The following is a 53269-nucleotide window of genomic DNA, read 5'->3' as shown; positions in this document are numbered from 1 at the left end:
TGGAAGACTTACCTATCTCAAACCTGTTAAAAAACAAAAAACTATCGAAAGCATTTTCATTTCAAAAATTAAACTTCTTCTTTCAATGTTTATCATACAAGTGCGAGAAGTATGGCATTGAGTATGTAAAAGCTGATAAATGGTTCGCCTCAAGCAAGATTTGCTCATGTTGCGGAGTAAAATACGACCATTCAGTTCAACCAGAAGGACAGTGGAGTTTAAAAATACGTGAGTGGCGTTGTGTTGGGTGCAATAGCCATCACGATAGGGATGTAAACGCGTCGATAAATTTATCAAGATGGGTAAAATAAATGCTTGATAATAGGAGGTAACGATACTGCCTCGTGTGGAGTGTTATCCCCCTCGTCCCTTCGGGGTTGCGAGAACACGATGAAGCACTAACTTGTGTAAATTTGATTGAATTGTATAGATTTAGTTAAGTTTATCGTATCGGGATGCTTGAGGGAATATGTTGAGAAGTTTACGTTTAAAAATTGCAATAGTATTTTCGGTACTTATTTCTATGATGTTTGTAATATTAGGTACAGCTGTGTATCAATTGCAAAAAGAGAAAGAAACGCACTCCTTAGACCAGTATTCTGAAAATACGATGGATCTTGTGTCAGAGCAGTTAACTGCATTTATACAGCGAATTGAAGAAGATATGGGTCATTATGGATCTCATGATGATATTCAAAACATGCTACAAGATGGGGTTACTCCAGAAGAGGAGAGTTTTATTTTAAAGGAATTTTCAAGGTTTAAAAAGAATCATCCTGATATTTTAGATGTCTACATTGGGACGAAAGATAAAAAAACGTTGAGTGCAAATCTTGCAGATGGTGGGACAGTTCCAGAAGGATATGATCCGACGAGTCGCCCTTGGTATAAAGCGTCAGAAGCAGCTACAGAATCGACTATTTGGGGAGAGCCACAATATGAAATCGCGACGGGTAAGTTAAGTATTGGAGTTTCAAAAGCCATTGTCGGACAAGATGGTTCTGTGTTAGGTGTTGTAGCAATGGATGTATCACTAGGAACGATTCAAAAGCTACTCCATAATATTCAATATAATAATGGCGGAGAAATGTTTGTTATAAATGATAAAAATATTGCCATTGTGTACCCGGAGAAAGTAGGAAAAGATGTTTCGAAAGAACCACTTGTTAAAAGTTTAAATAAAGATGAAACGAAATTTGCGGCGGCGACATTAGGTGGAAAAGATGTAGTAGCCTATAGTCAATTGTTTGATAAGATGAAATGGAAAATTGGGATTGTATATCCGAAAGAGTCAATTGATAACTTACTCGTAGAAACAAGAAATACAGTTATTATAATGGCATGTATAAGTTTATTAATTGGAATATTAGCTTCATATTTATTCTCAAGAAGATTAGCAAGACCATTACAACTATTAACAAATCACGTTCAAAAAGTAGCGGAAGGTGATTTAACGCTACAAATGAAGGTGACCAGTAAAGATGAGGTTGGTATGCTTACGACTCACTTTAATCATATGGTTGAGCAAATGAATGAAATGGTAAGTAAAATTAAAAATAGTGTATCGACAGTGCAACAATCGACTCACAATCTGCATTATTTAACGAATGAAACTGTAGCAGCTAGTAGAGAAGTTTCAGGTGCAATGGATGATGTGAGCGGAGGCGCGTCTACTCTTGCTAATAGTGTAGATGAAGTTTCAGCACAACTTGAAAATATGGCACAGTCGATGGAACAGATGAATAGTTCTGTTGGTGAAATAAAGGGAGTGACCGGCAAAGCAGAGGAAGCATCTAAACAAGGGTTAAATACGATGCGGAATTTAGTTCGTACGAGAGGACAATCATCTTCTATCATTGTTCATACAGAGGAAGCGTCTGGTAAGTTAGAGCAAAGAGTTGGATCGATTCAAAATGTAGTAGAGCTTATAAAAGGTATTTCGGATCAAACAAATTTACTTGCTTTAAATGCTTCGATTGAAGCAGCACGTGCAGGTGAACAAGGTAAGGGATTTGCGGTTGTTGCTGAAGAGGTTCGAAATTTAGCTGAACAATCAAAAGAGGCAACCGGAGAGATTGCAACGATGATTGGTGATGTACAATTAGAAGTAAAGCGAGTTGTAGAAGTTGTAAGTAAGTTGAAAGATATTGCGGATATACAAAATAAAGTTACGACAGAGGCGGAGACAGAATTCCGCACAATCATGTCAGTCGTAAGTACAATTAGTGCTTCAGTAGAGAAGATTGTAGCAGAAGTGCAGAATATAGGTCACGAGCAAGAAGAAATTACAGATGTTATGCAAACAATCGCTGGTACGAGTCAAGAAAGTGCAGCTGTTTCTGAAGAGGTAAATGCAGCGACTGAGTCACAGGTTAATCATCTAGAGAAAGTTGCTCACACGATGGAAAGTTTGACAGAGAATATGAGAGACTTAGAAAGATTGATTGAGCAGTTTAAAGTAGAAGAGTAATGTATTAGTAAAATGATGAGGATTTCGGTAAAATAGACAATGGATATATAAGAAGCAGTAATAGGAGGAAGATTATTATGGCAATTGTTGATGTATCGATTATTCCAGTAGGAACAGGTAATCCAAGTGTTAGTGAATATGTAGCAGAAGTACAAAAGGTACTAGAGAAAAATGCTGATCGCGTGAAGTATCAATTAACACCGATGAATACAGTAATTGAAGGAGATCTTCCTGTCATTTTAGAAGTCATTCAACAAATGCATGAAGTTCCATACACGAAAGGTGCACAGCGCGTTGCGACAACAATTCGTATCGATGATCGCCGTGATAAAGTAAGTACGATGGAGAAGAAATTAAACTCTGTTCAATCAAAATTATAAGAAAAAGCAGCGATCTTCGCTGCTTTTTTCATATAGGAGGAAAATAAGATGAGTGAAAAGTTTAATGAGCAGTTTGATGGCTTGCTAGAGAAATACACGGAACTATTACTTGGAGAGAGCAACGAAGAGCGAAAAGAGCAGGTACAGAAATGGGCACTTTATTCTTATATGGCTAAGACGATGCCAGCTTTAGTGAAACATTGGAATGAGACGTATCCAGATGCAAAAGAAGAGATGGTACAGTTAATTACGAATATTAAAAAGCTGAATGATGAGAAGCGAAATGAGAAGTAAGAAGGCTTGAGATAATGTTACCTCAAGTTTTTGTTATTAATATCCTTATATAATTTACATGAAATATAAATGGTTTTGTGAGCATGTCGAATATTTTCGGCATGCTCATTTTTTCCCTAGTAAACCCGTTTTTTCTGAATGTCGAAAAATATTTTCTTCATATTTACAAACGAGGATATAGGGTTTTAAATGTTTTGATAGTATTTTATAAATTATCTAAATAATTATTTGTATCAAATAATTTTAAACAATGATATAATTTCGAAGAGGGGTAAAAAACAGATAAATTATAGTCATAGGGGTGAATTACATGGAACAATTAATGCGAAATTCGTTTCTTTTCTTATCTAAAAATAAAGCGCTAACAAAACTGGCTAAAAAGTACGGTTTACGCTTTGGTGCAGGTCGCTTCGTCGCAGGGGAAACGATTGAATTAGCGACAGCTGCAATTAAAGCATTAAATAAGCAAGGTCTTTGTGTAACAATCGATTATTTAGGTGAATTCGTTGATAACGAAGCGGAAGCAAATGAAATGGCTAGCGAATCGATTGAAGCGATTCGTGCAATTGGAAGAGAAGGTCTTAATTCGCAGCTTTCTTTAAAGATGACTTCTATGGGATTAGATATCTCTGACGAAATCGTAATGAACAATATGCGCCGTATTTTAGAAGCTGGAAAAGAAAATGGTGTGTTTATTACAATTGATATGGAAGACTATACGCGCTGCGGAAAAACAATTGATATCTTTAAACAATTAAAATCTGAATACGATAATATTGGTACAGTTATTCAAGCTTACTTATATCGTACAGAAAAAGATATGGAAGATTTAAACGCTTATAATCCTAATTTACGTCTTGTAAAAGGGGCCTATAAAGAACCTGAAGAAGTAGCGTTCCCGGAAAAGAAAGATGTAGATGACAATTATAAAAAAATTATTAAAATGCACTTATTAAATGGAAATTACACTGCAATTGCTTCACATGACGAAGCGATTATTGAATATACGAAAAAACTTGCGGAAGAACACAACATTCCAAGGGATCAATTTGAATTCCAAATGTTATTTGGTATTCGTACAGAGCGTCAACTTGAGCTAGTAAAAGAAGGTTACAAAATGCGCGTTTACGTGCCTTATGGAAACGACTGGTATGGCTATTTCATGCGCCGTCTAGCAGAACGTCCAGCAAACGTTGCGTTCGTATTAAAAGGTATGATCAAAAAATAACCAAGGAGAAAATACTCCTTGGTTATTTTAATTGCTGAAATGCGTAGTGCGCCATTTTCTTCGTATCAGGATATAGCTGCGTACGAGTAGAAGATAACACGACGTTAATGACGCGTTTACCGTCTTTTTCATCAACTGTTACGACTGTGTATTTTCCGAGTGCTGATAAACCGCTTTTACTTCCAATCGCATATGGATCATCATATAGTTCTTCTCGTCCATAGTTTGCGATTTTTGGAGAGCGTTCGGAAGTATGTAGAGTTGTACGTGTTGAATTCATATATTCTAAAACAACCGGGTACTTTAATGCTTCTTTCGTAATAATAGCAATATCATAAGGTGATACTTTATTTCCAAGTGCATCAGCACCACTTGCGTTTTTGAAAGTCGCATGCTTTGTACCGAGTTCCTTCGCTCTAGCATTCATCATTTTCACAAACTTTTCTTTTGATCCCGCAATATGTTCAGCGATTGACTCAGCGATTGGGTCTGCACTAATAATAAGCATAAGTTTTAATGCCTCATCACGTTTTAACTTTTCACCCGCGCGAAGCTTAATCTTTGCACTTTGACTTTCTGTTTTAATCGCATTCTCTGTAACCGTAATTTCTTCATCTTCTTTTACATTCTCTAGTAAGAGTAAGGTAGTCATCATTTTCCCTATACTAGCGGGATAAGAGCGTTCATCTTCCCGTTTTCCATACAAGATTTCACCTGTGTCTGCATCGATTGTAATCCCGTATTGCCCAGTAATGTTAGGCTGATCTACTTTTACAGCTTGTTGTCTGTGAGCGTAAGAAAAGAAAATCATCCCTGTAAATAGTGTGGCGATCATTACAATCATAATTATTGTTCGTTTCATCGTCGTTCCCTCTTTTGTTTTCCATATGTACAAATAAATTGGGCAGAAAAAGCAGCCATTAATCATTATGCCACGTTCTCTGCCCAAAAATATAGCGTTATTTTTCGCCCATATTATGCTTCTTATATTGTTGGTTATTACTTTGACGCCCTTTTTCAACACCGTGATTATGCGGACCTGCATTTCCAGTTACACTTGCTGCGCTAATTCCAGCTTTTGAAGGGTTCTTCTTAAGTTTTGCCATATATATTCCTCCAGTTTCGTCAGATTATAAAAAGGAAAAGTGCATTTTAATGAAGAAAATACACATGTATAGCATAGCCAAATGAAAGAAATATATTTATTTCAGAAAATTTTATCAATAAATATATTGCGAAAATTCAAACTGTATCATATATTTATTAGTAGAGGCTCACTCATTGATTGCGACTTATGTCGAAAAATTGAATGAGCATTCATTCAAGAATAGGGGGAGAAATGGATGTTCCAAATTAAAAAGGCTGCTGTTCTAGGTTCAGGCGTAATGGGTTCAGGGATTGCGGCACACTTAGCTAATATTGGTATTCCGACATTATTGCTTGATATTGTACCACCTGCGCTTACGAAAGAAGAAGAGGCGAAGGGACTTACATTAGAACATAAAAGTGTGAGAAATCGTTTTAGTAATACGGCTGTGCAAAAACTATTAAAGCAAAAACCAGCTCCTCTGACAGTGAAAGGAAATTTAGCACTGATTGAAGCAGGTAACTTAGAAGATGATCTTGAGCGTCTAGCTGATGTAGATTGGATTATTGAAGTAGTAGTTGAAAACTTAGATATAAAGAAGAAACTATTTGAAAAAGTAGATGCTGTTCGTAAACCAGGCTCAATTGTGAGCTCAAATACATCAGGCATTTCCGTTGAAAAAATGGCAGAGGGTCGTTCAGACGACTTCCAGAAACACTTCTTAGGAACACACTTTTTTAACCCACCACGATATTTAAAACTTCTAGAGGTAATACCGACGAAAGAAACTGATCCACAAGTATTAAGCTTCATGAAACTATTTGGCGAAGACGTTCTTGGAAAAGGCGTTGTTATCGCAAAAGACACACCAAACTTTATTGGAAACCGCATCGGTACGTATGGATTGCTTGTAACGCTTCAAGAAATGATTAAGCGTGGCTATAGCATTGGAGAAGTTGACTCTGTAACAGGTCCATTAATTGGTCGTCCGAAGAGCGCAACGTTCCGTACATTAGATGTTGTTGGTTTAGATACATTTGTACACGTTGCAAATAACGTATATGAAAATGTACAAGAAGAAGAGCGCGACGTATTTAAAGTACCTGCTTTTATGCATGACATGCTTGATAAAAAATGGCTTGGAAGCAAAACAGGTCAAGGCTTCTTCTTAAAACAAGGAAAAGAAATTTTAGAATTAAACCCTGAAACGATGGAATACGAAGCACGCAAAAAATTAAAAGCTGCATCCGTAGAGTTAAGTAAACAAGAAAAAGGATTAGCGAATAAATTGAAAGCGCTTGTATACGCGAAAGATCGCGCAGGAGAGTTGTTATGGAATATTATCACACCAACTCTTTTATACTCTGCAAAACTTCATAAAGAAATTGCTGACGATATCGTTGCAATTGACCAAGCGATGAAATGGGGCTTTGGATGGGAGCAAGGACCATTCGAAATTTGGGATGCAATCGGCGTTGAAAAGTCTGTTCAAAAGATGGAAGAAAACGGCGCAGTTGTTCCTACTTGGGTGAAAGAAATGGTAGAGAAAGGTTTCACTACTTTCTATAAACATGATAACGGCGATAGCTACTATTACGACAATGGTGAATATAAGCTAATCGAACGTAACAAAAAAGCAATTTCTCTTAAGCAGTTAAAAGAGAAAAACGGTGTGTTAAAGAAAAATAGCGGAGCGAGCTTAATTGATTTAGGCGATGGTATCCTTTGCTTAGAATTCCATTCGAAGAGCAATGCAATCGGTATGGATATTACGCAAATGATTAACTACGCTGTTGATGAAGTAGAGAAAAATTATAAAGGTCTTGTTATCGGAAACCAATCGAAGAACTTCTGCGTTGGTGCGAACCTTGCAATGATCTTAATGGAAGCACAAGACGACAACTACTTTGAAATTGAGTGGGTTGTGAAAAACTTCCAAGATGCAATGACGAAAATTAAGTACTCTTCTAAGCCAGTTGTAGCGGCGCCATATGGTATGACGCTTGGCGGTGGTACAGAAGTTTGTTTACCAGCAGCGAGCATTCAAGCTTCTAGTGAGACTTATATGGGCTTAGTAGAAGTAGGTGTTGGCTTAATCCCTGGCGGAGGCGGTAATAAAGAGCTATACATTAAACACTTAAACAAAATGGCAAACGGTGTAGAATTCGACTTACAAAAAGTTGCGAATAAAGTATTCGAATCTGTAGCGATGGCGAAAGTTTCTACATCAGCACAAGAAGCTGTATCGAACAACTTCTTAGGCGATAAAGACGGTATTAGTGTGAATGGTGATCACTTACTATATGATGCGAAACAAAAAGCACTTTCTTTATATGAAGCAGGTTATAAAGCACCTATCCGCAAAAAGATACCAGTTGTTGGTGAGACAGGATATGCAGCGCTTGTACTTGGTGCAGAGGCAATGCATTTATCAGGTTACATTTCTGAACATGATCTGCACATTGCGAAGAAACTGGCATATGTCATTGCGGGCGGAAAAGTGCAGTACGGAACAGAAGTTGATGAGCAGTATTTATTAGATGTAGAACGTGAAGCATTTATTAGCTTAGTAAGTGAGATGAAATCACAAGCAAGAATGCAGCACATGCTTGTAAAAGGAAAACCATTACGTAACTAATAACGAGGGGAGATATCGTTCATGAGAGAAGCTGTCATTGTTGCGGGAGCAAGAACACCAATTGGAAAAGCAAAGAGGGGTTCATTAAAAACAGTTCGTCCTGACGATCTAGGGGCGTTAGTAGTAAAAGAAACGTTAAAGCGTGCGAATTATGAAGGACCAATTGATGATTTAATTTTCGGTTGTGCGATGCCAGAAGCAGAGCAAGGTTTAAATATGGCTCGTAATATCGGCGGATTAGCAGGACTTTCTTACGATGTTCCAGCTATTACAATTAACCGTTACTGTTCTTCAGGCTTACAAAGTATCGCTTACGGAGCAGAGCGCATTATGCTTGGTCACTCTGAAGCTGTATTATCAGGCGGAGCGGAATCAATGAGTTTAGTTCCAATGATGGGACACGTTGTTCGTCCGAATAGTCGCCTTGTAGAAGCAGCACCAGAATATTATATGGGTATGGGGCATACAGCAGAGCAAGTTGCTGTGAAATATGGAATTTCTCGTGAAGAGCAAGATGCATTCGCGGTAAGAAGTCATCAACGTGCTGCGAAAGCATTAGCTGCAGGGAACTTTGCTGATGAAACAGTATCTGTAGATGTAACATTACGTACTGTTGGATCAAACAACAAACTGCAAGAAGAAACAATCATTTTCGCACAAGACGAAGGTGTAAGAGCAGAGACGACGCTAGACATTTTAGGTAAATTACGTCCAGCATTTAACGTTCGCGGTTCTGTAACGGCTGGTAACTCTTCACAAATGAGTGACGGTGCAGCATCTGTACTATTAATGGATCGTGAAAAAGCAGTGAGCGATGGCATGAAGCCACTTGCAAAATTCCGTTCATTCGCAGTAGCTGGAGTACCACCAGAAGTAATGGGAATCGGCCCAATTGCTGCAATTCCGAAAGCGTTAAAATTAGCTGGTTTAGAGCTATCTGATATCGGTCTATTTGAACTAAATGAAGCATTCGCTTCTCAATCTATCCAAGTTATTCGTGAACTTGGTCTAGATGAAGAAAAAGTAAACGTAAACGGCGGTGCAATCGCACTTGGACATCCACTTGGCTGTACAGGAGCAAAACTAACACTATCTCTTATTCACGAAATGAAACGCCGCAACCAACAATTCGGTATCGTAACAATGTGTATCGGCGGCGGAATGGGAGCAGCGGGAGTATTTGAATTACTATAAAAAAAGTGCAAGCGGCTCGCTCAGAATGTGAGGGGGATGGAGCTTCAGACGTAGAGGCGCTTTTTGCCTCGCAGGAAGAAGCGGAGCCACCGGAACTGGATTAGATAAAAAGAATGGAAGCAACAAAGGTTTATAAAAAATAAATGGGAGAGCCAGCTTCTTTCAAAATGAGAGAAGCTGCTCATGAAAATATAAAGGAGGAAATTTTCATGGAAAAAACAGTAGGAAATGCGGTTAAAGGCGGTAGCTTTTTAGTAGATGAGATTACGATTGATCAAGTGTTTACGCCAGAAGATTTTTCATCTGAGCATAAAATGATTGCAAAAACGACAGAGGACTTTATCGTAAATGAAGTTCTTCCGGAGCTTGAATATTTAGAGCAACACGAGTTTGATCGTTCTGTTCGTCTTTTAAAAGAAGCTGGTGAACTTGGTTTACTAGGCGCTGACGTACCAGAAGAGTACGGCGGAATTGGCCTTGATAAAGTAAGTTCAGCGTTAATCGCAGAGAAATTCTCTCGCGCAGGTGGTTTTGCAATTACTCACGGTGCTCACGTAGGTATCGGATCGTTACCAATCGTATTATTCGGTAACGAAGAGCAAAAGAAAAAATATTTACCACTACTTGCAACTGGTGAAAAATTAGCTGCATACGCATTAACAGAGCCAGGTTCAGGATCTGACGCATTAGGTGCAAAAACAACTGCACGTTTAAATGCTGAAGGTACACATTACGTATTAAATGGTGAAAAACAATGGATTACAAACTCTGCATTCGCTGATGTATTTGTTGTATATGCAAAAATAGATGGTGAGCACTTCTCAGCATTTATCGTAGAGAAAGAGTATCCAGGCGTATCTACAAGCCCAGAAGAAAAGAAAATGGGTATTAAATGTTCTTCAACTCGTACGTTAATTTTAGAAGATGCATTAGTACCGAAAGAAAATCTACTTGGTGAAATCGGTAAAGGTCATATTATCGCGTTCAACATTTTAAATATCGGTCGTTATAAATTAGGTGTTGGTACAGTCGGATCTGCGAAACGTGCAGTAGAAATTTCAGCACAATATGCAAACCAACGTCAACAGTTCAAACAACCAATCGCTCGCTTCCCATTAATTCAAGAGAAACTTGCGAATATGGCAGCAAAAACATATGCAGCTGAAAGCTCTGTATATCGTACAGTAGGTTTATTCGAAAGCCGCATGAGCACATTATCTGAAGAAGAAGTAAAAGACGGTAAAGCAGTAGCAGCTTCTATCGCTGAATATGCAATCGAGTGTTCTTTAAATAAAGTCTTCGGTTCTGAAGTATTAGATTATACAGTAGATGAAGGTGTTCAAATTCACGGTGGTTACGGATTTATGGCAGAATACGAGATTGAAAGAATGTACCGTGATTCTCGTATTAACCGTATTTTCGAAGGAACGAACGAAATTAACCGCCTAATCGTACCAGGTACGTTCTTACGTAAAGCGATGAAAGGTGAATTACCACTTCTTCAAAAAGCACAAAAATTACAAGAAGAGTTAATGATGATGATGCCAGAAGAAGTAGGCGATGAGCCATTAGCACTTCAAAAATATTTAGTAACTAACGCGAAGAAAATCGGTTTAATGGTAGCTGGATTAGCTGCTCAAAAATACGGTAAAGCATTAGATAAAGAGCAAGAAATTCTTGTGAATATCGCTGACATCGTAAGCAACCTTTACGCAATGGAATCAGCTGTTCTTCGTACAGAAAAAGCAATTAAAACAACTGGTCTTGAAAAGAATAAACAAAAAGTGTTATACACTGAAGTATTCTGCCAAGAAGCATTCAATGAAATCGAAGCAGATGCGAAAGAAACACTTATCGCAGTTGAAAATGGCGACATGCTGCGCATGATGTTATCATCATTACGCAAATTAACACGCCACACGCCACTTAACGTAATTCCGAAGAAACGTGAAATTGCTACGAAAATTTTAGAAGATGAGCGTTATACAGTTTAATATCTTTAAAGAACGGTAGTCGTATAAACGACTACCGTTCTTTTTTTTTGAAAAAATGAAATTTTTAGTGACATAAAACTAATGCCATTAGTATAATGAAACTAATAGCGTTAGTTTTTTGGAAAAGGAGCTGGAAATATGAGAATGATACATGAAAAAACGGTATATCAATTGTCATTTTTACCAAGAGTGTTTCCTGTGAATTGTTACTTTGTGGAGGAAGAAGATGGTTTAACTTTAATTGATGCGGCTTTGCCATATAGCGCAAAAGGTATTTTACAGGCGGCTGAGAAAATAGGGAAACCAATTACTAAGATTGTATTAACGCACGCGCATGATGATCACATCGGTGCATTAGACGCATTAAAGGAAGTACTTCCTGATGTCCCAGTCTATATTTCTAAGCGGGACGCAAAGTTGTTAGAAGGAGATACGTCGTTACAAAAGGATGAACCGAATATACCAATAAAAGGCGGTGTACCGAAAAAGGTAAAAACGGTACCGGATGTTTTATTGGAAGAGGGCGACCGAGTTGGATCGCTTCTTGCGATTATGACACCGGGACATACGCCAGGATCCATGTCGTTTCTTGATGTACGAAATAAAGCTCTTATTGTCGGGGATGCCTTCCAAACAAGAGGAGGTATGGCTGTTTCGGGACAAATGAAATTTTGGTTTCCGTTTCCTGCGATGGCAACGTGGAGCAAAGAAATATCATTACAAAGTGCAGAGAAGCTAAGAGAATATGAGCCTTCCTTGCTTGCGGCAGGACATGGAAAAATGATAAAGGATCCAGGCACTGCCATAAAACTTGCTATTAAGGAAGCTAAGCAGAATATAGAAAGTATGAAAGAGGGTTAATTTATGTCACCGAGAATCGGACTTACATTACAGAAAATTGTAGAAACAGCTGCAGAAATTGCAGATACAAATGGAATACAAGAAGTAACATTAGCTTCATTAGCGAAAAGGTTAGGGGTACGTTCGCCCTCGCTATATAATCATGTGAAAAGTTTACAAGATGTACGGAAAAATCTTGGTATTTACGGAATAAAGCAGCTGCATAACAGACTGGAAGAAGCGGCCTCGGATAAACGTATGGATGAAGCAATTCATGTATTAGGAGAAGCGTACGTAGCGTTTGTCCGAAAACATCCTGGGTTGTATGAAGCAACCTTTTTACGAGATGAAGAAGTAAGAAAAGCAGGTGACGGAATTGTAAAGCTTTGTCTTCAGATTTTACAACAATACGGCTTAGAAGGAGAGAATGCACTTCATGCGACACGTGGATTCAGAAGTATTTGTCATGGATTTGCGTCGATTGAACAGCAGGGTGGATTTGGTTTGCCGCTAGATTTAGATACAAGTTTACATGTGTTATTGGAAACGTTTATTAAAGGATTACATGTAATGAGAGATTGAATAAGAAGAGAGACAACGTGAATTTGTTGCTGATTATGCTTTTTGTATAGTAGGCTGCGGTTTGCTGGAGGCAAAATTACAAAAGGATGTGAAGTGAAATGTTTGCAGGACATTTTGGCTTAGCGGCAGTAGTGAAAACAAAGTCACCTAAACTACCACTTTGGGCTCTCATGTTAAGTACACAATTATTGGATATCATTTTTTTACCGCTTTATGTTTTAGGAGTAGAGACAATTGAACCTATTAATAGTAATGGTTATGGTGAAGCGATCATTCACGCGGATTATTCACACTCTTTAATAGGAGCACTGTTTATTGCTTTTGTTGCAGGAATGTTGGGTATGAGGTTTTGGGGCAAGCGGAGTGGCTTTGTTGTTGGCGCTGTAGTTTTTAGTCATTGGATTCTTGATTTACTTGTGCACCGTGCTGATTTGCCGTTACTTCCAGGGAATTTCGGAGATTTACCTATGCTTGGTTTTGGGTTGTGGCGATTTCCGGCTATTAGTATCATATTGGAATGTATTCTTATTGCGGTGGGTGGCATATTATACTTCCGATTTACCGTTTCCAGTGCGGGCGAACAAAAGAAATGTATAGCACGAGTAACCGGCGGATTGGTAGTTGGATTATTAATTCTTTCGTTACTTATAAGTATGGCGTCTTGAATATGAATAGCCGGAAACCTTAGAAGCAATTCTAAGGTTTTTTAGTGCATATGATTCCAAAAGAACAGTAGGCTTTTTCCCATTAAATGATATTATCTTGCAGGTTTGAAAAATGTGTATATGGCTAAGGAAAAGCAAACGAAAATAAATGCGATAGGATCTTGATATGGATTAGGTTCAGAGCCCTTCTGGATTTCTGTAAGGAAGTCATGTGTTTTCATGTTCATTTCTCCTTTAATTAATAAGTTTTATATGATGCGAGGGTTATGGTGGATAGATAAGAAATTTTTGAAATTCCATCTAATGATTATTTTATAGTAATCTAATTCCAAAAACTATATAATACAAAGCTTTCATGATATGTAAAATTGCATATTATTCTTTTTGAAATTTTTGTTATATTATCTATATATTTTCATTAAAGGATTTTTGTTAAGGTAATGAAAACAAATGGAGGAATAGTATGAGAAAAACAGTATTAGACGCGTATGATGCAGAAAGAGAAGTAGATAACATAACATATAAAAATCTAGTTGTAACGATTGCAAGCATTTTAGGGTTCTCACTATTAGGGGGATTATTCCTTGCTTTAGCCCTTGGGATTTTTGGAGAAGAGGTATTACGTGCTAATTTAGAGGGGTATTATTTACTTCTATTTGATGCAGCTGTTGTTACTATTGTTTTATGTGCTTATAAACCAGTGCTTCATTTTATTAAGAACATTTGGAATGTATCTGTTTTAAAAAATGGGAAAACCTACTTGTATTTATTAATAGGTTTTATCGTCATTGCATTAACTCAGTATGTAATGTTAGAGTTGTTTAGCTTTGAAAGTGCAGAGCAGCAACGAGATCAATTAGGGAGCTTAGGACTTCAAAATAGTCTACAAAGTATTATATATGTGTTAAGTGTTGCTATAATTACACCAATTAAAGAAGAAATTTTATATAGAGGTATTTTGTATCGATTTTTTGAAAAGAAATATAGTTTTCTAGTTGGTATCATTATTTCTTCCTTCATCTTTGGGATTCTTCATGGTGGTTTTCCGATTACGGCAATGATTATGGGGATTGTATTTGCTATGTTATATAAGAAAACACAATCTATTGTACCTAGTATCATTTTACATATTGTATGGAACCTACTTGTGAGTATAAGTATGATTGTTTCTTTATAAAATTGAATGAATATTTAGCGGAAAAGATGAATGGCCTAGCCATTCATCTTTTATTTTGTTTATATGTGGGAAAAGTTAATGAATACAATCCAAAAAGAACCAAATACTAATGATGAATGAACAAAGAAAGGCGGGTATGTTATATGCAAAACTTAACAGAGCTTGAAGTTGAAAACTTACGTCATTTAATTGGTGGACATGCGACGATTATTAACAAATTGGAACAGTATGCACAGGCTTGTACGGACCCACAGCTAAAGCAAATGCTTGAGAAGGATGCGCAAGATGCACGAAATACGAAACAGCAATTAATGAATTTTCTAGGATAGGAGGAAGAGAGAAATGAATGAAAAAGATATGGTAAATGATTATTTAGCAGGGTTAAACTCAAGTTTAACAAGTTATGCAAATTATATTTCTCAGTCTGATAATGAACAGTTACATCAAACGTTAATTCAAATTCGTAATCAAGATGAATCCCGTCAACGTAATATGTATGAATACGCAAAGCAAAAAAGTTATTATAAGCCGGCAGCGCCTGCTAATCCAATGATTGTACAGCAATTAAAAAGTCAATTAAGTGCGGAATAGTATGATGAATGAAACGAGCGAATGGATTCGCTCGTTTTTTTGTTTGGTATATGTCAATAAATACATAAAAAATATTTTTTCAGTTGTAACAAATATGACGAAAATTGAATATAACAATTCACAAAAAGGACAAAAGTTTGTTCAATGTTTCACAAAGTATCCATGGTTTCTATCGTGGGAATCTTTATAATTAGGAGTGTAAAGAACAAAAGAAATAGATTACATGATCGATTAGGAGAGATTGCTATGAATAGAAACACAAGAAAAATTGCAATTATTGGTACTGGATTAGTTGGATCGAGCTGTGCGTATTCAATTGTGAATCAAGGCATATGTGAAGAATTATTATTAATTGATATAAATCATGAACGAGCAGTTGGAGAAGCGATGGATTTATCGCACTGCATTAACTTTACAAATACAAGAACAAAAGTATATGCAGGAAGTTATGAAGACTGCAAAGATATGGACATTGTAATTATTACAGCAGGACCAGCGCCAAAACCTGGACAAAGCCGTTTAGACACTTTAGGAGCAAGTGCAAAGATTATGGAAAGCATTGTTGGCGGCGTAATGGAAAGTGGATTTGATGGTATTTTCTTACTCGCATCGAACCCAGTTGATATTATTACATATCAAGTGTGGAAATTATCTGGATTACCTAGAAATCGTGTGATAGGTACTGGTACATCACTAGATTCTTCTCGCTTAAGAACAATTTTATCTGAAATGTTACATGTAGATCCTCGTAGTATTCATGGGTATTCATTAGGAGAACATGGTGATTCTCAAATGGTTGCTTGGTCTCACGTAACTGTTGGTGGAAAGTCGATTTTACAAATTTTAGAAGAGAAAAAATACCAATTTGGTGAAATAGATTTAGATGAAATCGTTGAGAAGACTGCAAAAGCTGGATGGGAAATTTATAAGCGCAAAGGAACTACTTATTACGGAATCGGAAATTCTTTAGCTTATATCGCTCGCTCAATTTTCAATGATGATCACCGTGTTATCGCTGTTTCAGCCATTTTAGATGGTGAATATGGCGAATACGATATTTGTACAGGAGTACCAGCAATTATTACTAGAGATGGTATAAGAGAAGTGGTAGAACTAAACTTATCAGAAGATGAAGAAAGTCGCTTTGCAAAATCAAACGATGTTTTACGCGATTATATGAAAACAATTGGTTACTAAATTATAGGAGAAGGTGAAACAAATGAAGGAATATATAATGTCTCGTGTGTTTAAAGCTTCAGCCGGAATCGCACAGGGTATTTTCGTATCCCTTGGAATTGGTTTACTGATCGAAAATATAGGAAGAATTGTTGATATCCCATTACTTATTACAATCGGAGTTGTTGCAAAATCACTTATGGCACCAGCAATTGGAGCCGGGATTGCCTTTATGCTCGGTGCAAACGGACTCGTAATTTTCTCAGCAATGGTAGCTGGAGCAATTGGAGCAGGTTCCATTTCAATTACTGAAGCTGGTCTCATCATTAAAACAGGTGAACCAATCGGTGCATTATTAACAGCGACTTTAGCAGTTTATATTGGTAAACGATTAAGTGGAAAAACTGCTTTAGATATGATGCTCGTTCCATTTGCAGCAATATTAGGTTCTGGTTTAGTCGGTATTTGGTTAGCTCAGAATATTAGCCCAGTTTTAAATACAGTTGGAGCATTCATTAAAGATAGTTCAGCTGGTAGCCCGTTTATCGCTTCTATCGTGATTGCTGTAGTTTGGGGATTGTTACTTATCTCTCCAGCTTCATCAGCTGCGTTAGCGATAGCGCTTAGCTTAGACGGTGTTGCAGGCGGTGCAGCACTTGCAGGATGTGTTGCTCAATTTATCGGATTCTCTGTTATTTCAGCGAAAGAAAATAACTTAGGCGGCATATTAGCTCAGGCACTTTGTACTCCAAAAGTGCAGTTACCGAACATTACTAAAAATCCAATGATTCTCGTCCCAACTGTCGTCGCCAGTGCAATAGTTGGCCCAGTATCGGCACTAATTTTCCAACTGGAAGCAGGAAAAGAAATTGCAGGTCTTGGATTAAGCTCTCTTATCGCACCAATTAATTTAATTTCCAGCCAAGGGTGGGAAGTTGTCCCAGCGATGATAATCACTTATATCATCATCCCAGTAGCGGTTTCTTATATACTTTACATTGCTCTTAAAAAAGCAGGTCGTATTCATTCTGGTGACATGACTGTACCACAATCTTAATTTGAAAATCTCCTTAATATAGAGAAAAGCAGACTGAAGCAACAGTCTGCTTTTTACATTTTTTGATTTTGTTTTACTGGAACACGTACGGTTTCTTTTGCTAATAACAACTGAACGCCGAAGTAAAGTACGCTTGCAAGCGTCATTCCAGAAATGGCGTCTACAAATGCATGCTGCTTCGTAAATAATGTTGATAAAATAATAAGCGTACCGAAGAAAGTAAGGATGTAATATTCCAAAGTATGCTGTTCCTTGCGCTTAAAGGCAGCTAACATAATTACAAATGTCGTAAGGACATGAATGCTTGGGAAGCAGTTTACTGGATGATCAATACTATAAATATAGCGGACTAGTTCGGAAAATACATCTGTTCCAACGACGGTTGGGCGTGGTACAGTTGTCTGCCAAAAAAAGTAAATCGAAAAACAAGCAAGTTTTCCAAGAATTACACTACTTAAAGTGACATAATATTGCTTTCGATCAGCAAAACAGTAATAAATAAGTGCACCGTATAAGTATGGAAACCAAAGTAAGTAAGGAATAATAAATGCTTTCACAAATGGAATCCAATCATCTACTACAGTTGTGACATCTACTGCGTGAACAGTAGATTTATTTAATACATCGTAAAGGGGACTTACGAGTACGAGTAGAAGTATATAACTTAACGGAAGAAGAGATGAAAGTTTAAATTTCTTCATGATAATCTCCTATGTTTTAGTAATGTAAATAAATTCAATTGATTATAATATAGAAAATCCAATTGGGCTATCGATTTTACTTACATTTTCTTGAATTCACCTTACATTTTTGTCACTTGACTTAAAAGAGGGGGAGGGTGCTATATGAAGCGTTCATTTTATTTCTTAGTTTTTATATTGTTATGCCTAGTGAGTACTGGGTGTGCAAAAGATAAAGAAGGAGAGAAATTAGAATATAACGGGAGAGCACTCGTCATTGGAGTTGTTGGTGAAAAGCCGAAAGATACATTTAGAAATATAAAGTTTGAAAACGTTAAGTTAGAAGAACTGAAAAAGGAATCTGGAGCAGTAGATGGTTTTCTAATAATGAAAGAGCACTTTCAAGAAGCTTCGAAAGAGCAGTATAAAGATGTATTTTCATCGCTAAAGAAACCAGTGTTTTTTATTGGTTTACAAGATAAATCATATTCAACTTTTATTACAAAAGGGATAGAGTATAACAGTGCACGAAAAGATGTAAATGCTATGTACGTGCAAGGTTTTGCAAATATTGGAAGTGGCGAAGGGCAACAATGGGGAGTAGGTTTATCGAATGGTGGAAATACAGAAGAAAGTATTCATAATATGTATATAGTAGTATTTCAAACCATTTCGGACTATTTAAGTCGATGATGAAGGGGCCTGTAAAAGGGCTCTTTTTATTTTTAAATAAACGTTTGTTTAAGAGGTATGTTCGGTATGGAAGAATTCATGTATTCCGAAGGTTGGGGTAGAAAAACATGAAATTAATCAAACGTTTGTTTAAGGTATATGTTCGGTATAAAAGAATCTACGTATTCCAAAGGTCGAGGTAGAAAAATATGAAATTAATCAAACGTTTGTTTAAGATATATGTTCGGCGTGGGATGAGAAAAAATTTTTAAAAAATTATATATTTATTTTTTCTTAATAAATGGCGGAAAAATAAGAAAAATTAGCAGGATTATTAAAAATTATCACGAAATAAGTAAAAGTTTAGCGAATAATCGTTTGAAATAATAAAATGTTTTCTATATGATAAAGGTAAAGGTTAGTAAAAAAGTAGGTGAATTTATGACAGTAACATTTTATTCATATCCAAAATGTGGCACATGTCAAAAAGCAAAGAAATGGTTTGAGGCAAACGATGTAGCATATGAGATGATTCATATTGTTGAAAATCCACCGTCAAAAGAAGATTTACGTAATTTACATGAGAAAAGTGAATTACCATTAAAAAAATTCTTTAATACAAGTGGAATGCGTTACCGCGAACTTGGTTTAAAAGATAAGTTAAAGGATGCAAGCGAAGACGAAATGTATGAGCTTTTAGCATCTGATGGCATGTTAATTAAACGTCCAATTGTAACAGATGGAACGAGTGTAACACTTGGTTTTAACGAAGAGCAGTTTGAAAGTGTGTGGAAAAAGTACCAATAAGGTATTTTTACATAATTAATACATTCACTGGAGGTACAGTCATGAGCATTCCAAATAATTTACGTTACTCTGAAGAACACGAATGGGTAAAAACAGAAGGTAATGCGGTTGTTATCGGTATTACTCATTTTGCGCAAGGTGAGTTAGGCGATATCGTATTCGTTGAACTTCCTGAAGTAGGTGCAACAATCCAAGCTGACGAGCCATTCGGAAGCGTAGAATCTGTTAAAACAGTTTCTGAATTATACGCACCTGTAAGTGGTAAAGTTGTAGCAGTAAACGAAGAATTAAGTGACCAACCAGAACTAGTTAACGAATCTCCATACGAGGGTGCATGGATGGTTAAAGTTGAACTTTCTGATGCAAGCCAAGTTGAGAAGTTATTAACTGCAGAAAAATATGCAGAAATGACAAACCAAGACTAATTATAGTCGACTAAGGACAGCCTTTGTGCTGTCCTTTTTTATTTTGTGTACATAACGAATTTAAAAACATATATATTAATTATTATATAGGAGAACGTTTTTGAAAAAACTTTTTTCATGGAGGCTTCATGCTGAGCAAGCCGCTTGCGCTTTTCGTTGTGATCCAGCTCCAGCGGCTAGATTGTTCGGTGGCTTCGCTTCTTCCTACAAGGCAAAAAGCGCCTTTACGTCAGAAGCTCCATCCCCCTCACAATCTGAGCAAGCCGCTTGCGCTTTTCGTTGTGATCCAGCTCCAGCGGCTAGATTGTTCGGTGGCTTCGCTTCTTCCTACAAGGCAAAAAGCGCCTTTACGTCAGAAGCTCCATCCCCCTCACAATCTGAGGGAGCCGCTTGCGCTTTTCGTTGTGATCTAGCTCCAGCGGCTAGAACAGTCGGTCATTTCACTCCTTCACTTGAGGCAAAAAGCGCCTCTAGTTCAGGAGTTCCAATGCCCTCCTGTTCTGAACGAGCCGCTTGCGCTTTTCTTTTGCAAAAATAAACAGGAAACAACATGAAAATAACGAATATACTATATACTAAGTTAAAGGTTGTATAGTATATGGTGATCGGGTGATGACATATGATTTATGTGGAAAAAGTCATTATTGTAGAAGGTAAATCGGATAGAAGAAAGATTGAATCTATTATTCGTGAACCAGTGGAAATTGTTTGTACAAATGGTACAATTGGTTTGTCGAAAATGGATGAGCTCATTGATCAATTTTTTGATAAGGACGTATATGTGCTAGTGGATGCTGATGATGCAGGAGAAAAGTTAAGGAAACAATTCCGAAAAGAATTTCCGCAAGCAGAGCATATTTATATTGATCGCTCGTATCGCGAGGTGGCGACTGCACCTTCTTCACATTTAGCAAATGTATTATGGGGAGCAGACATTGACGTTTATACAGAATATTTACGGTAAGGAATGATAGAAGTGATTGATTGGACAGGTGCCGAAGCTACAGCCCTAATAGGAAATGAAGAAAAAACAGTGTTATATGTGTATACACCAATGTGTGGAACATGCCAATTGGCAAAGAAGATGTTAACGGTCGTTGAGATGACGATTGAAGATTTGAAAATTGGAATGTTAGATTTAAATTATGCCCCGCATTTAGCGAAAGAGTATGGGATAGAAAGTGTACCGTGTTTACTTATTTTTGAAAATGGGACACTGATGAAGAAAATATATGCATTTCATTCGGTTGAATATTTATATACGGAATTAAAGTAGGCGGCAAAGTTTTTGCCGCCTCGACATATTTCTTGGGAAATATGTCGACATGCGTGATAGATACAGTATTTGTCGAGCGAAAATAACAGGATTGCCCTTTAATAAGAGGGAATGGTATGTAATAGAAAGTGATATGAGGGATGTGGTTTAGGATGAAATTATATTCTTTGCTTCAATCATTTGTAAATTACGCTAATGGCCAATATCATTTAGAACCGCTTTTAAGGCAAGGAGAAAGAACTGTTAATTTTCGTTTTGGAGATGAATGCTGTTCGTTACAAATTTCAAGAGATTATATAGAAGTTTTGAAAGAGGCGAGAGGAACGGAACAAATCGTTTGTTTAGAGGAAGAGGATGTACGAAAATTAGTGACTGGAAATATGAGGTTGCAAAAGTTAATGAGTGATGGACGGGTACAATATTCTGGAACGTATCGAACGATGTTATTAGTTGAATCGATGTTTCATATATGTAAACCGATGTCAGTCGGAGCTTAAAATTCTGAAGTTTCTTTTTTTACGAAAATTTCTGTTGACAGAGCGTGTGGATATTGATACAATTCAATTCATAAAATATAGACAATTTCATAAATTTTAAATCAGACGAAAATTTAATCTGATTTCTCTTATTAAGAGAGGTGGAGGGACTGTGCCCTGTGAAGCCCGGCAACCGTCAACTTATGTTGAAATGGTGCCAATTCCTGCAAAGCAAATGCTTTGAGAGATGAGAGAGAGGGATAATGTTGTTATATACGCATATAAACCTTTCTGCTTCTCTAGAAGCGGAAAGGTTTTTTGTCGTTTGAATGCGGAGGACATTCAAATAATAAGAGGAGCTATAACGATGGACTACACGCATCAAAAACAAAAAATGCGGAGTCTATCCAAAGTTTTATGAAATCCAGCTCCAGCGGCTAGAACGTTCGATGGCTTCGCTTCTTCCTATGAGGCAAAAAGCGCCTCTACGTCAGAAGCTCCATCCACTTCACATTCTAAACGAGCCGCTTGCGCTTTTTAAACAAAAAAGGGGTGAGCATCATGATCTTATTAGAAAATGTAAAGAAAATATATAAGGCAAAAAGCGGTGATGTCACTGCTGTAGATAACGCCAACTTACAAATAGAGAAAGGCGAAATATTTGGTGTTATCGGATATAGTGGCGCTGGGAAAAGTTCTTTAATTAGATTGTTTAATCAGTTAGAGAAACCGACGTCTGGTCAAATTACAATCGCAAATCGTGTAATTTCAGCAATTACAGGAAGTGAACTTCGTAAGGCAAGACAAGAAATCGGAATGATTTTTCAGCACTTCAACTTACTTTGGTCACGAACTGTACGCGAAAATATCGAATTCCCACTTGAAATTTCGGGTGTGGATAAGGCGAAGAGAAGAAAACGTGTTGATGAGTTAATTCATCTCGTTGGATTAGAAGGAAAAGGAGACGCATATCCATCTCAGTTAAGTGGTGGACAAAAGCAGCGCGTTGGGATTGCAAGAGCGTTAGCAAATAATCCACAAGTACTTTTATGTGATGAAGCAACGTCAGCTCTTGATCCGGAAACGACAGATCAAATTTTAGATTTATTGTTAGATATTAATAAGCGTCTCGGCTTAACAATTGTATTGATTACGCATGAGATGCACGTTATTCGCAAAATTTGTAATCGAGTTGCTGTAATGGAGAAAGGGAAGATCGTAGAAACGGGTCCAGTACTTGACGTATTCCGTAATCCACAGCAAGACATTACAAAACGATTTGTACAGCAGTTAACTGATTCTGAAGATACGAATGAAACGATTGAAAGTTTAATAGAAAAGTATCCAGATGGAAAAGTAATTCGTTTGCAGTTTATCGGTGAAGCCGTAGAAAGACCGGTACTTCAAAGGTTAATGCAGCGCGGTGATATAGAAGTTAGCATTTTGCAAGGAAATATCGCGCAAACGAATAACGGCTCTTACGGAAGTTTAGTCGTTCATTTAAATGGTGAAGAAACAGCGATTCAGCAAGCAATAGAAGGGATTCATCAAGATCAAGTAGAGCTGGAGGTGATTGCACATGGATAAGTTAATCGCAAATGTTGATTGGAATCAAATGTTAGAAGCAACTGGTGAAACGTTATATATGACGGCAATCGCAGCGCTTGCCACATTTGTTTTAGGACTTATTTTAGGACTATTACTCTTTATGACAGCGAAAGATAATTTATGGGAAAATAAAGCGATTAATACGGTGATTGGAGCGTTCGTAAACATTTTCCGTTCTATACCGTTCATCATTTTAATTATTTTATTAATCCCATTCACAAAGATTCTTCTTGGAACAATTCTCGGAGCGAGTGCAGCGCTGCCAGCTTTAATTATTGGAGCGGCACCATTTTACGCGAGAATGGTTGAAATCGCACTTCGTGAAATTGATAAAGGTGTAATTGAAGCTTCAAAAGCGATGGGAGCAAAAACAAGCACAATTATTTTGAAGGTGTTAATTCCAGAATCGTTACCAGCGTTAGTATCTGGTATTACGGTTACGACTATTGCTTTAGTAGGCTATACAGCAATGGCAGGTGTTGTTGGTGCTGGTGGTCTTGGAACACTTGCTTACTTAGAGGGATTCCAGCGTGGAAATAACGATGTAACAATCGTTGCGACAATTTGTGTATTACTCGTTGTATTTTTAATTCAGTGGATTGGTGATAGTTTAACGACTCGAATAGATAAAAGATAATGAAAACAGGGGGATATTTCAAATGAAAAAATTATTACTTACAGCACTTATTTCAACTTCAATTTTTGGGTTAGCTGCTTGTGGCGGGAAAGATAAAGATGAAAAAAAACTTGTTGTTGGTGCTTCTAACGTACCGCACGCTGAAATTTTAGAAAAGGCAAAACCGTTACTTGAGAAAAAAGGAATTGAGTTAGAAATTAAAAAATTCCAAGACTACGTGTTACCGAATAAATCGTTAGCAGATAAAGAATTAGATGCGAACTACTTCCAGCACATTCCGTATTTAGAAAAGGAAATTAAAGATAAAAAATATGACTTTGAAATAGCAGGAAAAGTTCATTTAGAACCGATTGGTGTGTATTCTCAAAAATATAAGAGCTTAAAAGAACTTCCAAACGGGGCGACAATTATTATGAGTAATTCTGTTACTGATCATGGTCGTGGTTTAGCAATTTTACAAAAAGAAGGCATTTTAAAAATTAAAGACGGAGTAGAGCCAGTTAAAGCAACTCCAAAAGATATTGCGGATAATCCGAAAAACTTAAAATTCAAAACAGATATCGAGCCGGGTCTATTGCCACAAGTGTATAACAATAAAGAAGGCGATGCGGTTCTAATTAATTCTAACTATGCAATTGATGCGAAATTAAACCCAGAAAAAGACGCGATTGCAATTGAAGGAAATGATTCTCCATACGCAAACGTAGTAGCTGTTCGTAAAGGCGATAAAGATAAAAAAGAGATTAAAGCTCTTATAGAAGTACTGCATTCTAAAGAAATTGAAGACTTTATTACTAAAGAATATAAAGGGGCAGTTGTTCCTGTAAAAGAATAATTGCGGAAAAAGGGCTGGTGTATGCCGGTCCTTTTTTTACTACATAACTATAGGGGAGAAGGGGACATCATATGAAAAAGATTCTATTGTCAGTTGTTACAGCACTGTCTGTATTTACATTAGCCGCTTGCGGGGGGAAAGAGGAGAATAAGCTTGTTGTTGGCGCTTCTAATATACCGCACGCTGTTATTTTAGAAAAGGCACAGCCAATATTAGAGAAAAAGGGCATTAAGTTAGAGATAAAAAAATTCCAGGATTATGTTTTACCAAATAAGGCATTAGCTGATAAAGAAATCGATGCAAATTATTTTCAACATATCCCTTATTTAGATAAAGAGATTCAAGAAAAAGGATACAAAATTGTAAATGCAGGAAAAATTCATTTAGAGCCAATGGGCATTTATTCTAAGAAATATAAAAGCTTAAAAGATCTTCCAGATGGAGGAACGGTTATTATGAGTAATAACGTAGCTGAGCGTGGCCGTATGTTAGCGTTGTTACAAAAAGGCGGCGTTATTAAATTAAAAGACGGTGTAGATGTTGTTAAAGCAACAGTAAAAGATGTTGTAGAAAATTCGAAAAATTTAAAGTTTAAAACAGATGTAGAGCCTGGACTTTCACCGAAGCTGTACGAAAACAATGAAGGCGATGCTTTATTTATTAATTCAAACTACGCAATTGATGCAAAATTAAATCCAACAAAGGATGCAATCGCAATTGAAGGATCAGACTCTCCTTACGCAAATATTATCGCAGTTCGTAAAGGTGACGAGAAGAAAAAAGAAATTAAAGAGCTAGTAGAAGTGCTACATTCAAAAGAAATTCAAGATTTTATTAACAAAGAATATAAAGGTGCTGTACTTCCTGTGAACGAATAGGTGCTGGAAAGGGCTGGGAATAACCCAGTCCTTTTTTCTTTATATATATAAGAAGAAAGGTGTATCATAAGAGGATGTAAAGGAAATACTTATATACATTTGTGAAAAAATTGTTACATTTTCTTAGTGTTTGCGATATCATTTTATTTGCTATAAGATTAGAATGAGAATAAAATGAGAATATGAACGTTTTAGTAATTTTTAAAATGTATATAGAGGATTAATGGAGGTATTGAGATGGCTGGTTCTACATTAACGGTTAAAGACTTACACGTATCAATCGATGGCAAAGAAATTTTAAAAGGTGTAAACCTTGAAGTAAAAGGTGGAGAAATCCACGCAATTATGGGACCTAACGGAACAGGTAAATCAACTTTATCTTCTGCGATTATGGGTCACCCAAAGTATGAAGTAACAGAAGGTAGCATCATCATCGACGGTGAAGATGTATTAGAAATGGAAGTAGATGAGCGTGCGCTAGCAGGTCTATTCTTAGCAATGCAATATCCAAGTGAAATTAGCGGAGTAACAAACGCAGACTTCTTACGTTCTGCGATTAATGCACGTCGTGAAGAAGGCGAAGAAATTTCTCTTATGAAATTTATCCGTACTTTAGATAAAAACATGGAATTCCTAGAAATGGATCCAGAAATGGCACAACGTTACTTAAACGAAGGTTTCTCTGGTGGAGAGAAAAAACGTAACGAAATTCTTCAATTAATGATGATTGAGCCAAAAATCGCAATCTTAGATGAAATCGACTCAGGTCTTGATATCGATGCATTAAAAGTTGTATCTAAAGGTATTAACCAAATGCGCGGCGAAGAGTTCGGCTGCCTAATGATTACGCATTACCAACGTTTATTAAACTACATCACTCCAGACTTCGTTCACGTTATGATGAACGGTCGTATCGTTAAATCTGGTGGCCCTGAGCTTGCACAACGTCTAGAAGCTGAAGGTTACGACTGGATTAAAAAAGAATTAGGTATTGAAGACGAAACAGCAGAGCAAGAAGCGTAAGAGAGGAGCATAAACATGACAATCGGTACATTACCTTTCGATCAAGAAACAATCCGTCAGCGCGCAAGCGAAGTAAACGAAGCTGCTTGGTTGACTGAGTTCCGCTTACAAGCTCTTGCACAAGCAACTGAACTTCCAATGCCAACGCCTGATAAAACGAAAATTGAAAAATGGGACTTTATCGGAAAAGGCGACGCTGCTAAGCAAGAGCCTGTAAGTTCTTTAACAGAGCTTCCAGAAGCAGTGAAAAACTTAATCGATGAAAATAACAGCGTATTAGTACAACGTACTGGTACAACTGCTTTCGTTTCTTTAGCAGACGAAGCAAAAGAAAAAGGTGTTATTTTTACAGACATCGTAACAGCTGCAGCAGAGCATGCTGAATTAGTACAAAAGTACTTAATGAAAGACGGCGTGAAAGTAGACGAGCATCGTCTAACTGCACTTCATGCTGCATTAATCAACGGCGGTGCATTCGTATATGTTCCGAAAAACGTTGTTCTTGAAACTCCACTTCAAGCTGTATTCTTAGTAGATGGCGAAGAAGCTAACGTATATAACCACGTATTATTCGTAGCTGATGCGAACAGTACTGCAACATATGTAGAAAACTACGTTGCAAATGAAAATGCTAAAGGTATTGCAAATATCGTAGCAGAAGTAATCGTGGAACAAGGCGCACAAGTGAAATTCGGTGCGGTTGATCTATTAGCAAAAGACGTAACAACTTACGTTAACCGCCGCGGAATTGTTGGACGCGACGGCCGTATTGATTGGGCTCTAGGCCTTATGAATGACGGAAACACAATTTCAGAGAACGTTACGAATTTAATGGGCGACGGATCATATGCTGATACAAAAACAGTAACAATTGGCCGTGGTAACCAAACACAAAACTTTACAACTAAAGTTGTTCACTTCGGTAAACACTCTGAAGGTTGGATTTTAAAACACGGTGTACAAAAAGATAGTGCAACATCTATCTTTAATGGAATTGGTAAGATTGAACATGGTGCATCTAAATCAAATGCACAACAATCTTCTCGCGTTCTTATGTTAGATGAGAAAGCTCGCGGTGATGCAAACCCAATTCTTTTAATCGATGAAGATGATGTAATGGCAGGTCACGCAGCTTCAGTAGGCCGCGTAGATCCATACCAATTATACTACTTGATGAGCCGTGGGATTCCAAAACGCGAAGCAGAACGTTTAGTCATCCATGGATTCTTAGCACCTGTAGTAAATGAGCTTCCAATTGAAGGAGTAAAGGCACAGCTTGTTGAGGTAATTGAAAGGAAAGTTCGCTAATGAATATTCATGAAATACGCAAACAGTTTCCAATTCTTGATCAAAAAGTGAACGGCAAACAACTTGTATATTTCGATAGTGCAGCAACTTCTCAAAAACCAATTCAAGTCATTGAAACGTTAGAACGTTATTATAAAGAATATAATTCTAACGTGCATCGCGGTGTTCATACGCTCGGTACGAAAGCTACCGACGCGTATGAAGGTGCACGTGAGAAAGTTCGCAAGTTTATTAATGCGAAATCAATGGAAGAGATTATTTTCACGCGCGGAACGACAACTGCATTAAATACAGTAGCAGCTAGCTATGGTCTTGATAATGTAAAAGAAGGCGATGAAATCGTCATCTCTTACATGGAGCACCATAGTAACATCATTCCGTGGCAACAAGTTGCGAAGAAAACTGGTGCAACTTTAAAATACCTTCCGCTTCAACTAGACGGTACAATTTCTTTAGAAGATGTTCGTCAAACAGTTACACCGAATACAAAAATCGTTTCTATCATGCACGTTTCTAACGTACTTGGAACGATTAACCCTGTAAAAGAAATCGGAGCAATCGCACATGAAAACGGTGCAATCATGATCGTTGATGGAGCACAAAGTGCACCTCATATGAAAGTGGATGTACAAGATTTAAACTGTGATTTCTACGCATTATCTGCTCATAAGATGTGCGGACCAACAGGTGTCGGCGTATTATATGGTAAGAAAGAATTGCTAAACAATATGGAACCAATTGAATTTGGTGGTGAAATGATTGATTTCGTAGACTTACAAGAGTCTACTTGGAAAGAGCTTCCGTGGAAGTTCGAAGCAGGTACACCGATTATCGGTAATGCAATCGGACTTGGTGCGGCAATTGATTTCCTAGAAGAAATCGGTCTTCATAATATTGAAAAGCATGAACATGAATTAGCGCAATACGCTTTAGAGAGACTATCAGAAGTAGATGGCGTTACAATTTATGGTCCAAAGCATCGCGCTGGTCTAGTTACATTTAATATTGAAGACGTACATCCTCACGATGTAGCAACTGTATTAGATGTAGAAGGCATTGCGGTTCGCGCAGGACATCACTGTGCACAACCGCTTATGAAGTGGCTGAAAGCTTCTTCTACAGCACGTGCGAGCTTCTATTTATATAATACAAAAGAAGAAATTGATACATTTGTTGAATCGCTAATCAAGACAAAGGAGTATTTCACAAATGTCATTTAATAATTTAGATACGTTATATCGTCAAGTTATTATGGATCATTATAAAAATCCTCGTAACCATGGCGTGTTAGAAGATAGTGTTACCGTTAACTTGAACAATCCAACTTGCGGCGATCGTATTCAACTTACGATGAAAGTAGAAGAGGGTATTGTACAAGAAGCGAAGTTTGAAGGCGAAGGATGTTCAATTTCAATGTCTTCAGCTTCAATGATGACACAAGCAGTAAAAGGAAAGAAAATTGAAGAGGCTCTTAAGCTTTCTAAAATTTTCTCTGACATGATGCTAGGAAAAGAGTATGATGACAGCATTGATTTAGGAGATATTGAAGCATTACAAGGCGTATGCAAGTTCCCGGCACGTATTAAATGTGCAACATTAGCGTGGAAAGCGTTAGAAAAGGGCTTAAACGAAGATAAGTAATGTTAAAGGTTCCTAAAAACGAGGTTATATAAGGAGGGACACACCAACATGGCGAAGCAACTGCCAGATATCGGCGATTATAAATATGGTTTCAAGGATAAAGACGTTTCGATTTTCCGTGCTGGACGCGGTTTAACAAAAGAAATCGTTGAAGAGATTTCACGTATGAAAGAAGAACCACAGTGGATGTTAGATTTCCGTTTAAAATCACTGGATAAGTTCTATGAAATGCCAATGCCACAATGGGGCGGCGACTTAAACGACTTAGATTTCGATGAAATTACGTACTACGTAAAACCATCTGAGAAATCTGAGAAGTCTTGGGATGAAGTACCTGAGGAAATTAAAGCGACATTTGATAAATTAGGTATTCCTGAAGCTGAGCAAAAATATTTAGCTGGTGTATCTGCACAGTACGAATCTGAAGTTGTATACCACAACATGAAAGAAGACCTAGAAGATCTAGGAGTCGTCTTCAAAGATACAGATAGCGCATTAAAAGAGAACGAAGATATTTTCCGTGAGCATTTCGGAAAAGTAATCCCACCAACAGACAACAAATTCTCTGCATTAAACTCTGCAGTTTGGTCTGGTGGATCATTCATCTACGTTCCAAAAGGTATTAAAGTTGATACACCACTTCAAGCGTATTTCCGTATTAACTCTGAAAATATGGGACAATTCGAGCGTACGCTTATCATCGTAGACGAAGGCGCACACGTACACTACGTAGAAGGTTGTACAGCACCTGTTTACACTACTAACTCACTTCATAGTGCGGTAGTAGAAATCATCATTAAAAAAGATGCATATTGCCGTTATACAACAATCCAAAACTGGGCGAACAACGTATACAACCTAGTTACAAAACGTGCGGTTTGTGAAGAAAACGCAACGATGGAATGGATTGACGGTAACATCGGATCTAAATTAACGATGAAATACCCAGCAGTTATCTTAAAAGGCGAAGGCGCTCGTGGTTTAACATTATCTATCGCGATTGCTGGTAAAGGCCAACATCAAGATGCTGGTGCGAAAATGATTCACTTAGCACCAAACACGTCTTCAACAATCGTTTCTAAATCGATTGCGAAGCATGGTGGTAAAGTAACTTACCGTGGTATCGTACAATTCGGACCAAAAGCGAAAAACTCTCGCTCTAACATCGAGTGTGACACGTTAATCATGGATAACCAATCTACATCTGATACAATTCCTTACAACGAAATCAAAAACGATTACGTTTCACTTGAGCACGAAGCGAAAGTATCTAAAGTATCAGAAGAACAATTATTCTACCTAATGAGCCGCGGTATTTCTGAGCAAGAAGCTACAGAAATGATCGTAATGGGCTTCATCGAGCCATTCACTCGCGAACTTCCAATGGAATACGCAGTTGAAATGAACCGCCTAATCAAGTTTGAGATGGAAGGTTCTATCGGTTAAACCTTTATTTACAAGGGAATTGGAGGGGAAGGAAAGCAAAAATAGCTCCTTGCCCCCAATTTGCCCCCAAAAAAATTTTTGATAGAAAGCTCAGGGAAGCATTAATATGTTAATGATCTCTGAGCTTTCTTCTATAAATAAGCATAGAAAGAGGTGTGAATGTGGAAAACGATAAGAATATCACGGAAGATGATTTTGATACCATGAAAATTGACCAACTACATAAGGTTGTTATGAACTTTAGTAGTCAGAGTATTGAAATAAAAAAAATGTGCATTACTGTAGAGGTTGCAGCATTAACTTTAATCACTACTATATTTAAAGGAAATTATTCTGAACCCTCATTTACAATTTCAACTTTGTTAATTCTATTCTTAGTTCCTATATTGTTTTATGGTATTGATATATATACATATTATTATCAAGATAAACTTAGAGGTTTAATGCTTGAATCGGAAAATAATATTAGAAAAAGGAATAAATTAGATACACGTAGGGAAAAACGTTTTGATAGAAATAATAAAAAACGTATTCGTAGAGCGATTAAAAGTTATTCAAATATGATTTATTGGGCATTATTGATAATTGCATTTATAGGATTGTTTATAGTATTATTTAGACTAAAATGCTTGTAGGGAAGGATTTGTTATTATGAATATAACAAAAATATTTCTATCCTATACTCTGAGGGATATGCGATTAAACACTAATATCCTAAAAGAATTCAAAAGTAAGCTTGAGCAGATTAGTAACATCCATGTTTATGTTGATATTCTTGATAATAAAAACACTTTAGACCATCAAGGTGAAGTATATAGTCAATTGGATCATGCTGATGTGTTTTGGAAAATAAATAGTGCACAGTATGATTCATCTGCGTGGGCTGTAAAAGAATTGTGTATAGCACAAAAATGTAATAAGCCGATTTTTATTTTAGAGATGAATGACATCTATACAATTATAAATAGTCCTTCTCTCCTACACATTGAAGAATCTGTGAAGAGATTTTTACCTCAGAAAAATCATTAAGAATAGATATATTTATGTAGAAAAAGTACTCACATCAAAAAATGATATGAGCATCTTTTTTAATTATAGTAAACTACTCATATAGTGGACATACATTTGCATGGAATCAGCTTCAATTTTTTTGGTGATATGCAAATATGTGTCGGCTGTTGTTTTTATTGAAGCGTGTCCAAGTCTTTCGGAAACGTATTTGATATTTGCCCCTGCTTCAAGTAGATGAACTGCGTGAGAATGTCTTAAGGCATGAGGCGAGAGAACTGGAACATCTGCTCTTTTACAATTTATTTTGAAATAATCTCGAACAACATTCGTTCTAAGCCATCTGCCATCATGTTGATGAAAGACCAAGTTATCATCTGTTGTTTTATAATTTTCGTACATTAAGCAAACTTCTTTTTGATTGATACGGTGTCTTTTGAGAACTTTTATAGTAAAGTCACATAGTAATATTGTTCTGATACTATTCTTTGTTTTTGGTTTTGATAAATAAGGTGTGCTATTAAGTGGATAAACTAATGTTTTATCGACACTCACAGTTTTAGCTTTTAAGTCAAAATCATTCCATGTCAAAGCTAGAGCTTCACCAATACGTAAGCCAGTCCGAGCTAATAAGGTGAATAACGCATAGTATTGCTTAGAGTGCTGATACTTTGCATTTTTCTGTGTAACTGTTAATGCTTGTAAAAATTTATCTAACTCTTTGGTTGAATAAAATTTTAATTTATTGTCTGAATCACCAAGAGGTATTTTAATTTTTTGAAGTGGATTTGTTCTTAAATAATGAAAGTCCCAAACAGCATTATTCATAGCACAATTCATCAAACTTTGTATTCTCCGAATTGTACCTACGCTATATTGTTCTGCTAATTCATTAATCCACTGTTGATACTCTGAACGTTTAATATCTTTTAGTTTGTAATTACCAAAACGTGGAATGATATTTAATCGTACATTTCTCTCCAGTACACCATAAGTAATTGGTCGGACTACTGGTTTCTTATATATTTCTAACCATTCCTTGAGATAATCTTTTAAAAGTATATTGGAGTTCTCTACTACTCCTGTTTGATTTAATGCCATTTCCTCGGCTGCTGCTTCAATTTGTGCTTCTTTTTTAGTGTGAAATCCACCTTTTGCCTTTTCTCTACGCTTTCTGTCTTGATCATAGTAGCGAATTCTATATTCCCACTTATCGCCACGTTTACGGAAAATAGCCAATATCCTCAACCTTTCAAGTTTATTTTTTGTTGTATTCCATTGGCAGTAAGAGTAGGAAAAAGTCTTGCTACCGCCAATGTATTTATAATGAAGATACTCTATTATTCTTGATTACGAATCCAATTTTCTAAAAAAATACGAGTTTCACGAGCTGGAAAATACCACTTTTGACCTATTTTGAATTTCGGGAAATTTGGATCGAAGAAAAATGTGTTTTGAATTGAATTCCAACACATTGAAGTTCTTCTTTTTAATTCTTTAGCGTCCCAATAAACTAACTCTAAATCAATTTCATTGAGTTTTTCTTCAATTTTTTGTAAACATAGTTGTTTCATTTCTGTATCATTAATTTGTACGGCTAACATTCTTTCACCCCCATGCTACTCCTCCTCAACACTAATTTTAATTTTTTTGTACTTAACTGGATTGTCTATAAATTGTCCATCTTTGTAAATTTTACTGACATACTCTGTTTCGTATAAAATAGATGAATTATCAAATTCAAGTTTATCTTCCAACAATAACTTACTTTCTTCGGGTCTTTGCAGATTCCTAGAACTTAAATAAGCCTTTTTCCCAAAACTTTCGAGTAATTCTTGACCTATTCCTTTCTCAAAATATTTCGTGACATAACGACCTCGATTTTCCTTTGAATCCACGTCCACTTTATTTATCCGAACAGCACCATGCCCCCATAAATTTAATAATTTTTCATGTGGAATATAAGGGACGTCAAATAATAATATATGAGCATGCCATGCTTTTCTTTTTTGTCGCTCTAAAACGGCTAAATATTTTAATTTACTTTTCTTAGTGTTGAAAACATGATAATTGAATCTTTTAATGAATGTTTTTAAAATATTATTGAACGTGTCTCTGTCTTGTATATTTTCTTTAGTTGTTAGAGTAAGAAAAGAGGTTCTGTCATCATAATTGCAATCTACAATTCTTAATAATCGCCATTTTGCATCTAGCCTCGTTTTACTCATTCTTTCTAATCTCTCTTTTTGTTCTTCTTCAGTTAGTTCATCAAATGTTCTATGTTTAGAATTCGGTTTTGTCTCATCAACACTACTAGCTTTACCTTTAGTGAAAATAGGCTTTTCATACTCCCAAATCTCTACATATGAGTTTGTTCGGACTATTTTTTGGTTGTAACCAGCCATAAAACCAGTCCTTTTTAAAGGCGATTTTTCGCCATAAGTTTGTCTATATAATAAATAAACTAGGACGAGCAAAAGCTCGTCCGTACCACTAAAGCCAAGTCCAAGAATAGCCGTTCCACTGACACGCTCCGCTTGCCAACAAAGTTGGCAGTCCTATTCTCGTTCTTGGCTAAGTGGTACAAAATTTACTAGTTATTTAGTTATTTAGTTATTTAGTTATTTAGTTATTTAGTTATTTATTTATTTATTTATTTATTGGTAAAACATCCGAGCAAGAAAACCATAAATTCCCATTGAATTGTCCTACATTTAAATCTTTGAGAATAACTGGAGTAGTTTTATTATTTTTCAAATCTTGAATACTTAAGGATGGTGTCAAGTTATTCACCTTAACAGTTATCATTTCCATAAAGAAATCGCTTGATTCATCTTGAATAGATACATTCAAACGTAAGGCAGTAGGTTGTTGAGTTTCTCTATCTAAAACATCAGAATATCCCTTTACTGCCACAAACTTATTTCCTAGTAATTCCGCTTTTAAAAAGTCATTCAGTCTCATAATAATTTACCTCTTTCATCATTGTATAGTTTATTAGCATCAGCAAAAAACGCTGATGTGGAACTGATTTTTCGAATGCAATTTCAGAAACCCACTGAAATCCCACTCAAAAAAACAGTTGCAATAGGGGAGTTATATGTATCTCTTTAATTCTTCTATAAAATCAAAGTTTTTCGTATCAATGAATGGTGATTCCCAATATTGTGCCGCCTCTTTTCCAGCCCCTTGCATATATAATAATCCAGCTCCTTTAGTTTCAATTGACGGTGTACGCTCTGGTGTACTAGAGCCGAAAATCATGCGATAGCCATCTGAACTATTTGCACCTAGAGCAATACGAAGCCCTAAATTATCCCGTAAATCTGTGTTTAAAGTATTGGCATTCATTTGCTGAGCAGCTACTAAAATAAATACGCCAGCTTGTCGACCAAGCAAAATAATTTTTTTTATGCCTCCGTCTATGACCTCGTTTACAATTTCTTTAGATTTTTTATCTGTTCCGCTAGCTTGGAAAGCACCCATTTCATCGAACACAAGCCAAATGGGTTTGAATCCATGATCAGCGAAATTACTACCATATTTAAAATTTTTATTCATGTAGTTATATCGTTCTTGCATTTCAGTTATGGCAAGTCGGACAACACGAGCGATATTATTTGGTGTAGTTGCTACACGTTTCTCGCCAAGATAATGAGAAAGGGAGCCTAAATCGCTATGCTTTGGGTCCAAGACCCAAATTGATGAATCCTGTTTTAAAAATTCTAAAATCATAAAACTTATGAAAATGCTTTTTCCGCTACCTGTTCCACCAGCAACCAAAATATGCGGGCATTTCACGGGATTGTAAATTACTCCATAGCCGAGATTAATATTTAGACTATCATTTACTTCTTTTTTTTCCGTTGAACGAACATATAGACGTTTTGGACGTTTAGTAAAGTAGTGATATTCACAAACGCCTGGTCTGTCAATTTTTTCTTCAAGAGGTAAGTTCAATAATGCTGAAAGCTCAACATCCAAATTTATCACTTTAGAGCTGAAATTATCGCCTCTTTTGATTGCATAGATAATGATTTTATCTGTTGTTTCCTTATAGCTAAAAACAGCAGAATTAGAAATATATTTTTTTTTCTTAGTTCGTGTATTACCGTTCTTATCTATTTCTTGGTATTCTTCGTAGTCCTCTTGATAAAGGAAGTTGCTCCTAGTAAAATAGAGCAATTTATCGCGCCAATAACACCATTGAATTACTTGCTCTTTTAGTGCTTTAAAATATTTATTAATCTTGAACATCAAAAAAACAGTCACGAATGGTACGAGTACAGTAAGAATACTCTTCCATGAATTTAAAATTACTATCATTGAAGTCATTAAAAAAACCATTGTCAAAACATGAAGTATTCTCAATCTAGCAACCCAATTTGGATTCTTCTCAGTAAGACTAATATATGGTGTACTCTGTTTGCTTTTAAAATATAATCGTATTTTCTCCATTGACTTACCTCAATTTATTCTTAATTCTCTCGATCTTTATGTTCTTTTTCAGATAATCAAATTCTGGAAAAGTCAAGTTGTCAGCTACTATAACATCATTTTCTAGTCTTTCAGCTATATGAAAGAATGCTATAAATTCTCCTGGGACATGGATATCCAATCCCGCTATTGTGCAATCCAATAATTTTGAGCTTTTAATAAATGGGTCTGGAACTAGGAGAATATTGTTAATGAAATAAAAATCAAAACCTTCATTCACCATTTCATCAAGTCTTGTGAAAACAGTTGAATCACGCCCAGAATAATTATTCCAAATAAGTTCGGGAGAGTGTTCATTCAACCATAAAATCGCTATGTGTGGCTCATTAGTAAATGCTATTGTTGTCATTTTGACCTCCTTAGATCCCGAAGAAAAAACTTTTTGCTTATTCTCCGAGATTAAAAATCAACTACTCTACTGAATAATAGAACGAATCATCTTTATAGTGATAATAAGGTAACTGCATTAAGTTTAAGCGTGTGATGTCAGTTCTTCTGTGTTTTTCCCGATTAGCAATAATCAAATTTTCTGCCATTTTTTTTAATAAAGTATAGGTACATTTAAAAGGAAGATTAGTTTCTAAAAGGACAATAGAAATTTTGTCTAATTCAAAATCCACTGAGCGAGTTGGTAAAAACCTTTGAATCCTTTTTGCACTAACTAATGTAGTTGGAATGTTAATTTTTTCTTCTCTACAAATTTCTGCAAAAGTTTTTTTCATAATAAAAACCTCATTTCAATTAATTTTTTCTACTCTACTTATGTTAATCCGTACGCACAAATATAGGGTGAGGCACGTGATTTCATAGAATTTTCCTCCTTGAAATTATTGTCTGCTTATCAGACGTAAAAATCTCTAAAAAAAATCTAGTCAAGTCTGCTTATCAGACATTTTTCAGTTTAAAAAAATGCTTGTTTTGCTACCATTTCCTTTACAAACCAAGCATACACAATACTAAAAACTAAGTCAACATTTTTTCTGATTTTCAGACAAATATCCAAGAGAAGATTGTCCACTTATAATTAACTCCTATTAATTTCTTTTATTAGATCATCTTCAAGTTGTTTGATAATATCCATAATACGTTCAGAGTTCCCTATTTCTAGCTCTTTAGAGAGATTTTTTTTATATCTTGCAACGACTTCTCTAATTTTTCTTTCTGCAATTTGAACAGGTGAACCAATTTCTTCATCACGAATATTTTTTATATATGCAGCTTTCAAAATGTACTCAATGACAACTCCATAAGTAACACTACGACTATTTATTTGACTTGGAATTTCTTGTTTAAGGCGTTTTATTCCTTGCTCAACATCATCACTTATATGGACTTTAAGTTTTTGAGCGCTTGGCTTTATGTCAACCTTTTCAATTGAAACTGGTTCTTCTCTAACATCTTTTTGCCAATCATTCACCCAAAGTGAATCTTCATATGCGCTCATTAACACATCGGCTCTAGTAATAGATACTCCTTTTTTATTTTCATATAATCTTTTTACTTGTTCCATCAGTCTCGCAGTTTCTATGGAAATCCTAGCTTGATAATAGTCCATTTTTGTTCCTCCTACCATTTTTTTTATAGTACCATGTCTGATGATTGATGACAATCATCGGTATCTTTTCGGTACCCATTCAAACCAAACTATATTATTTCCTCTTATTTACTGATACACTACTTTGTAAATTAGTCGAGTGAATCGCTGATTTATCGATAGTTTCAGCATTTTTATTTTGAAAAAGGATCAATTTAGTAGCAATAGAGGAACAAAAACTTTTTTCGCTCTAGAGAGCAACTACGTACGTGGACAAGAAGAACGACGAACAACCCAGATAAATGTCGAAACTCTTTTCAACATTTATCTGGGTTAGGAGTTATTACCTAAACTGGAAGTGATATTTGTTCTCCAAAGGCTTTGCTTTCACTAAGTGCTTTCTGTAAATTCTTTTCATAAATCGAAGGAAATGTAATATCAGATGTAAATTTATAACGAGAGTATGGGAAGTTTTCAAAATGATTGTCATTAATACCGCTCATATCATTTAAAATAGTTTTTCCTATAGCCTCACCTAATTTGATAGGCACAGCGTTTCCAATCTGTTTGTATTTTTCTCCGATTTTTCCGCAAAATTTCCAATCGTCAGGGAAACCTTGAATTCTTGCATATTCTTCAATAGACAACGGGCGAAGTTCAGTTGGGTGAACTAAATCTGTTGCTGGCATAGTAGGAACAGTTACTAATGTAGGACTTGGTTCGCTGAAGGATAGTCTTCTAAAGAAACCAGTCTTTCCACCACCCATAAAATATTTTTTACCCATAGCTTCACGTTGTTCTTCATCTGAAAGTGAGCGCCAATTTCCGCCCTCTGGAATTTTTTTGAACCATTCAATTCTAGTTTTTGGAATCTCGCTATATTCCATTTCAATATCTTGGATATCTCCAATAGCATCTTTAAGAGTTTTCCATTTTGGAAGTCCAAAATCTCCTTTTTCAGAATTGGTTGGAGTGAGATATGGAACTTTATCATTTCCTAATTTCCCAATAATTACAAAGCGCTCACGTTTTTGTGGTGCGCCAAAGTTTGCAGCATTATATAGTTCAAAGGAAACGGTGTAGCCAAGTGATTTTAGCTTTCCAAGAGCATAATGCAGTACTCCGCCTTTTACAGCTTCTCCATCAGTATCTTCTAATACAGCTTCTGTCGTTTGTAAACCACGAACATTTTCGATAACTACATAAGTCGGATGTAATTCTCCAATTAAGTCAAGATAACGAATGAATACATCTCCACGAGCGTCTTCTAAGCCTTTCCTATTGCCAGCCGTCGAAAATGCTTGGCATGGAGGACCTCCAAATACTATATCAATTTTTCTATCTTTTGGAATTTTGGCGTAATCGTAAATTTTTTCTGTATTACATTCCCAAATATCTCCAATCAAGCCGACATCATCATTGTTTGCGACAATCGTTGCACGAGCGTCTTTATTTATCTCACAAGCAAGCAATGAGCGGATTCCACTATTTTCCATTCCGATATCTAATCCCATTCCACCACTAAAAAAAGAAAGTGCAACAATTTCAGGTATGTCATTTGAGACTCGTTTCCTATCATCAGGATTTACAACATATTCACCAGTTTCCAAAAATAAATCAATATCTTTTTGGGTAGTGTTCCAAGTTTTATTTTTATTGATTGAGCTGATTTTTCCATTTTTCATTAATCTTCGAGCATATTGTTCAGTCATTTTAAGTTGTTTAGAAACATCTTCAACTGTTAGTGCATTTATCATAAGAAACCTCCGAAACTTTATTTAGACCCGGTATCTTATCATAACATATTTTTTACAGAAGGTCCAGAGAAACTATATGGTATAATTAAGAAAATATAATATATGAGGTGAGACCATGGCAAAAAAGAGTAAAACTTTAAAGGCTATTATTGACGATACGGATTTACCACTTCACCAAGTTGAACGTGCCTTTGAGTATGTTAATGATTTGGTTGAAAATGATGATTATGCGAATACACTCCAAGAATTGTTTTCATTCGCATTGGAAAATGATATTTCACTTTTCACGGCTAATTTTGTTGATGTAGACAAAGAACCCTATGAAATGGTTGTGGATTATTTTATAAACTGGTGCAATGGTTATATAAGCAATAGGGAGAATTTAGCTATAGAATCTCCACTTAAAAATTATGGAGAAAAAGATGAAGCCTTAACAAATCGTGTGTTGGCTGTTACTCAAGTTGATGGGGATGTATTAGAAAAATATATAGAAGGACATTTCCTTTTCATGAGTGCCGAAAATAAAAATGGCGTAATTCTTGAAGAATACCTTGCGAAGGTATTAGAACCGTATGGTTGGATTTGGTGTGCTGGATCAACATATCGCGCAGTTGATTTTTGTTATCTAGGAGAAGAACCGATACTACTTCAAGTGAAAAACAAATATAACACTGAAAACAGTTCTAGTTCTGCTATTCGTACAGGGACAATTATCCAAAAATGGAATAGATTAAACCGACCGAGAGCAATAACTGGATTAGATAGACCGTTGCCAAACTGGGAAAATTTACACAGAATTGTAAATGCTAATGGTGATTTGGCGGAACTCTTGACTGAAGAAGAATATCTTGAGTTTATTAGGGAAAATTCTTCAACAGAGTTGGATATACTTTAAAAAAGAAGTATTATTTAATACGATTTTAAATGAAGCATGAAAGCTGTCAAAAGCACTCTACTACATATGGAACCTGGAGCTTTGCTGATTAATCAACTGTGATAATAACATCATTCAAAATAAAAAAACTTAAATGTTTCAGATTTCTTAAAACATTTTTATATTAACAAATAATCATTAAAATATTTTGGCATTTTATCCAGTGGGGATAAATATCATATCTAAAAAAAGCTATGCCCCCAATTTGCCCCCAAAAGTATGAAAAGTTATGAAATGTTACGAAAAGTCCCTGTGCAAAAATCTTAATTTACAAGGGATTTACATAGGTATAAAACTTGAATTTAAAAAAGTTTGAGATGGAAGGTTCTATTGGTTAATATTTAAAAGAGAAAGCGCCCTGCTGTGCAGGGCGCTTTCTTATGTTCTATAAGCTGAGATGGGTATATCGAACCTAAATCGTATCCACCTTATCCACAGATTTAATACGCTCCCAAATATGTTTCATCCCAATGAAAGAACCATATCCAATTAAAGCACCTAGCATATTCAATATGATGTCATCAATATCAAAAACACCAGTAAAAGTAAGGAGTTGTAACGATTCAATTAATAAAATAAACTTAATGAAAATTTTAGACGCCATTTTTACATTGTTAATTTGTTTAAATAATAAAGGTAGTAGGAATCCGAATGGGATAAATATGATGACGTTTCCTAATGTATTCATAAGTACGATGTCTATATTATAAGGATCTAGTAGATGTGTTAGATCGAATCCACTTAAATAGCGGATTGTACTTTTGAGCGGGATTAAGTTTATTAATCCACCGTGTATAAAATGCCAGTCGCCTGTTTCAAATAAATACTTCAAATCATAAAAATAAACGGCTGGCCTCCCGAGCAACAGTTTAAATAACAAAACAAATGAATACGGTAAAAATAATCCCCAGCCAATCCACTGTACATATTTTTGCGTGGAAGATTGCATCGCTTTTTCAATTTCAGTTCCTAAAGTAGAGGCTTCTCCAAAATTTTGGATGGCTAATGTAGTAGCTTCTTCTTCTGATTTTCCTTGATTGAGAAATTCTTGTTTTAAGCTTGTAAGATGATCATAAATTTCAAAGTATAGTTCGTCTCTATCAGATTGCGATAGGTTTGCTTTTTGAACAATACTTTTTATGTATTCTTCAATCGTCATTAATTTAAAGCTCCTTTCTGACAAGTTTTAATAAGAGTTGTAACTGAATCCCACGCTGTTAGTTTTTCTTCTAAAATTTTCTTTCCGTTCGTAGTAATGCGATAAAATTTTCGTTTCATACCAGTTTCAGATTCACCCCAGTATGAATTTATTAAATCCTTTTGTTCCAAACGTTTGAGTGCTGGATAGAGTGTACCTTGGCTCATTGTGTATAGATCATTGCTGTTTTCTTTTAGCCTTTGAATAATTTCATATCCGTACGTATCGTGCTGTTTAATGATGGAGAGAAGTAAAATATCAATACTTCCTTTTAATATCTCTTTATCCATTTTATGGTTCACCACCTTATGATGAGATTGTAACACGACATATGTCGTGTTACAAGGTATATGTGTAGGGTGATACTCCATCTAGGAGGCAGCAAAAAGCTCTTCGCCAATCCGTCCAACAAACTTCCTGACAAATAGGTCCCCACCACCGACTACAAAGGAAATCCTCCTCCAACTAATCCACAAATTAGAAAATATAAAGTTTTCCATATTAAAAGGGCAATCTTTGGCTTTTTCTTATAATGCGAGTACAATGTAGAATAGCAAGAAAAGACGAAAAGTATTTACAGGATTATTGCGTACGTATAGCGTAAATGGCAGTAAGGAACTGAGAGGAGGTTTTTTCTCTGAATATAAATAAAGAAACAATCATCCACCTTTATCATACAAACGATATACATAGTCATTTTGAAAATTGGCCGCAAATTTCTCGGTTTGTACGAGGGGAGAAAAAGCGAAGACAGGAAGCGGGAGAGACTGTTTTAACTGTGGATATTGGCGATCATGTGGATCGTTTTCATAGTATTTCGGAAGCGACAAATGGACTTGGGAATACAAAATTATTAAATGAGGCGCTATATGATTATGTAACGATCGGAAATAATGAAGGAATTACATTGGCGAAAGAGCATTTGAATCGTCTATATGATGATGCTGGGTTTGAGGTGCTCGTAGCGAATTTATTTGAAAAAGAAGGTGTACGTCCGGCGTGGGCGCAGCCTTATAAATTACATACAACGACAGATGGGATTACGATTGCCTTTATTGGATTAACGGTAGCTTATCCAGAGTTTTATCATATGTTAGACTGGCATATTGAAGATCCGATCATCCATTTAGAGTCTATTTTAGAAGAAGTTAAGGATACAGCTCATATTACTGTTGTGCTTTCTCATCTTGGAAAAAGTATGGATGAGTATATGGCGGAGCATTATGATATAGATGTTATTTTAGGGGCACATACGCATCATTTATTTGAGCGCGGTGTTCTTGTGGATAATACTTTGCTTTGCTGTTGTGAAAAGTGGGGACATTACGTTGGTCACGTTCAGCTTACTGTGGATAAAGAGACGAAGAGACTGTTGAAAAAAGACGGTAGAGCGATTAAGACAGAACGGTTAGGTGCTTATAGCGAGCCGTTATCCACAATTGAAATGCTAAAGGGAGAAAGTAAACAGATAATGGCTGAGCCTGTCGTTCATTTAAAAGAATCATTGCCGGTTGATTGGTTTAAGGAGACGACGTTTTCTCATATGTTGGCAAGTGCACTTAAAGAGTGGTGTAATGCGGATGTTGGGATGGTGAATGCTGGTGTACTTCTTGAGGGATTAAATGAAGGTGTTGTGACGCGCGGAGATATTCATCGGATTTGTCCACATCCCATTAATCCATGTCTGTTAAAAGTACCAGGGAAAACGTTAAGAGAAGTTATTTTGAAAGCGCGCCGCCCGAATATGGAGAATCTTGAGGTGAAAGGATTCGGATTTCGTGGAAAAGTAATGGGGAAAATGATTTACGATGGTTTGGAAGTGATTCCAGATACGATTCCAGGGAATAAAATTTTACTAGAAGATGTATTGATTAACGGCGAATCGCTGGAATTAGACCGGATATATACGGTAGGAACGATTGATATGTTTACATTCGGATACTTATACCCAGAGCTATCCACACTTTCTGACAAACAATATTATATGCCGGAATTGCTTAGAGATGTACTAACAGACATGTTGATAACTTATACATCTTCAGTCAAACTATAGGCTAGTTAACTTGTAACACTCATTTTTCTCTTGTCATAAAGATAAGAAAGAGAGGAGTGTGAACTATGGTTAATGTAGAGCCAATTATAATTGATAACTATACGTTCATTGCTGTTAGCGTAAAACTTCCAAAGACAAATTTGCTAGCTGTAATGAGCGATAAAGGATATATTATGTGCGGTGCTTTAGATGTAGGTCTTCTAAATGAGAAGTTAGGTGATCGAGGAATTATTGCTGGCCGTGCGGTTGGTGTAAGAACGATTGAACAACTTCTTGAAGCACCGCTGGAATCAGTAACGACTGGAGCCGAAGCTTTAGGTATTCCGGTAGGCACAATCGGAAAAGATGCACTATTAAAAATGAGATAAGCATATATCGTCCCTCTTTCTTGCATAGAAATAATATAAGAAGGAGGGTTTTCTTATGGGCATATTTCGTTCGAAAAATTCGCGGTTTCGAAGGGGACCGATTTCCTTTCGGTATATACTGCTTATTTCATTTATTCTTTTTATCGTAATGGTAGTTCAAGGTTTATGGATTGTAAATAAAAGTATTCAGCCAACGTTAATTAAATATGGGGAAACAGAGACTCATAAAATGGCAACAGCAGTTATGACAAAAGCGGTAAAAGACCGAATTAATGAAGGGTTTGATGTAGATTCATTAATGAAAGTACAAACGGATAGGAACGGGAAAGTATCTACAATTGATTTAAATACAAAACAAGTAAATGAAATATTAACATCGACTACTGCATACATAGAAAAATATTTACAACAAGTAGAAAAAGGGGATACGAAAGCACTTGGTATTTTTGAAGAGAATGGGGTATCTATGTCAGTTCCTTTTGGGCGCATAACTGATAATGCGCTTCTTGGTAATATAGGACCGGATATTCCGATTAATTTTACGCCAATTGGTCATGTGAATACGGATATTAAACAATTAGTTGAGCCGCAAGGAATTAATAATACGGCGATCAAAATTATTATGGAAGTAGAAGTGACGTTACAAGTTATGATTCCGTTACGCACGAAAGAAATTAAGGTGAAGCAAAACATTCCGATTGCGACGCGCATCGTTCAAGGTGAAGTGCCTACTTATTACGGAAGTGGGGGAGTTACTGTACCAGATAAAAAGAAAACGGATAATTAGTCAGTAGTGTTCTATTGATTTATATTTATAAAAATAACCGTAGCAATTTGCTACGGTTATCGTTTTGTATTTGCTCGTTCTTTTCGTTCCCAAAGGCTTAAATGCATGTATGGATCGAAAGCCCATTCTGTATAGCCATTGTCTTTATACATGCCGAAATGTAAGTGGGGCGGGAATTTTCCAGCTGTACCAGGAGGACCGTAGCCGGTACTACCGACAAATCCGATTACTTTTCCTGGTTCGACAATTTGTCCGAGCTGTATTTCTTTAGAGAACCCGCCTAAATGAGCGTAATAGTGGTAATTATTATGAAGGTCACGAATACCAATGCGCCATCCACCAAGACGATTCCATCCTTTTGTTTCAATAACGCCATAGCAAGTTGATCGTACTGGTACGCCATATCCAGCGAAAATATCGGTTCCTTCATGAATCCTCCTGCCGCCAAAGCTTCTACCAGCACCGAAAGTACTACGATAGCTATGGTCACTGCGAATCGGGAGAGGGAAAGCATTGCCTTCTAAATTAATGCGTCCATAATGTTTATAAATTCGGGCGTATTCTGTAATTAATTCAACTGTTTTTGCACGTCTATAATATTCCCAAAGCATAATGTTAACACGGTCTTCCGACGTTCCTTGTTTCTTTAAAATAGTTGCTGCTGTATGCAGAAGATCACGGTCGTTATTTGCATTTGCAAATCCATCTTTGTCACCATCTAAACCCATTCCGCCAAATAGAGAAATTGTATGGGGGAGAGTATCATTACTATTCACAGGTCCAGCCCATATTTCAGGTTTGAAATAAAGGGAAATGATGGCATCTGGTTTTTTCGGAATATCTTTTCTTACGCTCCGTATGTTTCTTTCGTATTGATCCATTGCGGCTAAGTAATACCACGGAATACCGGAAGATTGCTCAGTTTCTTTATATAGTGCCATGCGCTTTTCATATATGCTTTGCTGATTATCTTCACCGTAAGCGATGTTTTGGTGGAGAAGAAAGCAAATCGAAAGCAAAAGAGAAATTTTTCGAAGCATGAAATAGACTCCTTTCACAACATCACTCTTTTTAGTGTGGGATATACGGAGTATTTCATTATAGGGAACGATTGGAAAAAATCTTAGAATCTTCATTTGAGCAAATCGCTTTCATACGTTAGAATAGATATGTTACATTGAAAGAAGCGAACACGGTAAACTATTTCATATTGTGCGGAGTTGATAACCATGACAAAACAAACAGAGTATAAGCGCAAGCCCGAATGGTTGAAAATTAAGTTAAACACGAATGAAAACTATACAGGCTTAAAGAAAATGATGCGTTCTAAGAATCTTCATACAGTTTGTGAAGAGGCGAAATGTCCGAATATTCATGAATGCTGGGCTGTAAGGAAAACAGCAACATTTATGATCTTAGGTGCGGTTTGTACACGTGCTTGTCGTTTTTGTGCGGTTAAAACAGGCTTACCAACTGAGCTTGATTTACAAGAACCAGAACGCGTAGCAGATTCTGTAGTACAAATGGGCTTAAAGCACGTTGTTATAACAGCGGTTGCACGTGATGATTTAAAGGACGGCGGAGCAGCTGTTTTTGCTGAAACAGTACGCGCTGTACGTCGTGAAAATCCATTCACGTCTATCGAAGTATTACCATCTGATATGGGTGGGGTAGAAGAAAACTTAAAAATGTTAATGGATGCAAAACCAGATATTTTGAACCATAACATTGAAACAGTACGTCGATTATCTAACCGAGTTCGCGCTAGAGCAAAATATGACCGTTCATTAGAGTTTTTACGTCGAGCAAAAGAAATGCAGCCTGATATTCCAACTAAATCGAGCATTATGCTGGGCTTAGGTGAAACGAGAGAAGATTTAATTGAAGCAATGGATGACTTACGTGCAAACAATGTGGATATTTTAACTCTTGGACAATACCTACAACCATCTAAGAAGCATTTACCAGTTATTAAATATTACCCACCAGCAGAATTTGCAGAGCTTAAAGAAATTGCACTTAGCAAAGGATTTAGCCACTGTGAAGCTGGTCCACTTGTACGTTCTTCTTATCATGCGGACGAGCAAGTACGTTCTGCAAAAGAAAAAGTAGCAGAAGCGAAATAATGAAAAAAGAGAGCTAATCATTAGCTCTCTTTTTTCTTATACTCTAAAACTTTATTTTGACATGTGGATAAAATCTTTTTTAATTCCTCTGTGGATAATTCAATTGTAAATTCAGGTACACCAGGTGTAATTAAAATTTTATCGTAAGTATAAATTGAACTGTCCACAATAATCGTTACATCTTGTGAATAACCGAAAGGAGCTACACATCCAGGAGTGCAACCAGTTTCTTCTCTTAGCTCATTAGGAGAACAGAGAGATAAGTTCTCTCCTGTTATTTCTTTCATCTCTCCTCGGTTGAGGCGAGTGCCTTCTAACGTAAAGAATACGTAATGCTCCCCGGATTTTGATTTTAAAAATAAGCTTTTACTTGGAGTGCCTTGCAAACCAAGTCTTTCACGAACGATACGATCTGTTTCATAGTCAAGTACTGGTTCGTGTTCAAACTTTTCATAAGAAGCATTTGTTTTATGTAGTAAAGAAAGTACGTCTTCGTACATATGGAATGATACCCCTCTCTATTGTTAATACAGTCTCTTCTCGTGGCGTCAACTGAGTGTTTTGGAAAGGGATACTATTTGGACGATGCTTCCCATAATCGTTTTATGAAACTTTGTTCATCGATTGTAATTTCGTAAACATCAGGATTCGTTAAAGTTCTCCATTCACTAAAGCCGATCGTACGATCAAAGTGCTTTAAAATGAGCGTAAGTAAGTTTCCATGTGTAACGAGTAGTGTTGTAGTATGGTTTAACTTTAAAACGTCTTGGATAAGCGATATAGCACGGTCCGTTGCTTGTTTTGTTGACTCTCCGCCTGAAAAGGCAATATCTATGTTTGTAAAAGTAGATTCTAGTTTTTGCATCCAATCATCCATCGGAACGTTGCTTAATATACGTTCAGTTAATCGTTCATCCTCTTCGATAGATAGGTTAGCTTTGAGCGCATAGGGCCGAATGGAATCGATAGCTCGGACAAATGGGCTCGAAATAATATGATCTATTTGTAGCTGATTTTCTAAGAGGAATGCAGCAAGGGTGTTAGCTTGATCTTTTCCGGCAAACGTTAATTCGGCATCACGTTTTTGTCCAGTTGCGGAACAATGTCGTATTACAATAATTTTCTTCATAATTCATCCCCATCTTTCAAGTTGACGCTATATACTTCGACAAATGTGGAAATAATTCCTTTTTATTGGAAACGGAATAGTGATCTAAGTATGTGGAAAAGTAATGTGGATAAATGAACATTTGAGGTGTAATGATGAAAAAAATGATATGTATTATATTCGGTCTTTGTTTTTTTATACACTTGTCCACAACATATGCAGAATCGAATACAAAATTAAATTATCCAAGCAATCGAAATAAATCGTTTGTGAGTGAGGATGTGTTTTACGAACAGTTAGATAAAAAGGTGTATAAAGAATATAAAAATGCAGCATATAGTGTTCGGAAAAAGATTTTATTTAAAGAAGTGCCCGATGAAGAATTTTCTTTCAGACAAAAAACAGCCGTGGGTTGTCGGAGTAGCGTGGTGTTTCAAGATTTTTTTATTCACCCTGATCGCCAAGTTTACCCCGCATTAACGGGCAGTAAGACTCCCACCTCAAAATTCAGTTTTAAAGAAAAGTAGTTAAATGGGAGATTAACTGCCCGTAAAAGCCCGATTGGTTCAACTAATAATCAGTGGATAAACCTCCACTGATTAAAGTTTCACTTTATTTTTTTGGTTCCTTTTCTCAAGATGAAGTAGATGAGTTTCATAAGTACATCGTTATAGATGCAGAAACAAAGAGGGAGCTGCGAGGGGGGAAAAGTTATCATCACTACGAAAATCCATATAAAAAATAACCCACCAACTGGTGGGTTATTTTTTATTCTGGCACACTTACTAATTTCTCTTTCATTTTACGAATAAGAATGAAACCACCAATCGCGAAGAGAAGAGTAATTCCTTCTGCTACAAAGATGTTAATCATTTTTGTTTGGTAAAGTGCTGCGAAAAAGTCTACAAGTGCGTGGAATAGTATAGCGTATACGAGGAAAATGTATTTCTTTTGTTTTACCGCGTATACGACAAGCATTGTGAAGGCAATTTGCAGCACGAGTGCCATAATTCTTTCTAGGCTACCAAGTAAGTATAAATAGGCAGGTTGCTCTATTAACAAGTCCTTGATATGGCTCAACTGTGGGTATTGTTCAACCATTTGAGCGAAGCTACCATTGTTAATAGATGTTGCAAAGGTAAGAGTTTGAAGCCCAGCGAATCCGCCGACTAAAATCGATTCAATACCGCCGTGTCCAATTCCGTACGCAAGACCGTCTTTATAATCTCGATATTTTTTCAGTAAGTAGTAAAAGGCAACGAAACGACCTAGTTCTTCAAAAATACCAGCAGTTAGTCCGCCGAAAATCGAAAAGATAAATGGGTTCTTTAAAAACTCAGCTGTTGTGGGATTACCACGCATGAATAATTGGAATGGTGTTTCGAGGATTTGGGTAAACCCGATAAAGATAAGGACACCAACACCAACTATTTTCAAATTAATATTATATTTTTTACGGAAATAAACGAGTACAATAATTGGGACCAGAACCGAAACAACGAGTTGAATGATGATGCTGGCAATTACAGTATTTGAAACCATACTTTCACCGCTTTCTAATGTATGTACATATATATTATGCATGAAATGTAGGAGAATGTGGAGAGATGAATCTTTCAAAAACAAAATGGAATTTTTATTGACTCTAACGTTGCGTCATACTTTATCGTATGTATTAAGGGGGAGATACGCATGACAATGAGGGTAAAAGAAGTAGCTAATTTAGTTGGAATTAGTGTGCGCACACTGCATCATTACGATGAGATTGGGTTGTTAACCCCAGATGAGACGACAGAGTCTGGATATCGTCTGTATTCCAATGAAAATTTAGAAACATTGCAGCAAATTTTATTTTTCAAAGAGCTTGGCTTCCCTTTAAAGAAAATTAAGGAAATTATCATGAGTCCTTCATTCGACCGTGAAGAGGCATTACAGCTTCATAAGAAAATGCTTCTTGAAAAGCGAGCTAGGTTGGATAAAGTGATAGCGACGATTGATAAAACAATTAAGCATACAAAAGGAGACATTGAGATGACAAATAAAGAGAAATTTGAAGGATTTGATTTTAGTCATAACCCGTACGAAGAAGAAGCACGTGAACGATGGGGAGATGAGGCTGTAGATAAAGCGAATAAAACAGCGAAGGGTATGTCTACAGAGAAACAGGAGGAGTTTAATACTATTTACAGAAATCTAGCGACACTTCGAAATGGAGCACCGGATTCTAAAGAGGCACAATCCGCAATCGGGGTATGGTACGATTACTTGCAAAACTTCGGTGAATATTCATTAGAGGCATTTAAGGGACTCGGTCAAATGTATGTTGCTGATGAGCGCTTTACGAAAAATATTGATAAGTTTGGCGTGGGATTAGCGCAGTTTATGTGTGATGCGATGGAGGTTTATGCGGATCGTAAGAAATAGTAAAAAGGTGGAGGTTTTCTCCACCTTTTTATTTTTTAATCATGTCATTTAAAGTTTGATCCCCTGTATTGTTCAAATGAGGATTATCGCTCATTTCACGTTTTAACATATCAAGACTTTGTTCATATTCTTTATCGTTTAAGCTACCAGATTGAAGACCTTGAATTTGAGAAATCAACTTTTGGTTTGTTGATACATATGCTTTATAATAGCGAGGAACGATGGACAAAGCAGTTTTATATACTTGATCTGTTACGAGTTTCGGATCCGTTGTGTTTGCACGGTATACAACGAACACTTCGTCGTCGGTAACGAGTGTAGCGGCATTGGTGACGTCAGGAAGTTTGACCGTCATGCTCGTAATCATTTCGGCGACTTTCTCACGGTTAATGGCTCCTACTTGTTTGTTAGATACTTCATGTTTTTGTTTAGATGAATAGCCCACCCTTGTGAGCCGTGTATTTGTATTTTCCGTATGATACATGTCGTTTTTGTTGGAAACAAGAACACGACTTCCTTCTTCACGCTCCATTTCGGCTTTATTAGTTGATTGGCAGCCTGCAAATAAGGAAAGAGTGAGAAGGGAAAGTAAAATTTGTTTTTTCACGATGTATCACCTCCTTCTCCATAGCATGTACTAATTTGCAATTTTTTGTATTTGAAATTGTTGGTTGTTATGCTTTGTGATACGATAAAAAGAAGAATGCTTAGAGAGGAAGTTCATAATGGAGCAAAAGCAAGAGATTCATACTACGGTGAGCGTTAATAATGTTCAGTACGAAGTAATTAAAAACTTTCGTGACGGTTTTAGTGAAGAAGCATTTAAAGAGCGCTATGCGGAAATTTTAAATAAATATGATTATATCGTTGGAGACTGGGGTTATGAGCAACTTAGATTGCGCGGATTCTTTGATGATAGTAATCAACGTTCGACATATGATACGAAAATTAGTACTTTATCAGAGTATTTATACGAGTACTGTAACTTCGGTTGTGCACACTTCGTATTACGAAAAGTGAAGAAATAAAAAAACCTCTTACGATTGTAAGAGGTTTTTTTCATAGCAATTATACCAATTATGAGGAGGCTGTTTACTTGCAAAGTAAACAGCACCTCGACAAATATAATTATTTTTTTCATATAAGCTTAATGAAACGGGATTACCTGTAAAGCAATCTAGGCGTATTCCTTTGTAGCCCATCTGTCTTGCTTCGCTTTCCCAAAAGGATAAAAGTACTTTACTATATCCTTTGCCTTGCGCGAGCGGATGGATGACAAAAGAGTGGACGATAAGAAAGCGTCCGTCTATTTCTGACCAGTCAATTAGTTTGTATTCTGGAGACGGTGCTTCGTTTAAGACGACGGCACCGACAAGTACTTGATCTTGGAATAGACAATACAATTCGGCCTGTTCTAGATGATAGGAAATGTGTTCTCGCGTCGGATAAGAATCATCCCATTGGTAAATTTGGTTCTGTAAGAGTAATTCTTTGCATGCTGTATACATTACATCTAAGTCATTCAATAAATCAATCGTACCTTTTTTCACCTTTAACATGCGAGTCCTCCTTACAAACAAATTGAAATGTAATCACCTTCAGAAAGAGTTTTGTTTGGTTTCATTTGTTGTCCGTTCAATTGGATATGCCCATTTTTAATTTTATCCACAATGATAGTGCGGCTCCAATCTGAAATATATGTGGATAACACTTTATCAATCCGGTGGGAACCGAAAACTATGTCTAATACGATCGTTATTTCGGCTATACCACTTTCTTTGTATTGTGTAATGGAAATGGTAGTACTTGTTTCCGTTTGTTCTTGCTGAGTCATATCGACAGTTTCGACGTGATCAGTAAATGATTTATAAATATGAAGTTTTTGATTCCACGTATGATCTTTCGGACATTTATAAATTGCAAATCGGTATATGTTCTTTCCGTTTGCGTTATGCCTGCGAATGTTCGTGTCAGTAAATAGGGTAGTGCGTCTGCAATTTTTACAATACTTTTCGATTGTTGCTAGTTCGTTTTCATATAAACTCCAAGAAAGTTGTACTTTCTGCATTTTCCTTCACCTCTTATATTAGTGGCAAAGGAACGTAATACAGCTATTTGGATGTCTTGTAGTATGAAGACATAAGAAAGAGACAAAAATAAAAGGAGGTTCCCCCAAGAGGAACCTCCGTAAACATCATACTACAGATGCGTTACGTTCCTTTGTAATGGGAATGGGCAGACTACTCCCTTGAAAAAGCACGGTGCTTTTTTGAGAGTAATGCTATCCAATTGCTGGTCCATTACAAAGTAAATGTTGGCATACGCAGATAACGTCCTTTCTATCCAAATAGATTTGTTCATAAGTATAACACATAAGATTGAAAATTCAA

Annotated in this window: 64 protein-coding genes and 1 riboswitch; of the genes, 42 read left to right on the top strand and 22 right to left on the bottom strand. The window is 36.4% G+C overall.

Translation table 11 applies throughout. The annotated features are described in order from the left end of the window. The 5 genes from MR155_RS22340 to MR155_RS22320 all read left to right on the top strand — a co-directional run. The coding region (locus tag MR155_RS22340; RefSeq protein WP_242311115.1) for a transposase at positions 1-311 on the top strand (311 nt) is incomplete at its 5' end. A gap of 158 nt (positions 312-469) precedes the next feature. Next, on the top strand, positions 470-2470 hold the full coding sequence (locus MR155_RS32455) for a methyl-accepting chemotaxis protein (protein ID WP_242311114.1): 2001 nt from the start codon (positions 470-472) through the stop codon (positions 2468-2470). A gap of 77 nt (positions 2471-2547) precedes the next feature. After that, entirely contained in the window at positions 2548-2850 is a 303-nt protein-coding gene (locus tag MR155_RS22330) for an MTH1187 family thiamine-binding protein (RefSeq protein WP_002089423.1), read from the top strand. Between the two features lie 48 nt (positions 2851-2898). Further along, on the top strand, positions 2899-3144 hold the full coding sequence (locus tag MR155_RS22325; protein WP_001290599.1) for a YusU family protein: 246 nt from the start codon (positions 2899-2901) through the stop codon (positions 3142-3144). Positions 3145-3454: 310 nt separating this feature from the next. Next, positions 3455-4372: a proline dehydrogenase family protein gene (locus MR155_RS22320; RefSeq protein ID WP_002112697.1), complete on the top strand. Its 918-nt coding sequence runs from the start codon at positions 3455-3457 to the stop codon at positions 4370-4372. A gap of 22 nt (positions 4373-4394) precedes the next feature. Here the strand turns inward: MR155_RS22320 and MR155_RS22315 are convergent, their stop codons facing one another. Both MR155_RS22315 and MR155_RS22310 read right to left on the bottom strand, forming a co-directional pair. After that, entirely contained in the window at positions 4395-5234 is an 840-nt protein-coding gene (locus tag MR155_RS22315) for a D-alanyl-D-alanine carboxypeptidase family protein (RefSeq protein ID WP_219301027.1), read from the bottom strand. A gap of 97 nt (positions 5235-5331) precedes the next feature. After that, positions 5332-5478: a YuzL family protein gene (locus tag MR155_RS22310; RefSeq protein ID WP_002034611.1), complete on the bottom strand. Its 147-nt coding sequence runs from the start codon at positions 5476-5478 to the stop codon at positions 5332-5334. A gap of 237 nt (positions 5479-5715) precedes the next feature. Here MR155_RS22310 and MR155_RS22305 point away from each other — a divergent pair, with 237 nt between their 5' ends. The 6 genes from MR155_RS22305 to MR155_RS22280 all read left to right on the top strand — a co-directional run bounded on the left by MR155_RS22305 (position 5716) and on the right by MR155_RS22280 (position 13372). Next, positions 5716-8097, top strand: coding sequence for a 3-hydroxyacyl-CoA dehydrogenase/enoyl-CoA hydratase family protein (locus MR155_RS22305; RefSeq protein WP_242311113.1), 2382 nt, complete (start codon positions 5716-5718; stop codon positions 8095-8097). Between the two features lie 21 nt (positions 8098-8118). Then, entirely contained in the window at positions 8119-9291 is a 1173-nt protein-coding gene (locus MR155_RS22300) for an acetyl-CoA C-acetyltransferase (RefSeq protein ID WP_001206343.1), read from the top strand. 209 nt (positions 9292-9500) lie between these two features. After that, positions 9501-11285 carry an acyl-CoA dehydrogenase family protein gene (locus MR155_RS22295; protein WP_242311112.1) on the top strand — a complete coding sequence of 595 codons (1785 nt, stop codon included), beginning with the start codon at positions 9501-9503 and terminating at the stop codon, positions 11283-11285. A gap of 138 nt (positions 11286-11423) precedes the next feature. After that, a complete protein-coding gene (locus tag MR155_RS22290; protein WP_242311111.1) occupies positions 11424-12146 on the top strand; it encodes an MBL fold metallo-hydrolase in 723 nt (240 codons plus the stop codon). A gap of 3 nt (positions 12147-12149) precedes the next feature. Continuing rightward, complete coding sequence (locus tag MR155_RS22285) at positions 12150-12707, top strand: TetR/AcrR family transcriptional regulator (RefSeq protein WP_242311110.1); 558 nt, start codon at positions 12150-12152, stop codon at positions 12705-12707. A gap of 98 nt (positions 12708-12805) precedes the next feature. Next, complete coding sequence (locus MR155_RS22280) at positions 12806-13372, top strand: permease (protein ID WP_242311109.1); 567 nt, start codon at positions 12806-12808, stop codon at positions 13370-13372. A 92-nt stretch (positions 13373-13464) separates the two neighbouring features. Here the strand turns inward: MR155_RS22280 and MR155_RS31840 are convergent, their stop codons facing one another. Next, positions 13465-13593 (bottom strand): hypothetical protein, encoded by a 129-nt coding sequence (locus tag MR155_RS31840; RefSeq protein ID WP_264539414.1) that lies wholly within the window; start codon positions 13591-13593, stop codon positions 13465-13467. Between the two features lie 242 nt (positions 13594-13835). Here MR155_RS31840 and MR155_RS22275 point away from each other — a divergent pair, with 242 nt between their 5' ends. The 5 genes from MR155_RS22275 (at position 13836) to MR155_RS22255 (ending at position 17373) form a co-directional block, all read left to right on the top strand. Further along, a complete protein-coding gene (locus MR155_RS22275; protein ID WP_242311108.1) occupies positions 13836-14549 on the top strand; it encodes a CPBP family intramembrane glutamic endopeptidase in 714 nt (237 codons plus the stop codon). Positions 14550-14692: 143 nt separating this feature from the next. Then, entirely contained in the window at positions 14693-14878 is a 186-nt protein-coding gene (locus MR155_RS22270; RefSeq protein WP_242311107.1) for a hypothetical protein, read from the top strand. 13 nt (positions 14879-14891) lie between these two features. After that, positions 14892-15140 carry a spore coat protein gene (locus tag MR155_RS22265; RefSeq protein ID WP_002034620.1) on the top strand — a complete coding sequence of 83 codons (249 nt, stop codon included), beginning with the start codon at positions 14892-14894 and terminating at the stop codon, positions 15138-15140. A 246-nt stretch (positions 15141-15386) separates the two neighbouring features. Next, positions 15387-16337, top strand: coding sequence for an L-lactate dehydrogenase (locus MR155_RS22260; protein ID WP_472927177.1), 951 nt, complete (start codon positions 15387-15389; stop codon positions 16335-16337). A 22-nt stretch (positions 16338-16359) separates the two neighbouring features. Continuing rightward, positions 16360-17373, top strand: a complete 1014-nt coding sequence (locus tag MR155_RS22255; protein WP_002112681.1) for a PTS sugar transporter subunit IIC — start codon at positions 16360-16362, stop codon at positions 17371-17373. Between the two features lie 53 nt (positions 17374-17426). Here MR155_RS22255 and MR155_RS22250 read toward each other — a convergent pair whose 3' ends face one another. Then, on the bottom strand, positions 17427-18074 hold the full coding sequence (locus tag MR155_RS22250; RefSeq protein WP_002143641.1) for a phosphatase PAP2 family protein: 648 nt from the start codon (positions 18072-18074) through the stop codon (positions 17427-17429). Positions 18075-18218: 144 nt separating this feature from the next. On the opposite strand from MR155_RS22250, the gene MR155_RS22245 reads away from it, so the two are divergent. The 18 genes from MR155_RS22245 to MR155_RS22160 all read left to right on the top strand — a co-directional run bounded on the left by MR155_RS22245 (position 18219) and on the right by MR155_RS22160 (position 32114). Then, on the top strand, positions 18219-18746 hold the full coding sequence (locus MR155_RS22245) for a hypothetical protein (protein ID WP_242311106.1): 528 nt from the start codon (positions 18219-18221) through the stop codon (positions 18744-18746). A 420-nt stretch (positions 18747-19166) separates the two neighbouring features. Continuing rightward, positions 19167-19532 carry an arsenate reductase family protein gene (locus tag MR155_RS22240; RefSeq protein WP_002129756.1) on the top strand — a complete coding sequence of 122 codons (366 nt, stop codon included), beginning with the start codon at positions 19167-19169 and terminating at the stop codon, positions 19530-19532. Between the two features lie 41 nt (positions 19533-19573). Then, on the top strand, positions 19574-19957 hold the full coding sequence (gene gcvH, locus MR155_RS22235; protein ID WP_000026895.1) for a glycine cleavage system protein GcvH: 384 nt from the start codon (positions 19574-19576) through the stop codon (positions 19955-19957). A 181-nt stretch (positions 19958-20138) separates the two neighbouring features. After that, positions 20139-20495: a hypothetical protein gene (locus MR155_RS22230; RefSeq protein WP_242311105.1), complete on the top strand. Its 357-nt coding sequence runs from the start codon at positions 20139-20141 to the stop codon at positions 20493-20495. A gap of 81 nt (positions 20496-20576) precedes the next feature. Beyond that, on the top strand, positions 20577-20921 hold the full coding sequence (locus MR155_RS22225) for a toprim domain-containing protein (RefSeq protein ID WP_000640865.1): 345 nt from the start codon (positions 20577-20579) through the stop codon (positions 20919-20921). A 3-nt stretch (positions 20922-20924) separates the two neighbouring features. Further along, complete coding sequence (locus tag MR155_RS22220; protein ID WP_002015940.1) at positions 20925-21233, top strand: thioredoxin family protein; 309 nt, start codon at positions 20925-20927, stop codon at positions 21231-21233. Between the two features lie 152 nt (positions 21234-21385). Then, positions 21386-21730 carry a hypothetical protein gene (locus MR155_RS22215; RefSeq protein ID WP_242311104.1) on the top strand — a complete coding sequence of 115 codons (345 nt, stop codon included), beginning with the start codon at positions 21386-21388 and terminating at the stop codon, positions 21728-21730. Positions 21731-21855: 125 nt separating this feature from the next. Beyond that, a riboswitch (SAM riboswitch) is annotated at positions 21856-21963 on the top strand. Positions 21964-22270: 307 nt separating this feature from the next. Further along, positions 22271-23296, top strand: a complete 1026-nt coding sequence (locus MR155_RS22210; protein ID WP_242311103.1) for a methionine ABC transporter ATP-binding protein — start codon at positions 22271-22273, stop codon at positions 23294-23296. Then, positions 23289-23954 (top strand): methionine ABC transporter permease, encoded by a 666-nt coding sequence (locus MR155_RS22205; protein WP_085312710.1) that lies wholly within the window; start codon positions 23289-23291, stop codon positions 23952-23954. Before MR155_RS22210 ends, MR155_RS22205 begins: the two co-directional genes overlap by 8 nt. 22 nt (positions 23955-23976) lie before the next feature. Beyond that, complete coding sequence (gene metQ, locus MR155_RS22200; protein WP_219301037.1) at positions 23977-24789, top strand: methionine ABC transporter substrate-binding lipoprotein MetQ; 813 nt, start codon at positions 23977-23979, stop codon at positions 24787-24789. A 71-nt stretch (positions 24790-24860) separates the two neighbouring features. Further along, positions 24861-25667 (top strand): methionine ABC transporter substrate-binding lipoprotein MetQ, encoded by an 807-nt coding sequence (gene metQ / locus MR155_RS22195; RefSeq protein ID WP_242311102.1) that lies wholly within the window; start codon positions 24861-24863, stop codon positions 25665-25667. A 237-nt stretch (positions 25668-25904) separates the two neighbouring features. Further along, positions 25905-26690, top strand: a complete 786-nt coding sequence (gene sufC, locus MR155_RS22190; protein WP_002015933.1) for a Fe-S cluster assembly ATPase SufC — start codon at positions 25905-25907, stop codon at positions 26688-26690. Between the two features lie 15 nt (positions 26691-26705). Next, positions 26706-27998 carry a Fe-S cluster assembly protein SufD gene (gene sufD, locus MR155_RS22185; RefSeq protein ID WP_242311101.1) on the top strand — a complete coding sequence of 431 codons (1293 nt, stop codon included), beginning with the start codon at positions 26706-26708 and terminating at the stop codon, positions 27996-27998. Further along, positions 27998-29218: a cysteine desulfurase SufS gene (gene sufS, locus MR155_RS22180; RefSeq protein WP_002015930.1), complete on the top strand. Its 1221-nt coding sequence runs from the start codon at positions 27998-28000 to the stop codon at positions 29216-29218. The genes sufD and sufS overlap by 1 nt, the downstream gene beginning before the upstream one ends. Then, positions 29208-29639, top strand: a complete 432-nt coding sequence (gene sufU / locus MR155_RS22175) for a Fe-S cluster assembly sulfur transfer protein SufU (protein ID WP_002089369.1) — start codon at positions 29208-29210, stop codon at positions 29637-29639. Before sufS ends, sufU begins: the two co-directional genes overlap by 11 nt. A gap of 48 nt (positions 29640-29687) precedes the next feature. Further along, complete coding sequence (gene sufB, locus MR155_RS22170) at positions 29688-31085, top strand: Fe-S cluster assembly protein SufB (protein ID WP_002015928.1); 1398 nt, start codon at positions 29688-29690, stop codon at positions 31083-31085. Positions 31086-31246: 161 nt separating this feature from the next. Then, positions 31247-31720 carry a hypothetical protein gene (locus tag MR155_RS22165; protein ID WP_070129127.1) on the top strand — a complete coding sequence of 158 codons (474 nt, stop codon included), beginning with the start codon at positions 31247-31249 and terminating at the stop codon, positions 31718-31720. A 16-nt stretch (positions 31721-31736) separates the two neighbouring features. Then, complete coding sequence (locus MR155_RS22160) at positions 31737-32114, top strand: hypothetical protein (protein WP_070129126.1); 378 nt, start codon at positions 31737-31739, stop codon at positions 32112-32114. A gap of 63 nt (positions 32115-32177) precedes the next feature. Here the strand turns inward: MR155_RS22160 and MR155_RS22155 are convergent, their stop codons facing one another. The 9 genes from MR155_RS22155 to MR155_RS22115 all read right to left on the bottom strand — a co-directional run bounded on the left by MR155_RS22155 (position 32178) and on the right by MR155_RS22115 (position 39881). Then, positions 32178-33332 (bottom strand): tyrosine-type recombinase/integrase, encoded by a 1155-nt coding sequence (locus MR155_RS22155; protein WP_242311100.1) that lies wholly within the window; start codon positions 33330-33332, stop codon positions 32178-32180. A gap of 101 nt (positions 33333-33433) precedes the next feature. Further along, positions 33434-33697 (bottom strand): group-specific protein, encoded by a 264-nt coding sequence (locus MR155_RS22150; RefSeq protein WP_098836544.1) that lies wholly within the window; start codon positions 33695-33697, stop codon positions 33434-33436. Positions 33698-33712: 15 nt separating this feature from the next. After that, positions 33713-34498 (bottom strand): rolling circle replication-associated protein, encoded by a 786-nt coding sequence (locus MR155_RS22145; RefSeq protein WP_242311099.1) that lies wholly within the window; start codon positions 34496-34498, stop codon positions 33713-33715. A 244-nt stretch (positions 34499-34742) separates the two neighbouring features. Continuing rightward, the gene (locus tag MR155_RS22140; protein WP_242311098.1) at positions 34743-35057 is read right to left on the bottom strand and encodes a hypothetical protein; all 315 of its coding nucleotides are present in this window, start codon (positions 35055-35057) and stop codon (positions 34743-34745) included. 132 nt (positions 35058-35189) lie between these two features. Then, positions 35190-36551 (bottom strand): FtsK/SpoIIIE domain-containing protein, encoded by a 1362-nt coding sequence (locus MR155_RS22135; protein ID WP_242311097.1) that lies wholly within the window; start codon positions 36549-36551, stop codon positions 35190-35192. Between the two features lie 4 nt (positions 36552-36555). Beyond that, on the bottom strand, positions 36556-36939 hold the full coding sequence (locus MR155_RS22130; RefSeq protein WP_242311096.1) for a hypothetical protein: 384 nt from the start codon (positions 36937-36939) through the stop codon (positions 36556-36558). Positions 36940-37000: 61 nt separating this feature from the next. Next, positions 37001-37312, bottom strand: a complete 312-nt coding sequence (locus MR155_RS22125) for a hypothetical protein (RefSeq protein ID WP_242311095.1) — start codon at positions 37310-37312, stop codon at positions 37001-37003. 302 nt (positions 37313-37614) lie between these two features. Then, complete coding sequence (locus tag MR155_RS22120; protein WP_242311094.1) at positions 37615-38145, bottom strand: hypothetical protein; 531 nt, start codon at positions 38143-38145, stop codon at positions 37615-37617. Between the two features lie 326 nt (positions 38146-38471). Further along, positions 38472-39881: a DNA cytosine methyltransferase gene (locus MR155_RS22115; RefSeq protein ID WP_242311093.1), complete on the bottom strand. Its 1410-nt coding sequence runs from the start codon at positions 39879-39881 to the stop codon at positions 38472-38474. Between the two features lie 115 nt (positions 39882-39996). Here MR155_RS22115 and MR155_RS22110 point away from each other — a divergent pair, with 115 nt between their 5' ends. Beyond that, complete coding sequence (locus MR155_RS22110) at positions 39997-40776, top strand: SinI family restriction endonuclease (RefSeq protein WP_242311092.1); 780 nt, start codon at positions 39997-39999, stop codon at positions 40774-40776. Positions 40777-41227: 451 nt separating this feature from the next. Here the strand turns inward: MR155_RS22110 and MR155_RS22105 are convergent, their stop codons facing one another. After that, entirely contained in the window at positions 41228-41974 is a 747-nt protein-coding gene (locus MR155_RS22105; RefSeq protein WP_242311091.1) for a VanZ family protein, read from the bottom strand. Further along, positions 41974-42303: a PadR family transcriptional regulator gene (locus MR155_RS22100; protein ID WP_016121000.1), complete on the bottom strand. Its 330-nt coding sequence runs from the start codon at positions 42301-42303 to the stop codon at positions 41974-41976. Before MR155_RS22100 ends, MR155_RS22105 begins: the two co-directional genes overlap by 1 nt. A gap of 347 nt (positions 42304-42650) precedes the next feature. Between MR155_RS22100 and MR155_RS22095 the strand changes: the two genes are divergently transcribed. The 3 genes from MR155_RS22095 to yunB all read left to right on the top strand — a co-directional run bounded on the left by MR155_RS22095 (position 42651) and on the right by yunB (position 45221). Next, entirely contained in the window at positions 42651-44066 is a 1416-nt protein-coding gene (locus MR155_RS22095; protein ID WP_277958741.1) for a bifunctional metallophosphatase/5'-nucleotidase, read from the top strand. Between the two features lie 65 nt (positions 44067-44131). Further along, positions 44132-44434: a YunC family protein gene (locus tag MR155_RS22090; RefSeq protein WP_002015926.1), complete on the top strand. Its 303-nt coding sequence runs from the start codon at positions 44132-44134 to the stop codon at positions 44432-44434. 55 nt (positions 44435-44489) lie between these two features. Beyond that, the gene (gene yunB / locus MR155_RS22085) at positions 44490-45221 is read left to right on the top strand and encodes a sporulation protein YunB (protein WP_242311090.1); all 732 of its coding nucleotides are present in this window, start codon (positions 44490-44492) and stop codon (positions 45219-45221) included. A 56-nt stretch (positions 45222-45277) separates the two neighbouring features. Here the strand turns inward: yunB and MR155_RS22080 are convergent, their stop codons facing one another. Next, positions 45278-46261, bottom strand: a complete 984-nt coding sequence (locus MR155_RS22080) for a M23 family metallopeptidase (protein WP_215587022.1) — start codon at positions 46259-46261, stop codon at positions 45278-45280. Between the two features lie 189 nt (positions 46262-46450). Between MR155_RS22080 and lipA the strand changes: the two genes are divergently transcribed. Next, positions 46451-47347, top strand: a complete 897-nt coding sequence (lipA, locus tag MR155_RS22075) for a lipoyl synthase (protein ID WP_002015922.1) — start codon at positions 46451-46453, stop codon at positions 47345-47347. A 20-nt stretch (positions 47348-47367) separates the two neighbouring features. On the opposite strand, the gene MR155_RS22070 is transcribed toward lipA, so the two are convergent. Further along, the gene (locus MR155_RS22070; RefSeq protein WP_002089362.1) at positions 47368-47847 is read right to left on the bottom strand and encodes a YbaK/EbsC family protein; all 480 of its coding nucleotides are present in this window, start codon (positions 47845-47847) and stop codon (positions 47368-47370) included. 74 nt (positions 47848-47921) lie between these two features. Beyond that, a complete protein-coding gene (locus MR155_RS22065) occupies positions 47922-48476 on the bottom strand; it encodes a histidine phosphatase family protein (RefSeq protein ID WP_242311089.1) in 555 nt (184 codons plus the stop codon). A 134-nt stretch (positions 48477-48610) separates the two neighbouring features. Between MR155_RS22065 and MR155_RS22060 the strand changes: the two genes are divergently transcribed. Next, positions 48611-48982, top strand: coding sequence for a hypothetical protein (locus tag MR155_RS22060; protein WP_242311088.1), 372 nt, complete (start codon positions 48611-48613; stop codon positions 48980-48982). Positions 48983-49223: 241 nt separating this feature from the next. Here the strand turns inward: MR155_RS22060 and MR155_RS22055 are convergent, their stop codons facing one another. Next, positions 49224-50039 carry a YhfC family intramembrane metalloprotease gene (locus tag MR155_RS22055; RefSeq protein WP_242311087.1) on the bottom strand — a complete coding sequence of 272 codons (816 nt, stop codon included), beginning with the start codon at positions 50037-50039 and terminating at the stop codon, positions 49224-49226. Positions 50040-50147: 108 nt separating this feature from the next. On the opposite strand from MR155_RS22055, the gene MR155_RS22050 reads away from it, so the two are divergent. Further along, the gene (locus MR155_RS22050; protein ID WP_242311086.1) at positions 50148-50879 is read left to right on the top strand and encodes a MerR family transcriptional regulator; all 732 of its coding nucleotides are present in this window, start codon (positions 50148-50150) and stop codon (positions 50877-50879) included. Positions 50880-50907: 28 nt separating this feature from the next. On the opposite strand, the gene MR155_RS22045 is transcribed toward MR155_RS22050, so the two are convergent. Then, positions 50908-51486: a YhcN/YlaJ family sporulation lipoprotein gene (locus tag MR155_RS22045; protein ID WP_002145065.1), complete on the bottom strand. Its 579-nt coding sequence runs from the start codon at positions 51484-51486 to the stop codon at positions 50908-50910. Positions 51487-51604: 118 nt separating this feature from the next. Between MR155_RS22045 and MR155_RS22040 the strand changes: the two genes are divergently transcribed. Beyond that, positions 51605-51907, top strand: a complete 303-nt coding sequence (locus MR155_RS22040) for a YutD family protein (protein ID WP_000435944.1) — start codon at positions 51605-51607, stop codon at positions 51905-51907. Positions 51908-51916: 9 nt separating this feature from the next. On the opposite strand, the gene MR155_RS22035 is transcribed toward MR155_RS22040, so the two are convergent. Beyond that, positions 51917-52438 carry a GNAT family N-acetyltransferase gene (locus tag MR155_RS22035; RefSeq protein ID WP_242311085.1) on the bottom strand — a complete coding sequence of 174 codons (522 nt, stop codon included), beginning with the start codon at positions 52436-52438 and terminating at the stop codon, positions 51917-51919. Positions 52439-52449: 11 nt separating this feature from the next. Then, complete coding sequence (locus MR155_RS22030; protein WP_002166522.1) at positions 52450-52947, bottom strand: hypothetical protein; 498 nt, start codon at positions 52945-52947, stop codon at positions 52450-52452. Positions 52948-53269 lie beyond the last annotated feature (322 nt).

Origin of the sequence: Bacillus cereus group sp. BfR-BA-01331 (genome assembly GCF_022663915.1) — a bacterium.
Taxonomy (GTDB): Bacteria; Bacillota; Bacilli; order Bacillales; family Bacillaceae_G; genus Bacillus_A; species Bacillus_A mycoides.
Note: the sequence above shows the minus strand (reverse complement) of the source record. Positions and strands in the feature narration are given on the sequence as shown.

Bases quoted from the DNA above. Each gene is read 5' to 3' on its own strand.
- MR155_RS32455 (WP_242311114.1), top strand. From the start codon at position 470: ATGTTGAGAAGTTTACGTTTAAAAATTGCAATAGTATTTTCGGTACTT.
- MR155_RS22330 (WP_002089423.1), top strand. From the start codon at position 2,548: ATGGCAATTGTTGATGTATCGATTATTCCAGTAGGAACAGGTAATCCA.
- MR155_RS22325 (WP_001290599.1), top strand. From the start codon at position 2,899: ATGAGTGAAAAGTTTAATGAGCAGTTTGATGGCTTGCTAGAGAAATAC.
- MR155_RS22320 (WP_002112697.1), top strand. From the start codon at position 3,455: ATGGAACAATTAATGCGAAATTCGTTTCTTTTCTTATCTAAAAATAAA.
- MR155_RS22315 (WP_219301027.1), bottom strand. From the start codon at position 5,234: ATGAAACGAACAATAATTATGATTGTAATGATCGCCACACTATTTACA.
- MR155_RS22310 (WP_002034611.1), bottom strand. From the start codon at position 5,478: ATGGCAAAACTTAAGAAGAACCCTTCAAAAGCTGGAATTAGCGCAGCA.
- MR155_RS22305 (WP_242311113.1), top strand. From the start codon at position 5,716: ATGTTCCAAATTAAAAAGGCTGCTGTTCTAGGTTCAGGCGTAATGGGT.
- MR155_RS22300 (WP_001206343.1), top strand. From the start codon at position 8,119: ATGAGAGAAGCTGTCATTGTTGCGGGAGCAAGAACACCAATTGGAAAA.
- MR155_RS22295 (WP_242311112.1), top strand. From the start codon at position 9,501: ATGGAAAAAACAGTAGGAAATGCGGTTAAAGGCGGTAGCTTTTTAGTA.
- MR155_RS22290 (WP_242311111.1), top strand. From the start codon at position 11,424: ATGAGAATGATACATGAAAAAACGGTATATCAATTGTCATTTTTACCA.
- MR155_RS22285 (WP_242311110.1), top strand. From the start codon at position 12,150: ATGTCACCGAGAATCGGACTTACATTACAGAAAATTGTAGAAACAGCT.
- MR155_RS22280 (WP_242311109.1), top strand. From the start codon at position 12,806: ATGTTTGCAGGACATTTTGGCTTAGCGGCAGTAGTGAAAACAAAGTCA.
- MR155_RS31840 (WP_264539414.1), bottom strand. From the start codon at position 13,593: ATGAAAACACATGACTTCCTTACAGAAATCCAGAAGGGCTCTGAACCT.
- MR155_RS22275 (WP_242311108.1), top strand. From the start codon at position 13,836: ATGAGAAAAACAGTATTAGACGCGTATGATGCAGAAAGAGAAGTAGAT.
- MR155_RS22270 (WP_242311107.1), top strand. From the start codon at position 14,693: ATGCAAAACTTAACAGAGCTTGAAGTTGAAAACTTACGTCATTTAATT.
- MR155_RS22265 (WP_002034620.1), top strand. From the start codon at position 14,892: ATGAATGAAAAAGATATGGTAAATGATTATTTAGCAGGGTTAAACTCA.
- MR155_RS22260 (WP_472927177.1), top strand. From the start codon at position 15,387: ATGAATAGAAACACAAGAAAAATTGCAATTATTGGTACTGGATTAGTT.
- MR155_RS22255 (WP_002112681.1), top strand. From the start codon at position 16,360: ATGAAGGAATATATAATGTCTCGTGTGTTTAAAGCTTCAGCCGGAATC.
- MR155_RS22250 (WP_002143641.1), bottom strand. From the start codon at position 18,074: ATGAAGAAATTTAAACTTTCATCTCTTCTTCCGTTAAGTTATATACTT.
- MR155_RS22245 (WP_242311106.1), top strand. From the start codon at position 18,219: ATGAAGCGTTCATTTTATTTCTTAGTTTTTATATTGTTATGCCTAGTG.
- MR155_RS22240 (WP_002129756.1), top strand. From the start codon at position 19,167: ATGACAGTAACATTTTATTCATATCCAAAATGTGGCACATGTCAAAAA.
- gcvH (WP_000026895.1), top strand. From the start codon at position 19,574: ATGAGCATTCCAAATAATTTACGTTACTCTGAAGAACACGAATGGGTA.
- MR155_RS22225 (WP_000640865.1), top strand. From the start codon at position 20,577: ATGATTTATGTGGAAAAAGTCATTATTGTAGAAGGTAAATCGGATAGA.
- MR155_RS22220 (WP_002015940.1), top strand. From the start codon at position 20,925: ATGATAGAAGTGATTGATTGGACAGGTGCCGAAGCTACAGCCCTAATA.
- MR155_RS22215 (WP_242311104.1), top strand. From the start codon at position 21,386: ATGAAATTATATTCTTTGCTTCAATCATTTGTAAATTACGCTAATGGC.
- MR155_RS22210 (WP_242311103.1), top strand. From the start codon at position 22,271: ATGATCTTATTAGAAAATGTAAAGAAAATATATAAGGCAAAAAGCGGT.
- MR155_RS22205 (WP_085312710.1), top strand. From the start codon at position 23,289: ATGGATAAGTTAATCGCAAATGTTGATTGGAATCAAATGTTAGAAGCA.
- metQ (WP_219301037.1), top strand. From the start codon at position 23,977: ATGAAAAAATTATTACTTACAGCACTTATTTCAACTTCAATTTTTGGG.
- metQ (WP_242311102.1), top strand. From the start codon at position 24,861: ATGAAAAAGATTCTATTGTCAGTTGTTACAGCACTGTCTGTATTTACA.
- sufC (WP_002015933.1), top strand. From the start codon at position 25,905: ATGGCTGGTTCTACATTAACGGTTAAAGACTTACACGTATCAATCGAT.
- sufD (WP_242311101.1), top strand. From the start codon at position 26,706: ATGACAATCGGTACATTACCTTTCGATCAAGAAACAATCCGTCAGCGC.
- sufS (WP_002015930.1), top strand. From the start codon at position 27,998: ATGAATATTCATGAAATACGCAAACAGTTTCCAATTCTTGATCAAAAA.
- sufU (WP_002089369.1), top strand. From the start codon at position 29,208: ATGTCATTTAATAATTTAGATACGTTATATCGTCAAGTTATTATGGAT.
- sufB (WP_002015928.1), top strand. From the start codon at position 29,688: ATGGCGAAGCAACTGCCAGATATCGGCGATTATAAATATGGTTTCAAG.
- MR155_RS22160 (WP_070129126.1), top strand. From the start codon at position 31,737: ATGAATATAACAAAAATATTTCTATCCTATACTCTGAGGGATATGCGA.
- MR155_RS22150 (WP_098836544.1), bottom strand. From the start codon at position 33,697: ATGTTAGCCGTACAAATTAATGATACAGAAATGAAACAACTATGTTTA.
- MR155_RS22145 (WP_242311099.1), bottom strand. From the start codon at position 34,498: ATGGCTGGTTACAACCAAAAAATAGTCCGAACAAACTCATATGTAGAG.
- MR155_RS22140 (WP_242311098.1), bottom strand. From the start codon at position 35,057: ATGAGACTGAATGACTTTTTAAAAGCGGAATTACTAGGAAATAAGTTT.
- MR155_RS22135 (WP_242311097.1), bottom strand. From the start codon at position 36,551: ATGGAGAAAATACGATTATATTTTAAAAGCAAACAGAGTACACCATAT.
- MR155_RS22130 (WP_242311096.1), bottom strand. From the start codon at position 36,939: ATGACAACAATAGCATTTACTAATGAGCCACACATAGCGATTTTATGG.
- MR155_RS22125 (WP_242311095.1), bottom strand. From the start codon at position 37,312: ATGAAAAAAACTTTTGCAGAAATTTGTAGAGAAGAAAAAATTAACATT.
- MR155_RS22120 (WP_242311094.1), bottom strand. From the start codon at position 38,145: ATGGACTATTATCAAGCTAGGATTTCCATAGAAACTGCGAGACTGATG.
- MR155_RS22115 (WP_242311093.1), bottom strand. From the start codon at position 39,881: ATGATAAATGCACTAACAGTTGAAGATGTTTCTAAACAACTTAAAATG.
- MR155_RS22110 (WP_242311092.1), top strand. From the start codon at position 39,997: ATGGCAAAAAAGAGTAAAACTTTAAAGGCTATTATTGACGATACGGAT.
- MR155_RS22105 (WP_242311091.1), bottom strand. From the start codon at position 41,974: ATGACGATTGAAGAATACATAAAAAGTATTGTTCAAAAAGCAAACCTA.
- MR155_RS22100 (WP_016121000.1), bottom strand. From the start codon at position 42,303: ATGGATAAAGAGATATTAAAAGGAAGTATTGATATTTTACTTCTCTCC.
- MR155_RS22090 (WP_002015926.1), top strand. From the start codon at position 44,132: ATGGTTAATGTAGAGCCAATTATAATTGATAACTATACGTTCATTGCT.
- yunB (WP_242311090.1), top strand. From the start codon at position 44,490: ATGGGCATATTTCGTTCGAAAAATTCGCGGTTTCGAAGGGGACCGATT.
- MR155_RS22080 (WP_215587022.1), bottom strand. From the start codon at position 46,261: ATGCTTCGAAAAATTTCTCTTTTGCTTTCGATTTGCTTTCTTCTCCAC.
- lipA (WP_002015922.1), top strand. From the start codon at position 46,451: ATGACAAAACAAACAGAGTATAAGCGCAAGCCCGAATGGTTGAAAATT.
- MR155_RS22070 (WP_002089362.1), bottom strand. From the start codon at position 47,847: ATGTACGAAGACGTACTTTCTTTACTACATAAAACAAATGCTTCTTAT.
- MR155_RS22065 (WP_242311089.1), bottom strand. From the start codon at position 48,476: ATGAAGAAAATTATTGTAATACGACATTGTTCCGCAACTGGACAAAAA.
- MR155_RS22060 (WP_242311088.1), top strand. From the start codon at position 48,611: ATGAAAAAAATGATATGTATTATATTCGGTCTTTGTTTTTTTATACAC.
- MR155_RS22055 (WP_242311087.1), bottom strand. From the start codon at position 50,039: ATGCATAATATATATGTACATACATTAGAAAGCGGTGAAAGTATGGTT.
- MR155_RS22050 (WP_242311086.1), top strand. From the start codon at position 50,148: ATGACAATGAGGGTAAAAGAAGTAGCTAATTTAGTTGGAATTAGTGTG.
- MR155_RS22040 (WP_000435944.1), top strand. From the start codon at position 51,605: ATGGAGCAAAAGCAAGAGATTCATACTACGGTGAGCGTTAATAATGTT.
- MR155_RS22035 (WP_242311085.1), bottom strand. From the start codon at position 52,438: ATGTTAAAGGTGAAAAAAGGTACGATTGATTTATTGAATGACTTAGAT.
- MR155_RS22030 (WP_002166522.1), bottom strand. From the start codon at position 52,947: ATGCAGAAAGTACAACTTTCTTGGAGTTTATATGAAAACGAACTAGCA.